Raw genomic sequence first — 57,671 nt, 5'->3', positions numbered from 1 at the left:
ACCTGCGCTTTGACCGCGGTCGGCAGCTGTTGCGTGTTGATGGTCATGAGCTGTATGCCGAGTTCTCTTCGACGTAGGCGTGCGACAGGTCGGTGGTGCGCACGGCCGCGGAGCCGTCACCCACGCCCAGGTCGACGGTGATGTCGATGTCCGCGCCGGACAGGTCCACCTCGCGCGCGCCCGGCGCCCCGACCCCGTCGACGCACACGGCAAAGCCGTTGAACGACACCCGGATCCGATCCGGATCGAGCGTGACCGGCGCCATGCCGACGGCGGCCAGCACGCGGCCCCAGTTCGGGTCGGACCCGAACACCGCGGTCTTGACCAGGCTGTCGCGGGCGATCACCCGGGCGGCGGTCAGCGCCTCATCCTCGGAGGAGGCCCCGGTGATGGTGACGGTGACGCGCTTGGTGACCCCCTCGGCGTCGGCCTGCAGCTGCGCGCACAGGTCGTCGCACACCCGCAGCACGGCGTCGTCGAGATCGGCCTGCGCGGGGGCGATCCCGCTCGCCCCGGAGGCCAGCAATAGCACCGTGTCGTTGGTCGAACAGCTGCCGTCGATGTCGAGCCGGTCGAAGGTGCGCGCGGCGGCGCGGCGCAGCGCGCGGTCGAGCGCGGCCGGTTCGGCGGCCGCGTCGGTGGTGAGCACGCAGAGCATGGTGGCCAGCGACGGCGCCAGCATCCCCGCACCCTTGGCCATCCCGCCGACCGTCCAGTTGCCCGGGTGGTGCAGCGCAACCTGTTTCGGCACCGTGTCGGTCGTCATGATCGCGCGGGCGGCCTCGTCGCCCCCGCTGAGCCCGCCGGCCATGTCCTGCACGATGGTCCGCACCCCAGCGAACACCTTGTCCATCGGCAGCCGGTCGCCGATCAGCCCGGTGGAGCAGACCGCGACCTCAACGGCGCCGGTCTCGGTGCCCCAGTCGGACAACGCGGCCGCGACCGCCTCGGCGGTGGCGTGGGCGTCCTGGAAGCCGCCCGGGCCGGTGCAGGCGTTGGCACCGCCGGAGTTGAGAATCACCGCGCGCAGCGCCCCGGTGGTCAGCACCTGCTGGGTCCACAGCACCGGCGCGGCCTTGACCTTGTTGCGGGTGAACACGCCGGCCGCCGCGTAGTCGGGCCCCTCGCTGAAAACCAGGGCCAGGTCGCGGTTGCCCGACGCCTTGATGCCGGCGGCGATACCGGCGGCCCGGAACCCGGCCGGCGCGGTGACGCCCTGTTCGCGCACCAGGCGCGCCTCGATGCGGGTCACGGTGCGACCCCGACCACCGAAAGGCCTTGCGTCTCCGGCCATCCCAGCGCCAGATTCATCGACTGCACCGCCGCGCCGCCCGTGCCCTTGACCAGGTTGTCGATGGCGGCGATTGCCACGAACGTCCCCGCGGCCTCGTCTACCGCCACGGCCAGGTGCGCCGCGTTGCTGCCGATCACCGATCCGGTGCGGGGCAGCTGGCCCTCGGGCAGAAGGTGAATGAAAGGTTCAGCGTCGTAAGCCTTTTCGTAGGCGGCCCGCAACTGCGACAGCGGGGTACGGGTACGCGCGGTGCAGGTGGCCAGGATGCCGCGCGAGGTCGGGATCAGCACCGGGGTGAACGACACCGTGACGTCGCGGTCGGTGACGGCGCGCAGGCCTTGGGCGATCTCGGGGGTGTGCCGGTGGGCACCCGCGATGTTGTAGGCCCGCGCGGATCCGATGACCTCGGAGCCGAGCAGATCGGTCTTGGCGGCGCGGCCGGCCCCGGAGGTGCCGCTGACGGCGACCACCGTGACCGCGGGCTCGATCAGGTCCTCGGCCATCGCGGGCAGCAACGCCAGCAGCGCCGCGGTCGGGTAGCAACCCGGGACGGCGATGCGGCGCGCCCCGCACAACCGCTCCCGCGCGCCGGGCAGTTCGGGCAGCCCGTACGGCCAGCTGCCGGCGTGCGGGGAGCCGTAGAACCGTTCCCAGGCGCCGGCGTCGGTGAGCCGGAAGTCGGCGCCGCAGTCGATGATCAGGGTGTCGGGACCGAGTTGATCGGCCAGCGCCGCCGAATGCCCGTGCGGCAGAGCCAGGAACACCACGTCGTGGCCGGCCAGCACGGTGAGTTCGGTGGGCTCGACCACCCGCTGGGCCAACGGCGTCAGGTGCGGATGGTGCTCGCCGAGCGTGCTGCCGGCGCTGGTCGCGGCGGTCAGCGAACCGATGGCGAGGCGCCCGTCGGCGTAGGCCGGATGCCCGAGCAACAGCCGCAGGATCTCACCGCCCGCATAACCGCTGGCCCCGGCGATCGCCACCCTCAATACGTCGGCCATTCAGCCGATTCTGCATGGTTATGCATTGCTTTGCAAATCCATTCCAACGCGGGTCGCTAGCCGCGCAGTTCGGCGCCGACGGCCTCGGCGGCGCGTCGCACCGCGGCATCGCGGGCCGCGCTGGCGTCGTCCTCGGTCAGCGTGCGGTCCGGGGCACGGAAACGCAGGGCGAAGGTCAGCGATTTGCGGTCATCCCCGAGCTGCGGGCCGGTGAAGACGTCGAAAAGTTGCAGGTCTTCCAGCAGCTCGCCGGCGCCGTCCCGGACGGCGTCGGCCACGGCCTGGGCGGGCACGTGCGCGGGCACCACCAGGCTGAGGTCCTGGAAGACGGCCGGGAACGGCGACACCCTGGGCGCCGGCAGCGCCTGGACGATGGGGATCGCGTCGAGGTTCAGTTCGACGGCGCAGGTGCCCTTCGGCAGGTTGGACCGCTCGATCACGGCAGGGTGCAGTTGCCCGGCGTGACCGACGACGGTCTCCCCGACGAGCACCTCGGCGCACCGGCCCGGGTGCCAGGGCAGGCACTGGGCCGCCCGCAGGCTCACCTCGACGCCGCTGGCGCGGGCGATGATGCGCGCCGCGTCGAACGCGTCGGCGGCTTCCGCCCGGCGGCCGGGCCCCCAGGGGCCGCGGCGTTCGCGCAGGCCCGCCAGCACCACCGCGACATGCTGCGGCTGTCGGGGCAGCGAGGCGTCCAGCAGGGCGATCTCATGGTCGGTCGGCCGGCGGTGCACGGGAATGGGCTGCACGCCGCGGGTCTGCTCGGTCGGTTGCACCACCTGCGCCAGGGCATACAGCCCGACGTCCACCAGCCCGCGGGATACGTTGCGCACCAACGCTTCCAGCAGCGCGGGCAGCAGCGTGGTGGCCAGGTGCGGACGGTCGGCCTCCAGCGGGTTGAGCACCTGCGTGGTGGCGCGTCGCGGGTCGTCCTCCGGCAGGCCCCACAGGTCGAACACGCCGGCGGGCAGGAACGGCGTCGGCAGGATCTCGACGTATCCCGATTCCGCGAGCGATCTGCCGATGGCGCGGCGACGCTTCTGCCCCGCGGTGAGGCCCGGGCCCGCCGGGGCCGCGGGCAGCACCGACGGGATGGCCTCCAGCCCCTCCAGCCGCAGCACCTCCTCGACGAGGTCGGCGGGCTGCAACAGGTCGGGTCGCCAGCTCGGCGGCGTCACCGTCAAGGCCCCGCCGGCCCCACCTTCCGGGGCCACGTGACACCCGATCTGCGTCAGGCGTCGCGCGGTCGCGCCGGGCGGGTAGGCCACGCCGGCGACGCGGTCGGGCAGGTCGGCGGGGATCCGGATCGGGGGGAGCGACCAGTCGTCGGTCGGGGGGTCGCCCCGCCAATCGGTCAGCTTCTCCGCCACCGCTCCCCCGGCGATCTCGACGAGCAGCGCCGCGCAGCGGTCCAGTGCGGCCACCGAGATGGCCGGGTCCACCCCGCGCTCGTAGCGCCGGGCGGCCTCGCTGGGCAGGTGCAACCGGCGCTGGGTCCGCGATACCGCCGCCGGGTCCCACACGGCGGCCTCCAGCAGTACGTCGGTGGAGTCGGCGCGCACCTCGGTGCTCGCCGCGCCCATCACGCCGCCGATCGCCGCGGTCGCCCGGTCGTCGACGATCAGGACGTCGGCCGGATCGAGCCGGCGCTCGACGTCGTCCAGGGTGATTACCGTCTCGCCGGGCCGGGCGAACCGTACGACCAGGCCTCCGGAGATGCGGTCGCAGTCATGCGCGTGCATGGGGTGACCGAGTTCGAGCATCACGTAGTTGGTGACGTCCACCGCCGGCGACGTCGCGCGGATACCGGCCAGCAGCAGCCGCCGTTGCAACCACCACGGCGACACCGCCGCGGGGTCGATGCCGGTGACGGGCCGCAGGGCGAACCGGCGCACGCCGGTCTCGGCGTCCACCGTGAGCGCCCACGCCTCCCCTTCGGCCGGCAACGGCTTGACGTCGGCCGGGTCGACGAAGTTCAGGTCGTAGGCGCAGGCGATCTCGCGGGCCAGCCCGCGCACCGACATGCCGTAGCCCCGGTCGGGGGTGATCGCCAGGTGAAAGACCACATCGTCCAATCCCAGCACCGCGGCGCCGTCGGCGCCCGGTTCGGCCGTGCCGGCCGGCAGCACCAGGATCCCGGAATGGTCGGCACCCAAACCGAGTTCGGCCGCCGAGCAGATCATGCCGTCCGAGTCGCGGCCATAGGTCTTGCGCGCCGTGATGGCGAACCCGCCCGGCAGCGTGGTGCCGGGCAACGCCACGACCACCAGATCACCGACAACGAAATTCGTTGCCCCGCAGACGATGTCGCGCTCCACGCCGTCGCCGACCGCTACCCGGCAGGCACGGATCGGCTTCTTGAAGCCGGTGAGCTCCTCGATGCTGGTCACCCGCCCCACGGTCAGCGGTCCGTCGACCGGGCCGAGGGTGACGACCTCCTCGACCTCGTGGCCGATGCGCACCAGCGTCTGCTCGAGATCGCCGGGGGCGACGTCCCAGCCCGGCGAGCCCGCCGCTACCACTTCCCGCAGCCAGCTGTAGGGGATGCGCATCAGGCACCCACCCCGAACGGCAGCGAGAACCGGACATCGCCCTCGACCATGTCGCGCATGTCGGGTATGCCGTTGCGGAACTGCAGGGTGCGTTCCAGGCCCATGCCGAACGCGAACCCGGAGTAGACGTCCGGGTCGATCCCCGCGGCCCGCAACACGTTTGGGTGCACCATGCCGCAGCCGCCCCACTCCACCCAGCCGGCGCCGCCCTTCTTGCCGACGAACCACACGTCGACCTCGGCGGAGGGCTCGGTGAACGGGAAGAAGTGCGGGCGGATCCGGGTGCGCGCCTCCGGGCCGAACTCGGCCCGGGCGAACGCGTCGAGGGTGCCCCGCAGATGCGCCATGGACAGACCGCGGTCCACCGCCAGCCCCTCGACCTGGTGGAAGACCGGAGTGTGGGTGGCGTCGAGCTCGTCGGTGCGGAAGGTGCGGCCGATCGAGATGATGTAGACGGGCAGCTCGTGGGCCAGCAGGGTGCGCACCTGCACCGGCGACGTGTGGGTGCGCAGCAGCTGCCGGGAGTCGTCCGGCGCGATGTAGAAGGTGTCCTGCTCGCTGCGCGCCGGGTGGTCCGCGGGGAAATTGAGGGCGTCGAAGTTGAACTGCTCGGTCTCGACTTCCGGCCCCTCCGCCAGCTCCCACCCCATCGCGACGAAGGTGTCGGCGATGTGGTCGGCGAGCTGGGTGATCGGGTGCCGGGCGCCGATCGGCTGCCGGCTCGACGGCAGCGTGACGTCGATGCCCTCGGCGGCCAGCACCGCCGCGTCGCGTTCGGCGCGCAGTGCCGCCAGGCGATCGTCGTAGCTGCGCTGCACTTCGGTTCGCGCGGAATTGACCCGCTTGCCGGCGTCGGCCCGCTCGTCCTTGGGGACGCTGCCCAGCGCCTGGCGGGCCAGCGCCAGCGGTGAGCGGTCACCGAGGTGCTCGGTCTTCACGCGCGCCAGCGCGTCCAGATCGCCGGCGCGCGCGATCGCCTCCCGGGCGGCGCCGACCGCCGCGGCCAAGGCGTCCGGTGACAGGTCGACGGGCTGAGCACCCACGCGGCGACACTCTCCTTGCTGATGAGGGGCTGGGAAAGAAGCTTGCCCAGCGGCAAGTGCCGATCATAGTGATGCGGTGCGTGCACCCCGGCGGGCGCTTCGGACTAACGGCGGACGGCTGGCCTAGCCGGTTGTGACGGGCTGCGGACCGGCCAGCGCGTGCTCGGCCAGCACCGCGCTGCGCCCGGTGACGAACCGCACGAGCTTTTGCGCGGCCAGCGCGCCCAGCACGCCGAACGCGGGCGCCGCGGCCATCGTTCCCCAGTGGTGGGCCAGCAGCAGAAAGCCGAAGCCCGAAGAAGCGGCCAGCATCATGATGCGCACCGGCGTCCAGTGGATGGGCTGGCGGAGCCGGGCGGAGACCAGCACGCCCAACACCACGGCGACGGTGTGACCGGCATCGGTGAAATCGCCGCCGATGATCGCCGAGGCCATCCCGGCCGCCACCCACCAGCCGACCCAGGCGGCCCGCCAGCGCTGCGGGATCACCGCCGTCATCGCCCCGAGCACCGCCAGGGCGCCGTAGCTCATCCCGACATCGCTGGCCCGGGTGATCGACAGGGGCATCCACTCGAACTCGACCGCGGCGGCCAGGGCGGCGGCCACGAGCAGCGTCGCGCCGATGTGCCCGACGAGGAACGCCACCGCCAGCCGGATGGTGCGCAGGTGCAACTCGCCAAGCGCGAGCAGGCAGGTGAGGAACGGCAACCAGAAGTAGAGCGGACCGGCGTCGACGACCAGGGCGCTGCCCAGCAGCGTGCCCACGTGGCCATGGGCCAGGTTGTGCAGGTTGGTGCTGGCCCGCTCGACCAGCACGTCGTGCGCGTGCGGCCCGAGCGCCAGGATGGCACCGCTGACGGCAAGCAGCACCGCCACGTATCCCACCGTGAACTGGACCCGGGCGAGCCGGGCGAAGATGCCCCCAAACATTGCATCCATTATGTCGGCTAATTTGTTTCGGAAGTGTGATCGGGCGCTGTCAACTCCCTATGAGTCCTCAAACGATATATCGCCAAGTCGGCCGGGACGCCCGGGGTCTTGCCCGCAAACACGGGTTTACGTGCACGTTTGGCGACGACGCCCATCGCGTCCAGTTCGCTCTGGGCGATCAGGTCGAGTGTCGAACCTGACACCATGACCCCGCCCTTGGTGGCCCGTTCCATCACCCGAGCGGCGATGTTGACGTCGACGCCGAGCCAGTCCGCGGCCAACCGCTGGGGCCGACCGGTGTGGATCCCGACCCGCATCCGCGGCGTGTAGCCCGCCACCTCGACCGACTTCAGCGCCCCCTTGGCGGCCAGGACGGCCCGCACCGCGACCGTGGGATCGCCGAAGACGGCCATCAGGCCGTCGCCCATCCGTTTGACGATGTGGCCACCGGCGTCCAGCAGCGGCGGCTCGAGGGCCCGCGCCACCTGTCGCAGCAGGGTGAGCGCCGCTTCGTCACCGGCCTGCAAGGACCACGACGAGAAGCCGACCAGGTCGGTAAACACCAACGTCACCTCGGGATTCGCGGGACGTCGGGCGACCGACTCGGTCAGCGCCTGCCACATCTGCAACAGCCCGAGGCTGACCTCACGCGACACCGCGTCGCGGTCCCCCAGCAGCCGGTCGGCGGCTCGCGCCGCGGCGCGCGGTCCACCCTCGCCGGCCGTGGACAGCGGGTCGCCGAACTCGGGATCGCCGGGTAGCAGACGCCGCGCCCGGCGGATGAACGCCACCGCGCCGGGACTGTGATTCCGGTTGTGCAACCACTGCGAGGCGCCGTGCGCCGAGACCGCGGAAGGCGGTGGCGAATCGGGCTCGCCCGAGTCCGAGTCGCGACGCGCGAGTTCCACCTGGCCAGGTTATTTGGTTCCGGCGGAGCCGGGCAACGAAGGCCCCACGGTTTGTGTCACAGCTCGCAACGTATCGCCTGATCACAGCGATGCCACACCGCTATGGACGCCGCATAACACCCGCCGGCGCGCGCGGCCGAAATCGTAGACAACGCGCGTTGTCAAAGTTATCGTGAGCCGAGGAGGCCGAGATGACTGCCATTCCAACGACATCCGACGATCCGCTCGGACCCGATTCCCTCACCTGGAAGTACTTCGGCGACCTTCGCACGGGAATGATGGGCGTCTGGATCGGCGCGATCCAGAACATGTATCCGGAGCTGGGCGCCGGCGTCGAGGAGCATTCGATCCTGCTGCGCGAGCCCCTGCAGCGCGTGGCCCGCTCGGTGTACCCGATCATGGGCGTCGTCTACGACGGCGACCGGGCTGCCCAGACGGGGCGGCAGATCAAGAGCTACCACCACACCATCAAGGGCGTCGACGCGTCCGGCCGCCGGTATCACGCGCTGAACCCCGAAACCTTCTACTGGGCCCACGCCACCTTCTTCATGCTGGTGATCAAGGTGGCCGAGTACTTCTGCGGGGGCTTGACGGAGGCGGAGAAGCGCCAGCTGTTCGACGAGCACGTGCGGTGGTACCGGATGTACGGGATGAGCATGCGACCGGTGCCCACCTCGTGGGAGGAGTTCCAGGAGTACTGGGATCGGGTCTGCCGCGACGAATTGGAAATCAACCGGGCGACGCTGGACATCTTCCAAATCCGGATCCCCAAGCCGAAATTCGTGCTGATGCCGACACCGATCTGGGACCAGATGTTCAGGCCGCTGGTCGCGGGCCAGCGCTGGATCGCGGCGGGCCTGTTCGAGCCAGCGGTTCGCGAAAAGGCCGGCATGCGCTGGACGCCCGGCGACGAGGTGCTGCTGCGCCTGTTCGGCAAGTTCGTCGAACTGGCCTTCCTGGCGGTTCCCGACGAGATTCGGCTGCACCCCCGGGCGCTGGCCGCGTACCGCCGGGCCGAGGGGCGGCTACCCGGCAACGCGCCGTTGGTGGAGGCTCCGCCGTTCATGGCGCCGCCCCGCGACCGCCGCGGCCTGCCCATGCATTACTTCCCTCCCCGTCCGCGGTCGCCGCTCGACCCCGCGAAGGCCCTCATGGAGCGCGCCGGCTCGCTGGTGCACGGGACGCTGTCGCTGGCGGGTCTGCGGCCCGCCCGGGGTCGCGTCAGGGCCGCTTGAACATGCCCAGCGCCTGCGCGCTCTGGTAGAGGCAGATTGCCGCGGCGGAGGCCACGTTCAGGCTCTCGGCACCGCCGGCCATCGGGATGCGCATGCGGTGATCGGCCGCCGCCGCGATTTCGGTTGGCAGACCCTGCGCTTCGGGGCCGAACAACCACGCGGTCGGCCTGGCGAGCAGCGCCGCGGCATCGTCGAGGCGCGTCTCGCCGTCGACCGTGGTCGCCAGCACCTGCAGCCCCGCGGCGCGCACGGCGCCCAGCGCGGCGGCCACGTCAGGCGCGGCGACCACCGGAATCGAGAAGATGCTGCCGGTCGAGGCGCGTAGACACTTGCCGTTGTACGGGTCGACGCTGTGCCCGCCGAGGATCACACCCTGTGCGCCCATGGCGTCGGCGATGCGAATGACCGTGCCGGCGTTGCCCGGCTCGCTGATCTCGACGGCGACCGCGATCAGCCGCGGCGAACCGGACAGCACGTCCGCCAGGCCGGTCGCCGGCGTTTCGCAGACGGCGACCAGTCCGGCGGGGGTGACGGTGTCGGACAGCGCCTTTGCGGCCCGCTCGCTGACCAGATGGACCGGACAGCGCTGCGCGCCAAGCAAAGCCGCATACCGCTGCGACGCGGCTTCGGTGACGAAGACGTCGCGGACCAGACCGCGGGCGGCCGCCGCCTCCACCAGATTGGGGCCTTCGGCCAGGAATCGCCCCGCCCGCCGCCGGCCGACGTGGCGATGCAGTTTGACCGCCGCGGCGACCCGGGCCGAACGTTCGGTCAGCACCTGCACCCGGAAGCCGGTTTAGGCGGCCTCTCCGGAATCCGAGGGTGCGTTGACGTCCTCGGGCAGTGCGGCCCGGGCGACGTCGACCAGTGCGGTGAACGCCGCGGGATCGGTGATCGCGATGTCGGCGAGGTTCTTGCGGTCCACTTCCACACCGGCGGCCTTCAAACCCTGGATCAGCCGGTTGTAGGTGATGTCGTTGGCGCGCGCCGCCGCGTTGATCCGCGAGATCCACAGTTTCCGGAACTCGCCCTTGCGCGCGCGGCGGTCGCGGTAGGCGTAGTTCAACGAATGCAGCTGCTGCTCTTTGGCTTTGCGGTAGAGCCGCGAGCGCTGGCCGCGATAGCCCTTCGAGGCCTTGAGAATGCTGCGCCTCTTCTTGTGGGCGTTGACCGCCCGCTTCACGCGTGCCATGGGGTTCCTGCTCTCTGAAAAGTAACGTGCAAAGTAAATGGGTCGGGTGCCGGCACCGACGGGCCGGCGCACGGCTTGTTGAAGGTCAGCCGTTCAGCAGCTTGTTGATCCGCTTGGTGTCGTTGGCCGCCACGGTCGTGCGGCCTTCCAGCCGGCGAGTCCGGGTGGACGGCTTGTGCTCCAACAGGTGCCGACGGTTCGCCTTTTCGCGCAGGATCTTGCCGGTTCCGGTGCGCCGGAACCGCTTCGAAGCCCCGCTGTGGGTCTTGGCCTTGGGCATGTTTCCTCTACTTCTCGAATCTCGCTATTTGGGCTGAAGGTCAGTTGGGTGAAGGGGTGTCGGCGCCCGCGTCGGCGTCCGATGCCTCGCCGTCCCCCGGGCCTTCGGGGTGCCGCGCCCTGGCCCGAGTCTTCGCGCCGCGGTGCGGGGCCAGCACCATCGTCATGTTGCGGCCGTCCTGCTTGGCGGACGTCTCGACGAAGCCGTATTCGGCGACGTCCGCGCCCAGCCGCTGCAGCAGGCGGTAACCCAACTCGGGGCGCGACTGCTCACGTCCGCGGAACATGATGGTGACCTTCACCTTCGAACCCGCCTCCAGGAAGCGGATTACGTGACCCTTTTTGGTCTCGTAATCGTGATCGTCGATCTTTGGTCGCAGTTTCTGCTCTTTGACGACGGTCTGCTGCTGGTTGCGGCGGGATTCGCGCGCCTTTTGCGCCGCCTCGTATTTGAACTTGCCGTAGTCCATGATCTTGCAGACCGGGGGTCTGGCGTTCGGGGCGACTTCGACAAGGTCGAGATCGGCGTCCGCGGCGACGCGAAGTGCGTCTTCGATGCGCACTATGCCTACCTGTTCTCCCCCGGGGCCGATCAATCTGACTTCAGGTACGCGGATGCGCTCGTTGACGCGGGTCTCAGTGCTGATGGGGCCTCCCTTGTTGGGCTTATAGATATCCTGCGCTCACGGCCAAGGCCTCGGTCGGGAGTCAGCGGCGGAAACACCACACCACCAGCAGAAAAGCCCTGCAATAGCAGGGCCCAATGCCGACCGATCACGGCTTGCAACTGGTCAAGCCGCCCGCGTTTGCTCGCGGAACAGACATGCGCGATGCCTGTGACCGGACCGCCAAGCCTTGAAGGAAACTTCGTGGCACGCGGTGGGAGTGGGACTCCACTTGCTGTTCCTGGCCTTCGCCGGGATGGTCGCGGACGCTAGTTTAGCAGCCACGGGGCGGCTTTTTGCACTTCGCCCCCGACCCCCGTCCGGCGCGCACGAGCACGCTTGCGCGACCGGACCGATTATTGCCAGCCCCTCTTCGCGCTTCGCCAAGCTTTTCACGGATTGAGGGCATATCCTCGCGGTCTGTGACACTCGCTTCATCTCGCTCGGGGTCCCGTTCGGGGGCTCGCGGCCGGTCGCAATCCCGGTATCGCTGGGTACCGGCGGCGGCCGGGTGGATCGTGGGCGTCATCGCCACCGTGTCCCTGCTGGCCAGCGTGTCCCCGGCGATCCGGTGGATGATCAAGGTCCCGCGCGAGTTCATCAACAACTACCTGTTCAACTTCCCCGACACCAGCATCGCGTGGTCGTTCGTGCTCGCACTGCTGGCCGCGGCCCTGACCGCCCGGAAACGGATCGCCTGGCTGGTGTTGCTCGGCCAGATGATCCTTTCCGCCGGCCTGAACGTCGCCGACATGGCCGCGGGCGACAACACCGCGGCCGAAACCTTCGGGGAGAACCTCGGGTTCGCGGTGCACATCGTGGCGATCGTGCTGCTGGTGCTGGCGTACCGGGAGTTCTGGGCCAAGGTCCGCAAGGGCGCCATGGTCAAGGCGGCCGCGGTGCTGGTCGCGGGGGACGTGGTCGGCATCCTGGTCTCCTGGGGCCTGGTGGAGTTGTGGCCCGGAACGCTGGCGCGCCCGGACCGCCTGCCCTACGTGGCCAACCGGGTGGTCGGATTCGCCCTGGCCGATCCGGACCTGTTCACCGGCAAGCCGCACGTGTTCCTCAACGCGATCTTCGGCCTGTTCGGGGCGCTGGCGCTGATCCTGGCGACCATCGTGCTCTTCCAATCCCAGCGCGCCGAGAACGCGCTCACCGGTGAGGACGAGTCGGCAATCCGCGGGCTCCTCGAGCTCTACGGCAAGCACGACTCGCTCGGATACTTTGCGACCCGCCGCGACAAGTCGGTGGTGTTCGCGCAGAGCGGCCGCGCCGCCATCACCTATCGCGTCGAGGTCGGCGTCTGCCTGGCCAGTGGCGACCCGATCGGCGACCCGCGGGCGTGGCCGCAGGCCATCGACGCGTGGCTGGGCCTGTGCCAGGCGTACGGCTGGGCGCCGGGCGTCATGGGCGCCAGCACGCAGGGGGCGCGCGTCTATCGGGAAGCGGGGCTGAACGCGCTCGAGTTGGGCGACGAGGCGATCTTGCGAACCGCAGATTTCCGGCTGTCCGGTCCGGACATGCGCGGGGTGCGCCAGGCCGTGACCCGGGCGCGCCGGGCAGGGCTGACCCTGCGCATCCGCCGGCACCGCGACATCTCGGCCGAGGAGATGGCCCAGACGATCACCCGCGCCGACGCCTGGCGCGACACCCAGACCGAGCGCGGATTCTCCATGGCGCTGGGCCGGCTGGGCGATCCGGCGGATGGGGACTGCCTGTTGGTCGAAGCGCTGGACCGCGACGGCGCCGTCGTGGCGATGCTGTCGTTGGTCCCCTGGGGAACCACCGGGGTCTCCCTGGACTTGATGCGCCGCTCGCCGCAATCCCCCAACGGCACCATCGAGCTCATGGTCAGCGAGCTCGCGCTGACCGCCGAAACCCTTGGCATCAGCCGCATTTCATTGAACTTCGCGATGTTCCGCTCGGCGTTCGAACAGGGCGCGCAACTCGGCGCAGGCCCGGTCGCCCGGCTGTGGCGGGGGCTGCTCCTGTTCTTCTCGCGATGGTGGCAGCTGGAGACCCTGTACCGGTCGAACATGAAATACCAACCGGAATGGGTTCCGCGCTACGCCTGTTACGAGGACGCGCGCCTGATCCCCCGGGTGGGCGTCGCCTCGGTTATCGCCGAGGGCTTCCTGGTGCTGCCGTTCACCCGGCGCGACAAGGTGCACACCGGCCATCACCCCGCCGTGCCGCCCAGGCTGGCGGAGTCGGGCCTGCTGCACCACGACGGCTCGGCGCCCGACGTCAGCGAGTTACAACAACGGCGCGACGACGCGGAACTCGAGGAGTCGAGGGCCCGCCTGCCCGAGCAGGTGCGGGTCCGCCTGGCCAAACTGAAGATATTGCGGCGCAACGGCATTGACGCCTATCCCGTGGGATCCCCGCCCAGCCACACCATCGCCCGGGCGCTGGACGCCGACGATCAGGAAACGGTCTCCGTGGCGGGCCGGATATTGCGGATACGCGACTACGGCGGGGTGCTGTTCGCCCAGCTGCGGGACTGGTCGGGCGAATTGCAGGTGCTGCTGGACAATTCACGCCTGGAGCAGGGCCGCACCGCGGACTTCACCGCGGCCATCGACCTTGGCGACCTGGTCGAGATGGCCGGGCACATGGGCTTTTCCAAGAACGGAACCCGCTCGTTGATCGTGCGAGACTGGCGGATGATCGGTAAGTGCCTGCGGCCGCTGCCGAACAAGTGGAAGGGGCTGACCGACCCCGAGGCGCGGGTGCGGACCCGCTACGTCGACCTGGCGGTCAATCCCGAGTCGCGCGAGCTGGTCACGGCCCGCAGCAGCGTCCTGCGTTCCGTCCGGGAAACGTTGTTCGCCAAGGGGTTCATCGAGGTCGAGACGCCGATCCTGCAACAGATCCACGGTGGAGCCACCGCCCGGCCGTTCGTCACCCACATCAACACCTACGACATGGACCTGTTCCTGCGGATCGCGCCGGAGCTGTACCTGAAGCGGTTGTGCGTCGGCGGCGTGGAGCGGGTGTTCGAGCTGGGCCGGGCCTTCCGCAACGAGGGGGTCGACTTCAGCCACAACCCGGAGTTCACGTTGCTCGAGGCCTACCAGGCGCACGCCGACTACATGGCGTGGGTCGACGGCAGCCGGGAGCTCATTCAAAACGCCGCGCAGGCCGCCAACGGCGAGCAGACCGTGCTGCGGCCCGGCGCCGAGGGCCGCCTCCAACCGGTCGACATCTCCGGGCCCTGGCCGGTGAAGACCGTGCACGACGCGGTGTCCGAGGCGCTCGGGGAACACATCGATCCCGACACCCCGTTGTCCGTTCTGCGCAAACTGTCCGACGCCGCCCACATTCCGTATCGGGCGCAGTGGGACGCCGGCGCGGTGGTGCTGGAGCTCTACGAGCACCTGGTCGAGGACCGGACCGAGCGGCCGACCTTCTACATCGACTTCCCGACGTCCGTCTCGCCGTTGACCCGGCCGCACCGCAGCCGGCGCGGCGTCGCCGAGCGGTGGGACCTGGTGGCCTGGGGGGTCGAGCTGGGGACCGCGTACAGCGAGCTCACCGACCCGGTGGAGCAGCGCCGTCGCCTGCAGGAGCAGTCGTTGCTGGCCGCCGGCGGCGACCCCGAGGCCATGGAGCTCGACGAGGACTTCCTGCAGGCCATGGAGTACGCGATGCCGCCCACCGGGGGGCTCGGCATGGGCATCGATCGGCTCGTCATGCTCATAACCGGCCGCAGCATCCGCGAAACCCTGCCATTTCCGCTGGCCAAGCCCCATTAGGCGGCCCGCGACGCGCGGGCGGGCCGATGGCGAACATTCGGTGAATATGTTCCAGGCCGGTTAACAATGGATCACAATGAATGCCGTGACCGCGTCGACGATCAATGCCACGACGCAGTTGCTGGCAAGTAGTCACACCTCGCTGATGCACGGCTGGGTGCCCACCACGATCCAGGTGGTCACCGCGGTCGTGCTGACCCTGGCCGTCGGCTGGCGGTCGCGTCGCTGGCGGACCGTGTGGTTGCCGGCGGCTGCGCTGGCCGGCGCTGCCGTGGCCTACCTGACGCACTGGTACATCGTCGACCGCGGCCTGTCCGACGAACCCGCGCCGGCGGCACTGTGGCTCTGGATCACGTTGACCGGTATGGCGGCGGCGGTGCTGGCCCTGGGGTGGCCCGGCGCTGGCCGCTGGCGGCGCGGGGCCGGCCTGCTGGCCGTGCCGTTGTGCGCGCTGTGTGCCGCGCTGGTGCTCAACTTATGGGTCGGCTACTTCCCGACGGTGCAGGCCGCGTGGAACCAGATCACGTCCGGTCCCCTGCCCGACCAGACCGACCCGGCCACCGTCACCGCGATGGCCGCCAAACGGGCGCGGCCACCGCACGGCAGCGTGGTTCCGGTGGTGATCCCGTCTGACACCTCGCATTTCAAGCACCGCGGCGAGCTCGTTTACCTGCCGCCCGAGTGGTTCACCAGCAGCCCGCCGCCGGCGCTGCCGACGGTCATGATGATCGGCGGCCAGTTCAACACCCCGGCCGACTGGACCCGCGCGGGCAACGCGGTCAAGACGATCGACGACTTCGCGGCCGCCCACAACGGCAAGGCCCCGGTGCTGGTCTTCGTCGACTCCGGCGGGGCCTTCAACAACGACACCGAATGCGTCAACGGTGTCCGCGGTAACGCCGCCGACCATTTGACCAAAGACGTTGTACCGTACATGGTTTCCAAGTTCGGCGTCAGTGGCGACCGGTCGCACTGGGGCGTCGCGGGCTGGTCGATGGGCGGCACCTGCGCGGTCGACCTGACCGTCATGCACCCCGACATGTTCAGCGCGTTCGTCGACGTCGCCGGCGACTTCTTCCCCAACGCCGGAAACAAGACCCAAACCATCGCGCGGCTCTTCGGCGGAAACGCCGACGCGTGGGCGGCATTCGACCCGACCACGGTGATCAGCCGGCACGGGCCCTATAGCGACGTCGCCGGCTGGTTCGCCATCTCCTCCGACGGCCCGCCCGCACCGCGCCACGACCCGATGATGACCGACAGCGGCGCGATCCGTCTCGCCGGCCGGGAAGCGGCCGCCGACCCCGGCAACCAGACGGCGGCCGCCTACTCGCTGTGCGCGCTCGGGCGCGCCAACGGGATCGACTGCGCGGTGCTGGCGCAGCCGGGTAAGCACGATTGGCCGTTCGCCGACCGGGTCTTCGCCGCCGCGCTGCCGTGGCTGGCCGGCCGGCTGGGCACGCCGGGAATCCCGCGGACCGCGTTGCCCGGCGCTGCCCCGCCCGCACCCACCGCCCCGGTCATCGTCCCGGCCGACCATTCGCCCGCCAGGCGGTAGCCCGCCGGTGTTTTCCGTTGCGCGGGTCCGGCGCGCGATCTTTGCGCGGCACTGCAATCCGTGGAGCGCCTGGACCCGCTGGGCGAGCACCCCGCTGATCCTGGTGCCACCGTGGACGCGGCGCTGGAGCCATGCGGCGTGGATCGGGCTGTGGCTGGCCGTCAACCCGTTCGTTTTCGGCAGGCCGGCGCACGAGCGGGCGTGGTCGACGCGGGCGATGCTGGGCGAGGAGTTGTGGATCGGCCGGCGCCCCCGGGACGCCGCCATGGTGGTCAGCGCCCCGACATCGGTGGCCGCGCTGGCTGCCGTCGTCGCCGCGCGCCGCCGTCGCCTGCTGCCCGCGGCGGCGGCTATCGCCGTTCAGATGGCGTTGACGCTGGTGTACTGGGAGCAGATGGTGCGTTATCTGGAGCGCGAGGGGCGGGCGGGCCTTTAGTAGCGTGGCCTCCATGCCCGACGAACCAACCCCACCCGATCCCGGGTACGACAACGCCGGTGTGCCGACCTTCGAATCCGTCCGCGAGAAGATCGAAAACCGCTACGCGACATCCTTGGGCGACGCGGAGCTGGACGCCGAATCGCCCGAAGGCCGCTCTGTCGCCGAGCAATACGACGAGCGCGAGCGCGCCGCGGCCGAACGATTGGCCGAGATCCGCGAGTCGATGCGCACGGATGAGGACTAGGGCGGCTGGCTTAGCGTCGGGGGGACGTCGATGAGTGAAACGCAGCCCGGTTCGCGGACCGGGAGCCGATTTGGGCCGTACCAACTGCGCCGCCTGCTGGGCCGCGGCGGGATGGGCGAGGTCTACGAGGCCTACGACACCGTCAAGGACCGCGTGGTGGCGCTCAAGCTGATGTCCGAGCAAGTGAGTTCGGATGACTCATTTCGGCGGCGCATGCAACGCGAGGCCCGGACCGCGGGCCGGCTACAGGAACCGCACATCGTGCCGATTCACGATTTCGGCGAGATAGACGGTCAAGTGTTCATCGACATGCGCCTCATCGAGGGGCGCGACGTGCGGACGGTGCTGAGCCGCAGCGGGCCGCTCCCGCCACCGCGCGCGGTCGCGATTGTCGAACAAGTCGCCGCCGCCCTCGATGCCGCGCACCGCGCCGGGGTCATTCATCGCGACATCAAACCCGAGAACATCCTGCTCGCCGAGGGCGACTTCGCCTACCTGGTCGACTTCGGCATCGCCGCCGCGGCCACCGACGAGCGGGTGACCAAAACCGGCGCCGCCATAGGCAGCTGGAGCTACATGGCGCCCGAGCGATTCGGCAACGATGATCCCAACTACCGCGTCGACATCTACTCCCTGGCCTGCCTGCTTTTCGAATGCCTCACGGGCACAAGACCTTTCCAGACGACCAGCCTCAGCAGCCTGATGGCCGCACACCTAGTGGAGCCGGTCCCGCGCCCGAGCCAGCGCAATGCCGCCGTCCCGGCGGCGTTCGACGAGGTCATCGCCCGCGGGATGGCCAAGGATCCGAACGACCGCTACACGACCGCAGGCGATCTCGCGAAAGCGGCCCTGCACGCGCTGAGCGCCCCGGACCAACGCGAGGCGACCGAGCTGATCCAGCACAGCCAACATTTCGCGCCGCCGCCGAACGCGCAGCAGTTTCGGGCCCAGCCCGCACCGCCGCATCCGGCGTGGTTCGCGACTCCACCCGTCGCGCCATGGGCGCCGCCCGCACCACCGCGGCGCCGGCTGGGGCTGGTCATCGGTGCCCTCGCGCTCGTCGTCGCGGTGATCGCGGGCACCGGGGTGTGGTTGGCGGTCGGAAAGTCCGGTGATCCCCCGCCCGACGCCTCCCCAACGACGACCACCGCCGCTCCCCCCACCACGAGCGCAGCGACCAGCGGCGCCGCCCCGACAGTGGCTCCCGCACAACTGGATTCGCTCCTGCTTCCGGTCGACCAGATCAACGTCCTGGTCGGCACCACCGGGATCATCCTCGACCACAACGTCACCGAGATGACGGACCCGGGCCCCGGCAACACGCTGTCGGACGACAAGTGCCTCGGGGCGCTCATCGGTTTCCAAACCCGGACGTACAAGAGCAGCGGCTACACCGCGATGCTCGCCCAGCTGCTGAAGAAGCCGAACAGCAACCCCGCCTACGTCGTCGCGCAGGGGGCGGTGATCTTCGCGTCCGCCGACCAGGCCCGGGGATTCGTGACCGACCAGTGGACCCAATGGCGGGACTGTGGGGGGAAGACCGTGACCCAGCCCAGCGACAAAGCCCCGTTCGAATGGACCTTCGGGCAGATCAGCGGCAACCCGCCCAACATCGCCATTCAGCGCACACTGGCCAACACCGCGGTGGTGTGCCAGCACGTCATGGAGGCGGTGTCCAACGTGGTCCTTGACGTCAACGTCTGCGCACCGGGAACCATCAACCAGGCCAGGTTGATCGCCAACCAGATGGCGACCAAGATCCCCGGCTGACGGCGGATCAGGCGGTGGCTTTGCGCCGCCGCTTCAACCGCCGCGGCGGGGCGGCGCGGCCGATGACCTCGGCCAGGAACTTCCCGGTGTAGCTTTCCGGCACCGCGGCGATATCCTCCGGAGTGCCTTCGGCGACAACGGTTCCGCCCTCGGCACCACCCTCTGGCCCCATGTCGACGATCCAGTCCGACGTCTTGATCACGTCCAGGTTGTGCTCGATGACGATGACCGTGTTGCCCTTGTCCACCAGCCCGTTGATGACGGTGAGCAGCTTGCGGATGTCGTCGAAATGCAGTCCGGTGGTGGGCTCGTCGAGGATGTAGACCGTCCGCCCCGTCGAGCGCTTCTGCAGTTCGGCGGCCAGTTTGACGCGCTGCGCCTCGCCACCGGACAACGTCGGGGCGGGCTGGCCCAGCCGGACGTAGCCCAGGCCGACGTCGACGAGCGTGCGCAGGTAGCGGTGGATGCCGGTGATCGGCTCGAAGAACTCCGCCGCCTCCTCGATCGACATGTCCAGCACCTCGGAGATGGTCTTGCCCTTGTAGTGCACTTCCAGGGTTTCGCGGTTGTAGCGCGCACCGTGGCAGACCTCGCAGGGGACGTACACGTCGGGCAGGAAGTTCATCTCGATCTTGATGGTGCCGTCGCCGGTGCACGCCTCGCAGCGGCCGCCCTTGACGTTGAACGAGAACCGGCCCGGTTGGTAGCCACGGACTTTGGCCTCCGTGGTGGCCGCGAACAGGGTCCGGATCTTGTCGAACACGCCGGTGTAGGTGGCCGGGTTGGACCGCGGCGTGCGACCGATCGGGGACTGGTCGACCCGCACCAGCTTGTCCAGGTGGTCCAGGCCCGTCACCCGGGTGTGCCGCCCCGGTACCAGCCGGGCACCGTTGAGCCGGTTGGCCAGCACCGTGGCGAGGATGTCGTTGACCAGCGTCGACTTGCCCGAGCCGGACACGCCGGTGACCGAGGTGAGCACGCCGAGTGGGAACGAGACGTCGATGCCGCGCAGGTTGTGCTCGCGCGCGCCGACGACGGTGAGCTGACGCTTGCGGTCGACCGGACGCCGGATCGCCGGCATCTCGATGGCCTCCTTGCCCGACAGGAAGGCACCGGTGATCGACTCCTCGTTGGCCAGCAGCTCGGCGTACGTCCCGCTGTGCACGATCTCGCCGCCGTGCTCACCGGCCCGCGGACCGATGTCGACGATCCAGTCGGCGTGCGCGATGGTGTCCTCGTCGTGCTCGACGACGATCAGGGTGTTGCCCAAATCCCTGAGCCGCGTGAGGGTTTCGATAAGGCGACGGTTGTCACGCTGGTGCAGCCCGATCGACGGCTCGTCGAGCACATAGAGCACGCCCACCAGGCCGGACCCGATCTGGGTGGCCAACCGGATGCGTTGCGCCTCACCGCCGGACAGCGTGGCCGCCGCGCGCGACAACGACAGGTAGTCCAGCCCCACGTCGAGCAGGAAGCCGAGCCGCGACTGGATTTCCTTGAGCACCTGCCCGGCGATCGCCTGCTCCCGGTGCCCCAGGGTGAGCGCGTTGAGGAAGTCCGAGCAGTCCGAGATCGACACCTCGGAGACCTCGGCGATGGACTTGGCTCCCCGGTCCCCCGCGCGCAGCGTCACCGCCAGGATCTCCGGCTTGAGCCGGGTGCCCTCGCACTCCGGGCAGGGCACGTCACGCATGAAACCCTCGTAGCGTTCCTTCATCTGCTCGGATTCGGTCTGGGCCATCTTGCGCTGCAGGAATGCCAGCACGCCCTCGAAATCGGCGTAGTACGAACGGGTTCGGCCGTATCGGTTGCGGTAGCGCACATGCACCTGATGGTCGGACCCCTCGAGGATCGCCCTGCGCGCCTTGGCCGGCAGCTTGCGCCACGGCGTGTCGACGTCGAAGCCCATCTCGTCGCCGAGCCCGGCCATCATCCGGGTGAAGTACTCCGCGGTGTGGCCCGTCGACCACGGGGCGACCGCACCTTCGGCCAGCGTGCGTTCGGGATCGGGCACCACCAGGTCGGGGTCGACCTCCTTGCGGATCCCCAGGCCGGTGCACTCGGGGCAGGCGCCGTAGGGCGAGTTGAACGAGAACGATCGCGGCTCGAGGTCGTCGACCGCCAGCGCGTGCCCGTTGGGACACGCCAGCTTCTCGGAGAAGCGCTGCTCGCGGTTGTGGGCGTCGTGCTCGTGGTCGACGAACTCCAGCACCACGATTCCGTCGGCCAGGTTCAGCGCGGTCTCCACGGAATCGGTGAGCCGCTGCTTGGCGCTGGCCTTGACGGTGAGGCGGTCCACCACCACCTCGATGTCGTGCTTCTCCTGCTTCTTCAGCTTGGGCGGATCGGTCAGCGAGTGCACCACGCCGTCCACCCGAACCCGGCTGTAGCCCTGCGCGTTGAGCTTCTCGAACAGGTCGGCGAACTCGCCCTTGCGGGTGCGCACCACCGGGGCGAGCACCAGGAAGCGGGTACCTTCCGGCATCACCAGCACCTGGTCGACGATTTGCTGGGGCGTCTGGCGGGCGATCCGCTCGCCGCAGACCGGGCAGTGCGGCGTGCCGGCGCGCGCGTAGAGCAGCCGCAGGTAGTCGTACACCTCGGTGATCGTCCCGACCGTCGACCGCGGGTTGCGGTTGGTCGACTTCTGGTCGATGGACACCGCCGGGGACAGGCCCTCGATGAAGTCGACGTCCGGCTTGTCCATCTGGCCCAGGAACTGGCGCGCATAGGCGGACAGCGACTCGACGTATCGGCGCTGGCCCTCGGCGAAAATCGTGTCGAACGCGAGCGACGATTTGCCCGACCCCGACAGCCCGGTGAAGACGATCAGCGCGTCGCGCGGTAGGTCGAGGTCGACGCCCCGCAGGTTGTGTTCGCGGGCGCCCTTGACGATCAGGCGGTCAGCCACGCTGCCCTCTTTCAGTGGATCTTTTACGTACTGCAGCCGGTAATGCGCACGGCGCATTCCATGCTATGTGCCCGTACCGACAACAAACGTTTGACCAGTAACGTGGCCGCTATGACTGCCCCCGACAAGGTAAGCGACAACTACACCGGACACGTCGACCCTGGCACTGCGGCCCGCCGGACCCTACCCGGCGCCACGATCCTAAAGGCGTCGGTGGGCCCTATGGACAACAATGCGTATCTGGTGACATGTTCCGCGACCGGGGAGACGTTGTTGATCGACGCCGCCAACGACGCGGACGTCCTGATCGGGCTGATCCGGCAGAACGCACCCAAGGTGTCGCTGATCGTGACCAGCCATCAGCACTTCGACCACTGGCAGGCGCTGGAGGCCGTGGCCGCGGCCACCGGGGCGCCGACCGCCGCCAACCAGATCGACGCCGAGGCACTGCCGGTCAAACCAGACCGTTTGCTGGCGGGCGGCGACACGGTGCAGATCGGCGAGCTGCGATTCAAGGTCATCCACCTGCGCGGGCACACGCCCGGCTCGATCGCGCTCGCCCTCGACGGGCCCGCCACGGGCGGGGTCACTCAGCTGTTCACCGGCGACTGCCTGTTCCCGGGCGGCGTCGGCAAGACATGGCAGCCGGGCGATTTCGCGCAGCTCCTGGACGACGTCACCACCCGGGTGTTCGACGTGTACGACGACGCCACCGTCATCTATCCCGGTCACGGCGACGACACGGTGCTCGGCGCCGAACGCCCTCACCTCGGCGAATGGCGCGAACGAGGCTGGTAGGCGAGCTACGAAGTGGTGTGGACGATCAGCACGTCCACCTTGGCGCGCCGCGACACGTTGGCGGGCACCGATCCGAGCAACCGGCCCGCGATGGTGCTCAGTCCGACGTTTCCGACGACCAGCAGGTCGGCCTTCTCGTCCTCGGCCAGCTTGACCAGCGCGTCGACCGGGGCGCCTTCGATCGGGCGCTCTTCGACGTTCTTGGCCCCGGCCTTGTGCGCCCGCTCCTTGGCGTCCTGCAGGATCGCATAGATCGGCGCGGTGCCGGACACCTTGTAGCTCTCGTTGCGCAGCGCGTCGGCGGCCCGGCTGTCCTCATGCTGGGGCAGGTATGCCGAAGCGACAATCAGCCTGGCGTCCGGCCCGGCGATCTGCGCCGCCTTGTCCACCGCACGCATTGACGAGTCCGAGCCATCGGTTCCCACCACCACAGTCTGATAGGCGCCCATTAACCCTCCCAGTTTCGGTTGGTCAGCCAACCCAAGACACTATCGCGTTTGCCCGGCGTAAAGGGAACTGATTAGCGACACCGCGTGGCGCGGCGTGTCGACAATTTGCGGGGCCGCGCCGCGCCAGCGGACAATATCGCCGATGGCGAAACAATCAAATGCTCAGGTCCGACGCGGAAAGCGTTGCATAACGCAGCTTTTCGCCGAATGCGGACGCGTGGCGCGAATGGCCGGGGCGCGATTTGTGAGCCGGCCCCACGACTCGGCTTTACAGTGACAAGCATCATGTCCATGCCCACCATCGAGCAGCGCGCCGCGGACGGAGTCGAGGAGCCCGCGCCCGCGCGTTCGTCCGGGCGGTTGCTCGATCCGTGGGCGATCGCCGTGTTCGCGGCCGTGGTCAGCGGCGCGTGGGCCTGTAGGCCCTCCCTGTGGTTCGACGAGGGGGCGACCATCTCGGCCGCCGGGAGCCGGACGCTGGCGGAGCTGTGGCGGCTGCTGGGCCACATCGACGCCGTGCACGGGCTGTACTACCTGCTGATGCACGGTTGGTTCGCCCTGTTCCCGCCGACGGAGTTCTGGTCGCGAGCGCCCAGCGCCCTGGCGGTGGGCGCCGCCGCCGCGGGCGTCACGGTGTTCACCAGGCAGTTCTCGACCCGGCCGGCCGCGGTTTGCGCGGGTGTCGTGTTCGCCATCCTGCCGCGCACCACCTGGGCGGGCATGGAGGCGCGGCCCTACGCCTTCGCGGCCGCCGCGGCGGTCTGGTTGACCGTATTGCTCGTCGTCGCCGCCCGGCGCAACAGACCGCGACTGTGGGTTTGCTACGCGCTGGCGTTGATGCTCTCGATTCTGCTCAATCTGAACATGGTGCTGTTGGTGCCGGTCTACGCCGTAATGGTGCCGCTATTGGCGCCCGAAAAGGCGCGCAAATCCGCGGTTATTCGGTGGGCGATCAGCTCGTCCGTCGCGGTCGCGGCCATGACGCCGTTCCTCGTGTTCGCCCACGCGCAGGTATGGCAGGTCAACTGGATTTACCCGGTCAGCTGGCATTACGCGTTCGACATCATCCTGCGCCAGTATTTCGACCACAGCGTCCCGTTCGCCATCCTGTCCGCCGTCCTCATCGTGGCGGCGGTCGCGGCCCGGCTGGCCGGCGTTCGGCCCCCCGCCGGCGACACGCGTCGGCTCTTGATCGTCTGCTCGGCGTGGCTGGTCATCCCCACCGCGCTCGTGGTCATCTATTCGGCGGTCAGCGAGCCGATCTACTACCCGCGCTACCTGATCTTCACCGCGCCCGCGATGGCCGTGGTCCTGGCCGTCTGCATCGTGACGGTCGCCCGCAAACCCTGGCCCATCGCCGGAGTGGTGCTGGCCTGCGCCGTCGCCGCGGTGCCGAACTACCTGTTCGTCCAGCGCTGGCCGTACGCCAAGGAGGGCTGGGACTACAGCCAGGTGGCCGATCTGATCAGCTCCCATGCCGCGCCGGGTGACTGCCTGCTGGTCGACAACACGGTGCCGTGGCGGCCCGGGCCGATCCGCGCCCTGCTGGCCACCCGGCCCGCGGCCTTCCGGTCACTCATCGACGTCGAACGCGGCGCCTACGGGCCGAAGGTGGGGTCGCTGTGGGACGGCCACGTCGCCGTGTGGCTGACCACGGCCAAAATCAACAAATGTCCCGCAATCTGGACAATTACCAATAAAGAACCATCGCTGCCCGACCATCAATCCGGACCGTCATTGCCGCCGGGACCTGCATTCGGGCGCGCCCCGGCTTATCGGTTCCCGAGTTATCTCGGTTTCCGCATTGTCGAACGTTGGCAGTTCCATTACTCCCAAGTGGTGAAGTCCACGCGCTGATTGCCGCTTTGCCGACGGCGTGAACCGCCAATTGTCGGGTAGTTGACGGGGCAAGAGCTCAGCGCGGACTAGCCGACCGGCAGCGCCTCGCGCACGCCGCGGGTCGCGCGGTAGGAAACCGCCACACCCGCGGCGCTCAGCGCGGTGAACACCGTGAACAGCCAGTGCGCCGCCATCCCGTCGCCGCCCTTGGCGGTGTTGACCACCACCCCCGCCAGACCTGCGGCGATCGCCGCGGAAATCAGCTGGACGGTGTTGATGGCCGCCGAGGCGGCGCTGCCCTCGGCGGGGTCGTCGACCGAGGCCATCGCGCGCGCCGACAGATGCGGCCAGGCCATTCCGATCCCGGTCCCGGCCACCAGCAGCGCCGTGGCCCACAGCGCGGCCGTCCAGGGGGACGTGTCGCCGCGTTGTGCGACCGCGGCCAGGGCCAGGCCGGACGCCGCGACAATCGGCGCCGCCACGATCACCCGCCCGATCGTGCGGGGGCTTTCCAGCGATGCGCTGACGATCTCGCTGACCGTCCAGCCGAGCGCCAGCGCGGCTCCCAAGAAACCGGCCGCGATCGGGGTCAGATGCGCCAACCGCTGGCCGAACAGCGGCACGTAGGTGTTCACCATCGCGGCGCCCATCAGCGCGCCCATGGTCAGGTAAATCCACTTCAACGGCCCGGGGCCGAACACGCTCGGTGGCAATATCGCCGCGTGCGTCCGCCAATCGACGACCACGAACACGCCCACCAGCGCGATGCCGGCGGCGAGCAACGCGAACGTCGCCAGCGTGTTGCGCGGAATCTGGGCGACGCTGACCGCCAGCGCGGCGGCACCGATCAGCAGCAGCGACCGCACCGGCACCTTCTTCGACGGCATGGCGGTGCTCGGTTCGACGCGGGCCAGCGCGACCGGCACCAACATGGCCATCAGGCCGGTAAGCACCGCCATCGCCACGAAGGCCCAGCGCCACAAGCCGAGCTGGGCGAAAAGACCACCCGTGGTGGGGCCGACCACCGTCGCCACTCCCCACATCGCGGACACCAGCGCCGAGCCACGCGTCCACAGCACCCGCGGCAGGGCGGAATTGATCACGGCGTATCCGAGGCCGGCCAGCAGCCCGCCGGCCACGCCCTGCAGGGCACGCCCGGCGATCAAAACGTGCATGTTCGGCGCCGCCGCGCAAACCAGGCTGGAGACACCGAACACGGCGAGTCCGGTCAGGTAGGACGAGCGCGCCCCCGCGCGCAGCAGCATCGGATTGACCATCGCCGCCGCGACCACGGACCCCACCAGGTACAGGGTGGTCACCCAGGCATAGAGCCGGCTGCCGCCGATTTCGGCGATGGTGTTGGGCAACAAACTGGTGGTCAGGAACTCGTTGGTGGCGTACAGGGCCACTCCGCCGGCCAGCAGGATGGAAGTCCTCAGATACCTGGCTCCCAGCAGCTGATCCCAGCCGCCGGTGACGGTCGCGGTGTCGGTCACCCTTCTACCGTATGGGGTGTCGCGAGAGTGACGATCCGAGATGCGCTGCCAGCAAACTCATTTCAGGCCGGCGGCGTCCATCCCCCGCAGTTCCTTCTTCAGGTCGGCGATCTCGTCGCGGAAGCGCGCGGCCAGCTCGAACTGCAAGTCACGCGCGGCGGCCATCATCTGCGCGGTGAGGTCTTTGATCAGGTCGGCCAGTTCGGCGCGCGGCATGCTGGTCGTGTCGCGGCCCTCGAACACGCCCGCGCTGACGGCGCGGCCCGGCTCGCCCTGGGCGCGCCGACCCCGGGAGGAGTTGCGTCCGGAGCCGCCGATCCCCACCGTTTCGGTATCGTCGGCCTCGCGATAGACCTGGTCGAGGATGTCGGCGATCTTCTTGCGCAGCGGCTGCGGGTCGATGCCGTGGGCCTCGTTGTAGGCGACCTGCTTGGCCCGACGGCGCTCGGTCTCGTCGATCGCCTCCTTCATCGAGTCCGTGATGGAGTCGGCGTACATGTGCACTTCGCCGGAGACGTTGCGGGCGGCCCGGCCGATCGTCTGGATCAGGCTGCGCGAGGACCGCAGGAAGCCCTCCTTGTCGGCGTCCAGGATCGCCACCAACGACACCTCGGGAAGGTCCAGACCCTCCCGGAGCAGGTTGATGCCGACGAGCACGTCGTACTCGCCCAGCCGCAGCTGGCGCAGCAGCTCCACCCGGCGCAGGGTGTCCACCTCGGAGTGCAGATAGCGCACCCGGATGCCCATCTCCAGCAGGTAGTCGGTGAGGTCTTCGGCCATCTTCTTGGTCAGCGTCGTGACCAGCACCCGCTCGTCGGCGGCGGTGCGCTTGCGGATCTCCCCAATCAGGTCGTCGATCTGCCCCTTGGTCGGCTTGACCACCACCTTCGGGTCCACCAGTCCGGTCGGCCGGATCACCTGCTCGACGAATTCGCCGCCGGCCTGGCTGAGTTCGTACGGGCCGGGGGTGGCCGACAGGTACACCGTCTGCCCGATCCGGTCGGCGAATTCCTCCCACGTCAGCGGGCGGTTATCGCATGCGGAGGGCAGGCGGAACCCGTATTCGACCAGGTTGCGCTTGCGGGACATGTCGCCCTCGTACATGCCGCCGATCTGGGGCACCGTGACGTGTGACTCGTCGATGACGAGCAGAAAGTCGTCCGGGAAGTAGTCGAGCAGGGTCGCCGGCGGCGAGCCCGGTCCGCGGCCATCGATGTGCCGCGAGTAGTTCTCGATGCCCGAGCAGAAGCCGACCTGGCGCATCATCTCGATGTCGTAGTTGGTGCGCATCCGCAGCCGCTGCGCCTCCAGCAGCTTGCCCTGGCCCTCCAGCTCGGCCAGCCGTGCCGCCAGCTCCTCCTCGATCGTCGAGATCGCGTGGGCCATCCGCTCCGGGCCGGCGACGTAGTGGGTGGCCGGGAAGATCCGCAGCGAGTCGACCTGGCGGATCACGTCGCCGGTCAGCGGGTGCAGGTAGTACAGCGCCTCGACCTCGTCGCCGAAGAACTCGATGCGCACCGCCAGTTCCTCGTAGGAGGGGATGATCTCGACGGTGTCGCCGCGCACCCGGAAGGAGCCGCGGGTGAAGGACAGGTCGTTGCGGGTGTACTGCACGTCGACCAGCAGCCGCAGCAGGGCGTCGCGGGGCACCTCGGTGCCGACGCTGAGTTCCACGGAGCGGTCCAGATACGACTGCGGCGTGCCCAGGCCGTAGATGCACGACACCGAGGCCACCACGACGACGTCGCGCCGCGACAGCAGTGACGACGTCGCGGAATGCCTCAGCCGCTCCACGTCGTCATTGATCGAGCTGTCCTTCTCTATGTAGGTGTCGGTCTGGGCGATGTACGCCTCTGGCTGGTAATAGTCGTAGTACGACACGAAGTACTCAACGGCGTTGTGCGGCAACATCTCTCGCAGTTCGTTGGCCAGCTGGGCGGCCAGCGTCTTGTTCGGCGCCATGACCAGCGTGGGCCGCTGCAGCCGCTCGATGAGCCAGGCGGTGGTGGCCGACTTGCCCGTGCCGGTGGCACCGAGCAGCACCACGTCACGCTCCCCCGCCCTGATGCGCCGTTCCAGCTCGTCGATGGCGGCCGGCTGGTCGCCGGCGGGCGCGTGCGGGCTGACCACCTCGAAGTGGCCGCCGACGCGCACGACCTCGTCGACCGCGCGGTATTCCGAATGGGCGAGTACCGGATGTTCCGTGGCGAAAGCCATGCCAACAGGTTAGAACCGCGCACCGACAAGTGTCGCGTGCCCGGCGAGCACAGCCACATCCGTCACAGGAGTACCGGGGCGAATGGACAAGACGATCCGCGAACTTGCTAGCGCCGGTGATATCAGATTCGAAAGGCGGCTATTGGTGCGGACAGCCGCTATCCCGCGGGATGGGTCCACGTCCGCGTGACCGGGTCACACTGCAGCAGGTAGCCGTCGTTCGAGGTGGTCATGGCGAACACCGAGGTGCCCGGCCGGTCGCACGAGCTGCCGGAAGCGTGCACGCCCATCGTGATCGGGGCCTTGGCCCAGCTGTTGCCCTCGCAGACGATCTGCTCGCTGTTGGTGGGGTCGTAGGCCAGCTTGCCGACGTCGCCGCACACCGCGCCGAGCACGGGCGGCGCCGGGGCCGAGGCGGCCGTCGACGTGGCGACGGCCTGGGCGGGGTCGCCCAGGTTCACGCCGGCCGGCACGTCGCCGACCCGGGTCGCCACCACGGGCACCCGCACCACCGCGCCCTGCGCACCACACTCGTTGTTCAGCACGGTCTCGGTCACGGTGCCGCGCAACGTGCCGTCGGCCTGGGGCGCCAGCGACCACACCAGCGTCTCCTGCTGGGTCGCAGTGGCCTGGCCGTTGGGCGGCGTGCAGTCCATCCGCTCCTGTTGAGGCGCGCCCTGCCAGTAGCCGCCGACGAAGTGCAGCGTGTCAGTCTTGCCTCCGTCGGCCGTTTGGTGGGTGGCGTTGTCCAGCCGGGTCCCGGTGGCCGCGCATCCGTTGGTGGTGCACGCCGAGCTGAAAGCCCACCAGCCGGTGGCGGGGCCGTCGTGACGGATCGCGACGCCGTTGGTGGTCCGCTTGCTCTGGTCGTAGTCCAGCTTGTAGCTCCCGTTGAGTACCGGTCCGCCGGATCTTGCCGGCGCGGCACTCGGCGTGGGGACGGACGGCTTCGACGCGAGCGCCGGGTTGGCCGGCGGGGTGTCCGGCTCGAAGGAGTACAGCACCGACCAGGTGGCCGCCACGGCGATCAGCATCGCGCACACCAACCCGACCGCCCACCGCGTCCGCGCCGAGAGCCGGTGGTTCATCGCCGCAGCGACGGTGCGGGGCCGGGCGCGTGGGCCGGCTTGCGCGGCGCCGTCGGATCGCTCACTGACGGCGGCGGCGAACGCGCGGCACCGCTCGAACCTGTCCCCGGGTTGCTTGGCCAAGGCCTGGTGGAACACCTCATCGAGATGCGCCAACTCCGGGCGGTAATCGCTGAGCCGGGGCGGATCCTCGTGCAGGTGCTGGCTGATCACCGCGATCGGATTCGAGTGCTGAAACGGCGGCGCACCGGTGAGCAGATGGAAAGCCGTTGCGGCCAAGGCATATTGGTCTGCCCGCCCGTCGATGTTGGACCCGGTCAGCTGTTCCGGCGCGGCGTAGGCCACCGTCCCCACGGCGACGTTGGTCTCGGTGATCCCGCTGATGTCGCCCAGGTGACGTGCGACCCCGAAGTCCGCCAACAGAATTCGGCGTTCGCCGTCTTCCGGGTGGGTGAGCAGGATGTTGGCCGGTTTGACGTCGCGGTGCAGCAGCCCGCGGTCGTGCGCGTAGTCGAGCGCGCCCGCGACGGCGTGGACAATGGCGCACACCTCCTGGATCGGCATTCCGTCCTGGTAGCGCTCTTTGACCAGCCGGGAGGCGTCGGTGCCCTCGACGTAGTCCATGGAAATCCAAAGGTGGCCGTTGAATTCGCCGCGGTCGTGCACGCCGACGACGTGGGGATGCCACAGCGTTGCGGCGAGATCGGCCTCGCGGTTGAACCTTTCGCGGAATTCGGGATCGGCCGTGACCGCCTCCGCCAGCACCTTGATCACGTCGCGGCGCGGCAACCGGGGATGCAGGGCCAGATACACCTCGGCCATGCCGCCGGCGCCCAGCTGCCGCAGAATCGTGTAGCCCGCGAACGGCGCCCCGCCGGTTATCGACGGGCGGGACCCGTCGGCCTGCCGCGCGGCCTCGGGCTCCACGCTCGGGCGCGAGCTGACCGGGGGAACGCGGCGGAACAGATGGGAGATCGTCACCGCGGGCAGCGAGTGAAAGCCCGCACGCATCGCCGCACCGGCCTGACGTCGGCTGCTCAGCAGCCGCCGCCCGGCGCCGATGCGCCGGGTAGTCCCCCGGTGTTCATCCATCTATCCCCTCGTCCCTGTCCGCTGCCCCAGCCTTCGACGCGGCCCGCCTCCCTGGGCACCTGCATCACGACTGGGGCCGTGCGTCGCCTCGGCGCTGCGGGCCGGCACCACGGTGTGCCCGGCGCGCCCCGAAACTCCCCCTCCGTTCAGATCATGCCGGATCCCGGTGGGGGGTTCGCCTCAGCAAGCTATGAAACGGTTATGAGTGGCCGAACCGAAACATAGCGAAATCACAGGCGATCCCAATAGAGACCACTCACCGAACGCACCGATACTTGAGTAGTGACTCGACCCGCCCCGCCCATCCTGACGATTCGGCACGACGGGTCCCAACGATCCTTCGCGGCCGGCCACGAGGTGGTCATCGGCCGCGACACCCAGGCCGACGTGCGCATCGCCGATCCACGGATCTCGCGGGCCCACCTGATCCTGCGTTTCGATCAAGGCCGATGGCTGGCAATAGACAACGGGTCGCTGAACGGCACCTATCTCAACGGCTACCGGATGCCGGTCATCGATATCCACGACGGCCAGAGCATTCACGTCGGCAATCCGCGGGGACCGCGGCTGACCTTCGCGATCGGACCGCAGCAGGGCTACACCGATCGGCCCGGCAGGTCGCGGCCGAGCCCGGAGGCCGGACCGCCGACGCTGGCCTGGTCGGCGCTTCCCGAGCAAACGAATCCCGTCAGGAATCCCGGCCGCGGCGGCGCCAACGCGGCGCCGGCCCGGCCGGTGCCCCCCAGGCCGTCGGGCGGGCCACCGAATTCACCGCCCCGCCAGCCGGTTTCGCCGCCGCGTCAGATGCCGAACAGGCCCGTGCCCGCGCCGGGCGTCCGCGGCACACCGCTCGACGAGCGCACCGTCGTGCACGCCGCGCCGCCCCAGCCGGTCGCGACGCCACCCGCCGAACTCACCGTGGTCGACGCCAAGACGGCCGACGTGTCGAACCTGGCAACGCGGTTTGTGAAGCTGCTCTCACCGCGCGCGTCGGCCGCCGCGGGAACCCCGGGCGCCAAGACGATCGGCCGGGCCGCGGAGAACGACATCGTGGTCTCCGACGTGTTGGCCTCACGCCAGCATGCGACGCTGGTGCAGACGCCGCTCGGCAGCGAAATCCGGGACAACAGCATCAACGGAACCTTCGTCAACGGCACCCGGGTCGGGTCGGCGATCCTGTCCGATGACGACGTCGTCACCATCGGCAACGTCGACCTCGTTTTTCGCGACGGCACCCTGACCCCACGCAGCGAGGCCGCGACGCGCACCGGCGGTCTGGAGGTGCGCAACGTCAAGTACGTCGTCGACAACGGCAAACAACTGCTGGACGACATCTCGCTGATCGCGCGCCCCGGCACCCTGACCGCCGTCATCGGCGGGTCGGGCGCCGGCAAGAGCACCCTGGCCAGGCTCATCGCCGGTTACACCACCCCCAGCTCCGGCTCGGTTACATTCGAGGGTCACGACATTCACACCGAGTACGCGTCGTTGCGCAGCCGCATCGGCATGGTCCCGCAGGACGACGTGGTGCACCGGCAGCTGACGATCAACCAAGCCCTCGGCTACGCCGCCGAACTGCGCCTGCCGCCCGACACCAGCAAATCCGACCGGGCCAAGATCGTCGCTCAGGTCCTCGAAGAGCTCGACCTGACCAAACACGCCGACACCCGGGTGGACAAGCTGTCCGGCGGTCAGCGCAAGCGCGCCTCGGTGGCGCTCGAGTTGCTCACCGGCCCGTCGCTGTTGATCCTCGACGAGCCGACTTCCGGCCTCGACCCGGCGCTGGATCACCAGGTCATGATGATGCTGCGGCAGCTGGCCGACGCCGGTCGGGTGGTGATCGTGGTGACGCACATGCTGTCCTACCTGGAGACCTGCGATCAGCTGCTGTTGGTGGCCCCGGGCGGCAAGACGGCCTATTGCGGCCCGCCGGACCAGATCGGCGAAGCCATGGGAACCACCAACTGGGCGAAGATCTTCACGAAGGTGGGTGCCGATCCCGACGAGGCCAACCGGCGCTTCGTGGAGCAACGTGACGCCGAGAAGCGGCCGCAGAAACTGTTGCCGGACAAGGCCGATGAGCCTGGGGTTCTGGGCGAACCGGTGCATACCAGTGTGCGACGCCAGATTTCGACGGTCGCCCGGCGGCAGATCCGCCTGGTGGTGGCCGACCGGGCGTACTTCGTCTTCCTGGCCCTGTTGCCGTTCATCCTGGGCTCGCTGTCCCTGACCGTTCCCGGCAGCAACGGATTCCATCTGCCCGGCGCGAACGCCGGGACGCCCGACGAAGCGGCGCAGATCCTGGCCCTGCTGATGCCGGCCGCGGCATTCATGGGCACCGCGCTGACCATCCGCGACCTGGTCGGCGAACGCCCGATCTTCCAGCGCGAGCAAGCGGTCGGGCTGTCGACCACGGCGTATCTGCTCGCGAAGACCGCCGTGTACTGCGGGTTCGCGGTCCTGCAGTCGGCGATCATCACCGCGATCGTGGTGATCGGCAAGAGCGCACCGACCCGCGGCGGCGTCCTGCTCGGCCATTCGACCATCGGGGCGACCGTCGAACTGTTCGCCACCGTCGCGGCGACCTGTCTGGCTTCGGCGATTCTCGGCCTGGCGATCTCGTCGCTGGTCCGCTCCAGCGAGCAGATCATGCCGCTGTTCGTGGTGACGGTGATGGCCCAGCTGGTGCTGTGCGGCGGCATGGTCCCCGTGACCGGACGGATCGGGCTGGACCAGCTGTCCTTCGGGATGCCCGCGCGGTGGGGCTACGCCGCGGCGGCGTCGACGGTCGACCTGCGGCACCTGGTGCCCGATTCGCTGCTGTCCCAGGACCGGTTCTGGCAGCACACGTCGAAGGTCTGGCTGCTCGACATGGCCATGCTCGCGGCGTTGTCGCTGTTCTATGCCGGTTTCGTGCGGTGGAGAATCCGGCTTCGACGTTAGAGTTGCATGATCCATCCGCCGAAGCACGAGACGTTCGACCTCGTCGCCCGCACCAACACCGATCCCAAAGGCATCGTGCGGGCCGTGGACGACTATGCGGTGCATCCGTGGGGCCTCTACGTGGCCCGCCCCACTCCCGGCCGCGCCCAGTTCCACTACCTCGAGTCGTGGCTGCTGCCTTCGCTCGGCTTGCGCGCCACGGTCTTTCACTTCAACCCGGGCCATGAACGCGACCACGACTACTACCTCGATGTCGGTGAGTACACGCCCGGCCCCGACGTCTGGCGTTCCGAAGATCACTACCTCGACATCGAGGTCCGCACCGGCGACGGCGCTGACCTGGCCGACGTCGACGAGTTGCTGGATGCCGTCCGGCTCGGCTTGTTGACCCCGGACGACGCCGAGCGGGCGGTGCGGCGCGCCGTGGACGCCGTGGCCGGGTTGGCCCGCAACGGTTATGACCTGTCCCGCTGGCTGGCCGGCCACGGGATGGAACTCACCTGGCGCGAGAGGTAAGCCGCGGCAAGGCTGAACCAAGGTCTAACGGCCCTATCCTCGGCGCGCCCGCGGCCCTAATTTCGGCAGTGCCAAGCCGACAAACGCCGACGTCCGGCGAACGGATCTGAGGAAGCCGTGGCGTTTTTCCAAGTGATAGCAGTCGATCTCGACGGCACATTGACCTTGGACGGTCAGCTGTCGCCCCAAACGCTGGACGCCATCTACGGTGCTCGGCACAAAGGATTGACCGCCGTCCTGGTCACCGGCCGCATCCGAACTGAACTGCAGGCGGAATTCCCCCACATCGCGGACCACTTCGACGCGCTGGTGCTGGAAAACGGTGCCGTGATGGTGATCAAGGGACGCACGTCGAGGTTGGCCGACCCGGTGGACAGCAGCCTTGACGACGCGCTCGGTGAACGAGGGGTGCCGTCCCGCCGGGGCGAGGTCATGGTCGCCACCGACGGTGAGCATGCCTCGAGCGTCGTGGACGTGATCGGCGAACTGGAACTGGATTGCCAGGTCATCCGGAACCGGTCCGCACTCATGGTGCTGCCGGCGGGTGTCACGAAAGGCAGCGGGCTGCGCGCGGTCCTGACCGAGCTGAACATGTCACCGCACAACACCGTCGCTATCGGCGATGCGGAGAACGACTTGTCGCTGTTCGGCATCGCCGAGATCGGCGCCGCGGTGGCCAATGCCATTTCGTCCGTGCGCCGGCGGGCCGATCTCGTCCTTACCGAACCGGACGGCGCCGGCGTCGCGGAGCTGCTGACCGGGCCGTACCTGAGTGGGGCACAACGCTGGTGCCCGCCGCGACGATGGGTCGACATCGGCACCTTCGACGACCACACCCCCACCCGGGTGCCGGGGAGCCAGGGCCGCATCCTCGTGACCGGCCCTGCCGGCTCGGGGAAAAGCTACCTTGTCGGCCTGCTGGCAGAGCGATGGATTTCGGCCGGCTACTGCGTCCTGGTCATCGATCCCGAGGGTGACCACACACAACTACGGGAACTCAGCGGGGTCGAGGTGATCGATGGCCGCAACTACCTTCCCGAACCCACCGAATTGGTCAACAGCCTCAACCCGCATTCCAGTGTGGTGGTGGACATGTCCGGGATCGTCGAGCCAGATAAGGCCGAGTACTTGCACCTGCTGCGATCGACCGCGGAGGCGCATCGTGAAGAACACGGATTCCCGCACTGGGTGATTTACGACGAGGCGCACCTCCTCGGCACCAACGAGGAAGCACGCTGGGCACGACGCGGCGGCTATGTGTTGTCGTCGTTCGCGCCCGCCGCACTGCCCGCCCAGGAGATCGACAACAGTGACGTGGTGCTGACCCTCACCACAGTGGCGACGCCGCAGCCCTGACCGCGGTGCGACGGGCCACCGTCAGCCTCGGCGGCGGGCCGTCTCGCGCGTTCACCATCGCTGAGCGCCAGACCGGCCACGTGCGGCACCGCCACAAATATGCCGATGTCCGCCTTCCGGATGACCGCCGGTTCTACTTCCACACCATCAATGACCGATCCGTCCGGCCGGCCGCGACGATGCACGAATTCCGTTCCGCGATAAGCCATATCGATTACCAGGCGCTGCAGTACCATCTCGAACGCGGGGATTTCTCCCGCTGGCTGGCCTCGACCATCACCGACAGGGACCTGGCGAAGCAGGTCGCGGCCTGGGAGGACGAGGTAGTGGCCCGCCGCGCCGCCGATGTGGAACACATCCGGCACGAACTGATCCGCGCGGTGGAAGAACGGTACCTGCTGCACGGCGCCGCCGAGGGGCACCAGCCACCCGCTCGAGGGAGCGACTAGTCCGGCGGGACCGGGAGGCCGGGGCAGACCGCGATGTAGGGGACATCCGGTGAGACCCAGTCGTTCCACTGCCGGTGGCTCATGTTCGCAGAAAGCTTGTCGCAGAGCAGCGCCGGCCAGTCCGCCTTGGGTGGCGCGGGCCACGGGCCTGACCGCTTGGTCCATGGATAACCTTGAGCGTAATGTCGGCAACTATGAGCTGCACCGGCCGCAGGCTGCTGCCCATCACCGCGGTAACGATCATCGCCGTTGGCTCCCAACTGAGTCCGGCGACCGCGCGGGCGGACCTGCACAACATCACCTACCGCGCCCGCATCGACGCGCTCACCACCGGCAGTCAGGCCACCTTCATCATCAACGGCGGCCAGACGAACACCACCAACCTTCCGTCCATGCCCGGCAACGCATTCGAGGCAAACACGGTGCTGCCCGACCCGCAGCAGGCCGGCATGCGGATAGTGCTTCGTTTTCCGTATTCGGCGAACGTGCACTGCGAGATCGACGTCGACGACAACGTTTTCACCCAGGCCGACCAGGTGGTGAAACCGGCGCCCGGAAATGCCGAGCCCAACAACGGCGCGCTGCAGTGCGGTGCACCGCTGCCCGGCTGATCCGGGCTAGGGTCGCCAGCCCGTCGAATCCGCCCACTCCCAGGCGCGCCGGTAGGCGTCAGGGAACCATTGCTCCTTGGCGTCGGCGTAGGACGCGCCGTCGCCGCCGGCCTGAGCTTCGGCCGACCGCTTGGCGGACAGGTAGTCGGCCCGCGCCTCGGGGCTGGCCGACAGCCAGGCGACGAACAGCAGCGCGAACTGCTGGTTGGGCCAGCCATCGACCCGGATATGCACGTTGGTCGGGCGACCCGGGTCGGCCGAGGCGTGAATCCGCTTGTCCCACAGCGCCGCATCGTCACTGTGGTTGTAGCGCTCGACGGCGCTGCGCGCACCGGGCTTGGCGACATCGGAGGTGATGCGCTCGATGCGGGGGTAGCCGGCGGCCAGCAGGGGCTCGACGAGTTCGTCGGCGGCCGCCAAGGATTCCACGGTGATCTGCACGTCGATCACGTCCTTCGCCGGAAAGTCCGGCACGGCGGTCGAACCGACGTGGTCCACGCGAATCGCCCGGTGGCCGCAGGCGGTCCGCAACCGGTTCACGATCCGCCGCGCCTGATCCGGCCAACTCGGGTCGGGCGACACTAACCGCGCCGGCGCCGGGACGACCCGATGCTGAGTCAGGTTGTGCGCGAAGGGCAGTATCCGGTGGTCCCACACGCCATGGGCCCGCTGCACCAACTCCTCCGGACTGCCGGAGTTATCCACCCAGATGTCGGCGACTGCGCGGCGCTGCTCGTCGCTGGCCTGCGCGGCGATCCGGGCGCGGGCGTCGGATTCGGGCATGCCGCGCTGATCGACCAGCCGTCGCAGCCGGACCTCGACGTCGGCGTACACGATGACGACGAGCGGGAACAGCGGCGCCATGCCGGACTCCACCAGCAGCGGGATGTCTTCGACGACAACCGAATCCTCGGGCACCGAGGCGATGATCTCGGCGCGGCGCTTGCCAACCAGCGGGTGGACGATGCCGTTCAGCCGCTGGCGCGCCTCGTCGTCCCGGAAGGCCTTGGCGGCCAACGCGGGACGATCCAGCGATCCGTCGGGAAGCAGGATGTCGTCACCGAACGCCTCGACCAGCGCCGCCAATCCCTCGGTGCCCGGCTGGACCACCTCGCGCGAGATGACGTCGCCGTCGACGATCACCGCACCGCATTTCGCGAAGGTGGCCGACAGCGCCGACTTGCCGGCGCCGATGCCACCGGTCAACCCGATGCGCAGCATTCGTGCAGCGAATTACGCGTTGCCGGCGAGCTTTTCCCGCAGGGCGGCCAATTGGGCGTCGCTGGCCAGCGACCCGCCGGCCGCCTTCTCCTGCGGCGCGCCGTTGCCCGACGACTGCTCGGCGTGACCGGCCGCCTCGGCCGCGGCGAACTTCTCCATCTGCGCGGTGTGCATCTTGTGCCGGCGCTCGGCCTCGGCGTAGCGGGCCTCCCACTCGGTGCGCTGCGTGTCGAAGCCCTCGAGCCATTCGTTGGTCTCGGCGTCGAAGCCTTCGGGGAAGATGTAGTTGCCCTGCTCGTCGTAGCTGTCGGCCATGCCGTACTTCGCCGGGTCGAACTCGTCGGTGTAGTCCTCGTTGGCTTGCTTGAGCGACAACGAGATCCGGCGACGCTCCAGGTCGATGTCGATGACCTTGACCATGGCGTCGTCGCCGACGGCCACCACCTGGTCGGGCACCTCGACGTGGCGCTCGGCCAGCTCGGAGATGTGCACCAGGCCCTCGATGCCCTCCTCGACGCGGACGAACGCGCCGAACGGCACCAGCTTGGTGACCTTTCCGGGCACGATCTGGCCGATGGCGTGCGTGCGGGCGAAGTGGCGCCAGGGGTCTTCCTGGGTTGCCTTGAGCGACAACGAAACCCGCTCGCGGTCCATGTCGACGTCGAGCACCTCGACGGTGACCTCGTCACCGACCTGGACCACCTCGGACGGGTGGTCGATGTGCTTCCAGGACAGCTCGGAGACGTGCACCAGACCGTCCACACCACCAAGGTCGACGAACGCGCCGAAGTTGACGATGGACGAGACGACACCCTTGCGGATGGCGCCCTTCTGCAGCTGGTTGAGGAACTCGCTGCGCACCTCGGACTGGGTCTGCTCCAGCCAGGCCCGGCGCGACAGCACGACGTTGTTGCGATTCTTGTCCAGCTCGATGATCTTGGCCTCGATCTCCTTGCCGATGTACGGCTGCAGATCGCGGACCCGACGCATCTCGACCAGCGACGCGGGCAGGAAGCCACGCAGGCCGATGTCGAGGATCAGGCCACCCTTGACCACCTCGATGACGGTGCCCTTGACGGCCTCGTCCTTCTCCTTGAGCTCCTCGATGGTGCCCCAGGCGCGCTCGTACTGCGCGCGCTTCTTGGACAGGATCAGGCGGCCCTCTTTGTCCTCCTTGGTGAGAACAAGGGCTTCGACCTCATCACCGACGGAAACGACCTCGCTGGGGTCGACATCGTGCTTGATGGAGAGCTCGCGGGCGGGGATGACGCCCTCGGTCTTGTAGCCGATGTCGAGGAGCACCTCGTCCCGGTCCACTTTGACGATCGTCCCCTCGACGATGTCGCCATCGTTGAAGTACTTGATCGTTTTGTCTATTGCGGCAAGAAAGTCCTCGCTGGAGCCAATGTCGTTGACGGCTACTTGGGGCGAGGTGACGGTGGGACTCGGCATGTGGTGGGTTGCTCCGGACAGGTTGGGTCGTAGGGACAAAACTGGGATTTATCTATTGAGGTTACTCGACTGCGTACACGCTGGCCAAACCCGGGCGGCCCGCCACTTGCGCGACACCGGGCATTTGCCCACGGCGAAAGTGACGGCAACGCGAATTTCGCGGCAATTTTCTCTCCGCCAGATCATCCTCGTCCACTGACGCCGCCGTCAATGCGCTGCCGCGTCCCATGAACGGCCGTAGCCCACCGAGACCTCCAGCGGGACATCGAGCGGATAGGCGCCGCCCATCTTCGCGCGGGCCAGCGCCTCGAGCTGGTCCCGCTCGCCCGGGGCGATTTCGAACAGGAGTTCGTCATGCACCTGCAGCAACATGCGGGACTTCAGTCCGGCGTCTTTGATCGCCTTGTCGACCTCGATCATCGCGACCTTGATGATGTCGGCGGCGCTGCCCTGGATGGGCGCGTTGAGCGCCGCCCGCTCGGCGGCCTCCCGCACCTGGCGATTGCTGCTGTCCAGCTCGGGAAGGTAGCGGCGGCGGCCCAGCACCGTCGAGGTGTAGCCGTCCTTGCGGGCCTGCTCCACGATGTTCATCAGGTAGTCGCGCACCCCGCCGAACCGGGCGAAGTAGGCGTCCATCTGTTCCTTCGCCTCTTCGGTGGAGATCTTCAGCTGCTGCGACAGGCCGTAGGCGCTCAATCCGTAGGCCAGCCCATACGACATCGCCTTGACCCGGCGGCGCAGCTCGGCGGTGACCTCGTCGATCGGCACGCCGAATGCGCGGGACGCGACGAACGAGTGCAGGTCCTCCCCCGTGTTGAACGCCTCGATCAGGCCCTCGTCCCGGGACAGGTGCGCCATGATCCGCATCTCGATCTGGCTGTAGTCGGCGGTCATCAGCTCGCTGTAGCCGTCGCCGACCACGAATGCGTCGCGGATCCTCCGGCCGGCCTCGGTACGGATCGGAATGTTCTGCAGGTTCGGCTCGGTCGACGACAGCCGGCCCGTCGCCGCGATGGTCTGGTTGAACGTGGTGTGGATACGCCCGTCCGAGGCCACCGAATTCAGCAAACCATCGACGGTCACCTTGAGCCGGGTGGCGTCGCGGTGGGTCAGCAGGTGCTGCAGGAACGGATGGCCCGTCTTGTCGAACAGTGACTGCAGGGCGTCGGCGTCGGTGGTGTAGCCGGTCTTGGTGCGCTTGGTCTTCGGCATCTCCAGCTCGTCGAAGAGCACCGCCTGCAGCTGTTTCGGCGAGCCCAGGTTGATCTGTTTGCCGATGACCGCGTAGGCCGCTTCGGCCGCGTCGCGGATCTGGTGGGCGAAATCGCTCTGCAGCTCGCCGAGCAGATCCAAATCGACTGCGATACCGGTGTGTTCCATCCCGGCCAGCACCCGCTGCACCGGCAGCTCCATGCCGCCGAGCAGCGACGTGGAGTTGATGCGGGCGAGCTCTTCGTCGAGCGCGTCGGACAGATCCAGCACCGCCACGGCCCGCAGGATCAGCGTCTGCACCGCCTGGTCGTCCGTTCCTTCGGAATCGTCCAGCAGCGAAAGCTGTTGCTGCTCAGGGGTTTCCGCGCGCAACTCCCTGCGCAGGTAGCGCAGCGACAGGTCCTCGAGGGAAAAGCTGCGCTGCCCGGGCCGCAGCAGGTAGGCGGCCAGCGCGGTATCGGAGGTGACGCCGGCCAGCGTCCAGCCCCGGCCGGCGAGGTCGTGCATCGCCAGCTTGGCCTCGTGCAGCGCCTTGGGCGGACCCGGGTCGGCCAGCCAGGACGCCAGCGCCGCCTCGTCGTCGGGATCCAGCGTCGAGGTGTCGATGTAGCGGCCCTCACCGTCGGCGGAGACGATGGCCACCGCGGTGGCGTCGGCGTCGTAGGCCAAATGCGTGCCGACGACGGCCAGCCCGAACCGCTTGCCCGAGCTGTGCTCCGCCAGCCACACCGCCAGCTCGCCGGGCTGCAGCGCGCCCCCGCGGACATCGAAACCGGCGTCGACCTCGGGCTCTGCCGCCGCCAGGGTGTCGAACAACCGGTCGCGCAACACCCGGAACTCCAGGTCGTCGAAGAGCCGGTGAATGTGGTCGCGGTCCCAGGGCTGCATGCGCAGCGTGTCCGGGGTCTGCGCCAGCGGCACGTCCTTGACGAGATCGGTCAGCTCGCGGTTGCGGATCACGCTGGCCAGGTTGGCCCGCAGCGCGTCGCCGACCTTGCCGCGCACTGAGTCGACATTGTCCACCAGCCCCTGCAGCGAGCCGTATTCGACGATCCATTTGGACGCGGTCTTCTCCCCGACCCCTGGGATGCCTGGCAGGTTGTCGCTCGGATCGCCACGCAGGGCCGCGAAGTCCGGGTATTGCGTGGGGGTCAGCCCGTACTTCTCGACGACCGCGTCCGGCGTGAACCGGGTGAGTTCGCTGACGCCCTTGCGCGGGTAGAGGACGGTGACGTCGTCGCTGACGAGCTGCAGGGAGTCCCGGTCCCCCGTGACCACCAGGACGCGGAAGCCCTCGTTCTCGGCCTGGGTGGCCAGCGTCGCGATGAGGTCGTCGGCCTCGAAGCCCGGCTCGGCCAGCACCGTGATGCCCAGCGCGTTAAGCACCTCTTTGGTGATGTCGATCTGGCCGTGAAACTCGTCCGGCGTCGACGAGCGGTTCGCCTTGTACTCGGGGTAGCGCTCGGAACGGAAGGTCTGCCGGGACACGTCGAACGCGGCGGCGACGTGGGTCGGGCCCTCGTCGCGCAACAGGTTGATCAGCATTGCGGTGAAGCCGTACACCGCGTTGGTGGTCAGGCCGCCGCGGGTCTTGAAGTTCTCGGCGGGCAGCGCGTAGAAGGCGCGGAAGGCCAGCGAATTGCCGTCCAGCAGCATCAGCGTCGGCTTGGTCTGCTCCTCGCTGGCGATACTCACGGCTCACACTCTAGGCATCCGGTACGACGAGGCATGCGCCCCAACCACCCGGGGCCAGAACTGCAACACGTTTCAGTTTTGTATCGGGGCTGGGTAGTCTGGCCGAGTGCCAGAGGTCACCAGCCAAGAGCCCGCTATCGACGGATGGTTCGCAACCGACGCCACCGGAAGCGCCCACTTGATCGGCGGTAAGTGCCCCGAGTGCGGCACCTATGTCTTCCCGCCGCGCGAGAACAACTGCCCCAACCCGGGCTGCGCCAGCGACACACTGGAGCCCGTCGCGTTGTCCACCCGGGGAACGTTGTGGAGCTACACCGAGAACCGATATCCGCCGCCACCGCCCTACCCGGCCCCGGATCCCTTCGAGCCGTTCGCCATCGCCGCGGTCGAGCTGGCCGACGAGGGAATCATCGTGCTGGGCAAGGTAGTTGAGGGCACGCTGGCCGCCGATTTGAAGGTCGGCATGGAGATGGAGCTGACCACCATGCCGCTGTTCACCGACGACGACGGCGTACAGCGCCTCGTCTATGCGTGGAGGATTGCCTGATGCCCGAACCGCTGTACATTCTCGGCGCCGGCATGCACCCCTGGGGCAAGTGGGGCCGCGACTTCACTGAGTACGGGGTGGTCGCCGCACGCGCCGCGCTGGCCGAGGCCGGCCTGGACTGGACACAGATCCAGTTGGTCGCCGGCGCGGACACCATCCGTAACGGCTACCCGGGCTTCATCGCCGGGTCGACGTTCGCCCAGAAGCTGGGCTGGAACGGCGTCCCGGTCAGCTCGAGCTACGCCGCGTGTGCGAGCGGTTCCCAGGCGCTGCAGAGCGCGCGGGCCCAAATCCTGGCCGGTTTTTGCGACGTCGCGCTGGTGATCGGCGCCGACACCACCCCGAAGGGCGCGTTCGCTCCCGTCGGCGGAGAACGCAAGAACGACCCAGACTGGCAGCGGTTCCACCTGATCGGCGCGATGAACCCGGTCTACTTCGCGCTGCTGGCGCGTCGCCGGATGGACCTCTACGGCGCGACGGCCGAGGACTTCGCCCAGGTGAAGGTGAAGAACTCGCGGCACGGCCTGCAGAACCCGAATGCCCGCTACCGCAAGGAAGCTTCGGCCGACGACGTGTTCGCCAGCCCCGTGGTGGCCGACCCGTTGCGACAGCTCGACATCTGCGCCACCTCCGACGGTGCGGCGGCCCTGATCGTCGCCAGCGCCGAGTTCGCCCGCAAGCACCTCGGCTCGCTCGACGGCGTCCCATCGGTGCGCGCGGTCAGCACGGTCACCCCCCGCTACCCGCAGCACCTGCCCGAATTACCAGACATCGCAACGGATTCCACCGCCACGGTGCCCGCACCGGAGCGGGTGTTCAAGGATCAGATCCTGGATGCGGCCTACGCCGAGGCGGGCATCGGGCCCGAGGATGTCAGCCTGGCCGAGGTCTACGACCTGTCGACCGCGCTCGAGCTCGACTGGTACGAGCACCTCGGGCTGTGCCCCAAGGGCGAGGCCGAGGCGCTGTTGCGCAGCGGCGCGACCACCATCGGCGGCAAGGTCCCGGTCAACCCGTCGGGCGGTCTGGCCTGCTTCGGCGAGGCCATCCCCGCCCAGGCCATCGCGCAGGTCTGCGAGCTGACCTGGCAGCTGCGCGGTCAGGCGACCGGCCGGCAGGTGGAGAACGCCACCGTCGGCGTCACCGCCAACCAGGGCCTGTTCGGACACGGCTCGTCGGTGATCGTGGCGCGCTGAACGACGCGCAGGGCTACTCGTCGGGGGTGTCGAGGGTTTCCAGGACGACTTCGGCGACCCGCTTCATCGTGGTGCGCCGGTCCATGGCGGCGCGCTGAATCCACTTGAACGCCTCGGGCTCGGTCATGCCCTGCTTCGTCTGCAGCAGGCCCTTGGCGCGTTCGACGAGCTTGCGGGTCTCCAGCCGCTCGGACAACGTCGCCACTTCGCGTTCCAGCTCGGTGACCTCACTGAAGCGGCTGACCGCCAACTCGATCGCCGGAATCAGGTCGCTGATCGTGAAGGGCTTCACCAGGTAGGCCATCGCCCCGGCATCGCGGGCGCGCTCGACCAAATCGCGCTGGCTGAACGCGGTCAGCACCACGATTGGTGCGATGCGCTTGCTGGCGATCTCGGACGCCGCGTCGATCCCGTCGCGGCGAGGCATCTTCACGTCCATGATCACGAGGTCGGGCCGATGTCGTTCGGCCAACTCGACGGCCTCCTGTCCGTCGCCGGCCTCCCCGACGATGTCGTAACCCTCCTCCCGCAGCATCTCGGCGAGGTCCATTCGGATCAGCGCTTCGTCTTCCGCGATCAGGACCCGGCGCGGCACAGCGGCGTCGGTGGTGTCGGTCGTGGGGCCTGTCATGACGGACATTCTCTCGTGAACGTGCGAGGCCAGCGACCTCGGGGCGGTGAGAAGGGTGTCTACGCCGAATCCTCTATGGTGGGAGGCTGCCTCTAAGGTAGGAGGCCGAGTAAGCCCTCGTATCCCAACTGGCAGAGGAAACGGACTCAAAACCCGTCCAGTGTGGGTTCGAATCCCACCGAGGGCACCACAGGCGGGACAGACAAGCAACGGCCCGTCAGGGCGTACCGGTGGCCCGGATCGAGTTGCCTCGCCTACCGATGCCAGCTGAGGTGACCCCGGCCCGGCATCCCCGCGAAACCGGTGCCTCCAAGCCCCAGGTTTGTTAAATGCGGAAAATCCGTGCCAAAGGTATGAACTCGCCCGAATTTAAATACCGCGCGCAATAAAGGGCACAGTTGCATTCAAATAGAATCGCGCCGGTTACACGATGAATTCATGCCATTTTCGGGGCCCCGCCGAGGCGCCAATCAGCGACCTATGACGCGCCAAGCGCGGCCGGGTTGCGACTGCCGCGTTAGCGGCTAATGCACACTTGTTCTTCCGAGTGCACCACGTTGACCTGCATCGGATCGTTCTGCATCGAGTCGGTGGCCACCCGCAACAACGAGCCCGCCCCGCCGCATCCGACCCCACAGGCGGGGGTTGCCGCCGCGGTGCACGCCAGCATTAGCGCGATCCCGATCCTGCTGCTGAGACTTGCCACACCGCACCCCCGCATTAGAGGAACACATGACCCACATCACAGCCCGACATATGTTTAATAACACGTCGGATAATTTTGTAAACCCCTTCAGCGGAAAATCTTTTTTTAATTTTCCGATGCCCCGAAGCGCCAGCCTGTCGACGGGCATCCGGCGCGTCGTCGGGACCCATTGACTGGCCCACGAACCGAGCTCAGCGGTTACGCTTTTGAATGTGGCGGCTAAGAAGTGCGGCGCCCCACCCGTGTCAGCCGGCTCGGCGAGACGCCCGGACTGCGTAGCCGCAGTGCGGGCGCAGACCCGCGACCGCAATCAGCACTACGCCGCCAGCGCCGCCCGCCGGGCCCGGATCCTGACTATCACCTCGTGGCTGGCCGTCATGGTGAGCGTGAGCTTCGTGCTCGTGCAGATCCTGGGCGGCACCTGGCTGTGGCAGGTCAGCTCGATCAACATCCTCGGCGCGATGATCTTTGCGATGGTCCCGTGGCTGCAGCGATTCGGCGAACTGGTTGCCCCGCTTACCTTTATGGGCGCGGCGTACGTGTCCGTCGTTGCCAGCTGCGTGGACGTCGGCACCGGGTCGGGCGCCCAGTTCTTCTTCCTGGTGGGCGCCTGCATCGTCGTGTTGTTACTGGGGATCGAACACATCGTGCTGGCGTCCGCGCTGGCCGCCATCGCCGCCGGCCTCATCGTCGCCGTCGAGTTCCTGGTCCCCCGCGACACCGGGCTGCAGCCGGCCTGGGCCCAATCGACCGGTTTCATCGTCACGGCGATTTCCAGCGTCGTGATGGTGGTCGTGACGGTGTGGTTCGCCCTGCGTGACACCGCGCGCGCCGAGGCCATGATGGAAACGCAGTACGAGCGTTCGGAGGCGTTGCTGGCCAACATGTTGCCGGCCAGCATCGCCGAGCGGCTCAAGGAGCCAGACCGCAGCGTCATCGCCGACAAGTTCGACGACGCCTCCGTCCTGTTCGCCGATATCGTCGGATTCACCGAGCGGGCCAGCGGCACGGCCCCGGCCGACCTGGTGCGGTTCCTGGACCGGTTGTACAGCGCCTTCGACGCACTGGTGGACAGGCACGGACTCGAGAAGATCAAAGTCAGCGGCGACTCCTACATGGTGGTCAGCGGCGTTCCGCGCGCCCGGTCCGACCACGCGCAGGCCCTCGCGGACTTCGCGCTCGACATGGCCAATGTTGCGGCCGGACTGCAGGATCCGCACGGCAACGCGGTTCCGCTGCGGGTGGGCATGGCATGCGGACCGGTGGTCGCCGGCGTGGTTGGTTCCCGGCGCTTCTTCTATGACGTGTGGGGTGACGCGGTCAATGTCGCGTCCCGGATGGAATCCACCGACTCGGTCGGCCGAATTCAGGTGCCCGAAGCCATGTACGAGCGCCTCAAGGACGACTTCGTGCTGCAGGAGCGCGGCCACATCGACGTCAAGGGCAAAGGCCTCATGCGCACCTGGTATCTGATCGGGCGCAAGGCGGCCGGCGAAACCACCGAGGAAACCACCGATCTGCTGGCAGGGGATTCGCGCACGGCCCACGTGTAGCCCAAAGTGCCCTATACCCAAGGCAGCGTTTGTGTCACACTGCGGCCATGCAAACCACACCTGGATCTCCCCCTGCTCCAAGTTTGTTGCCGCATCTGTGGAAATCGACCCTGTTGTCGGGAATTCTGTCGCTGGCCCTCGGTGTACTGATCTTGGCTTGGCCCGGAAGAACCATCGTCGTTGCCGCCATCTTCTTCGGCGCCTACCTTCTGATCACCGGTGTTGCGCAGGTGATCTTCGCGTTCAGCCTGCACGTCTCGGCGGGCAGCCGGATCTTATTGTTCATCAGCGGCGCGGCGTCGCTGATCCTGGCAATCTTGGCATTCCGCCATTTCGGCAACGCAATCCTGTTGTTAGCCATCTGGATTGGCATCGGGTTCATCTTCCGCGGCGTCGCCACGACGGTCTCGGCCATTCAGGACCCGCACCTGCCGGGGCGGGGATGGGCGATCTTCATCGGCCTCATCAGTCTGCTCGCCGGCATCGTCGTCCTGGCGTCACCGCTCGAATCGATTGTCACGCTGGCGCTGGTGGTCGGGGTCTGGTTCGTGGTCCTCGGCATCTTCGAGATCGTGTCGTCCTTCGGCATCCGCAAGGCCTCGAAGACACTGACCCCCTGAGGCGGCTCTGAAGTAGCGCCGCCCCTGGCTCTTCTACTACACTTCGTAGTAGCCGTGTCGTACGGCTCTGCAGTCTCGGGAGATGACAGATGAATGTCGTCGATATTTCGCGGTGGCAGTTCGGTATCACTACCGTCTACCACTTCATCTTCGTGCCGCTCACCATCGGTTTGGCGCCCCTGCTTGCGGTCATGCAGACGGTATGGGTGGTCACGGATAACACCGCGTGGTACCGGCTCACCAAGTTCTTCGGCAAGTTGTTCCTGATCAACTTCGCCATCGGCGTGGCGACGGGGATCGTCCAGGAATTCCAGTTCGGCATGAACTGGAGCGAGTATTCGCGGTTCGTCGGCGACATCTTCGGCGCGCCGCTGGCCATGGAGGGCCTGTTCGCCTTCTTCTTCGAGTCCACCTTTATCGGGTTGTGGATTTTCGGTTGGGGACGGCTGCCGAAGCTGATCCATCTGGCCTGCATCTGGATCGTCGCGATCGGCGTCAATGTGTCCGCGTTCTTCATCATCGTCGCGAACTCGTTCATGCAGCATCCAGTTGGCGCGCACTACAACCCGGCAACACATCGTGCCGAGCTGGACAGCATCACCGCGCTGCTCGGCAATAACACTGCGCGGTGGGCGTTTACCCACACGGTCACCGGTGCATTGCTGACCGCTGCGACGTTCGTCGCGGCCATCAGCGCGTGGTTCCTGGTCCGTTCGCGCCGCCCGGCGACCGCCACCCCCGCCGCGGAATCGGACGCGCGCTCCATGTTTCGGCCGGCGGCCGTCCTGGGGTGCTGGGTGGTGTTGCTCGCGGCCGTCGGCCTGTTCTTCACCGGTGACCGCCAGGGCAAGCTGATGTTCGTCCAGCAACCGATGAAGATGGCGTCGGCGGAGTCGTTGTGTGGCACCGAGACCGACCCCGACTTCTCGATTCTCACCGTCGGCACGCACAACAACTGCGACAGCATCACCCGCGTCATCGAGGTCCCCTACGTGCTGCCGTTCCTCGCGGAGGGACGGACCAGCGACGTGACGTTGCAGGGCGTGCGCAATATCCAGCAGGACTTCGAGCAACGATTCGGCCCAAACGACTACCGGCCCAACCTGTTTGTCACCTACTGGTCGTTCCGCGCGATGATCGGGTTCCTGGCCGTTCCGATATTGTTCGCGCTGGCCGCGCTCTGGCTCACCCGCGGTGGCCGAGTGCCCAACCAGCGGTGGTTCTCCTGGCTGGCGCTGCTGACCATTCCCACGCCGTTCCTGGCGAACATTTCCGGGTGGGTGTTCACCGAAATGGGACGGCAACCCTGGATCGTCGCACCGAATCCGACCGGCGACCAACAGGTTCGGTTCACCGTCCGTGAGGCCGTCTCACACCATGCGCCCGGCATGGTCGTCACCTCCCTGGTGACGTTCACCCTCGTCTACGCGGTGCTCGCGGTCATCTGGTTCTGGCTGCTCAAGCGGTACGTCACCGAAGGGCCGCGGGAACACGACGCCGAACCGGCTCCCCCGCCGGCACCCCATGACGACGAGGTGGCGCCGCTCTCGTTCGCCTACTAGGCCGGGACCGACAAACTCAGAAAGGGGCTGACCGATGGGACTCCAGCAGTTGTGGTTCGGCATCATCGGGTTGCTGTTCCTCGGTTTCTTCGTTCTGGAGGGCTTCGATTTCGGCGTAGGCATGCTGATGGAACCGCTCGCCCGCGTGGGAATCGGCGAGGCCGAACCCATTCGGCGCACGGCGCTCAACACCATCGGCCCGGTCTGGGACGGCAACGAAGTGTGGCTGATCGTGGGTGGCGCGGGCATGTTCGCCGCGTTTCCCGGCTGGTATGCCACCGTGTTCTCCACCCTGTACCTGCCGCTGCTGGCCATCCTGTTCGGGATGATCCTGCGCGCCGTGGCGATCGAGTGGCGCGGCAAGGTCGATGACACAAAGTGGCGCGGCTGGGCCGATTTCGGCATCGCCGCCGGTTCCTGGCTGCCCGCCGTTTTGTGGGGCGTCGCCTTCGCCATCCTCGTCCGCGGCCTGCCGGTGGACGCCGACGGGCAGGTCAACCTGTCGATCACCGACGTCCTCAACGCTTACACGCTGCTGGGCGGCTTGGCCACGGCCGGACTGTTTCTGCTCTACGGAGCGGTGTTCATCTCGCTGAAGACCTCCGGGGCCATCCGCGAAGACGCCCACCGGCTGGCGGTCTGGCTGTCGCTGCCGGTGACCGGACTGGTTGCGGGCTTTGGCATCTGGACACAACTGGCCTACGGCAAGGGCTGGACCTGGCTGGTACTCGCCGCCGCCGTGGTGGCGCAGCTGGCGGCGGTGTTGCTGGTGTGGCGGCGCATCTCCGACGGCTGGGCGTTCGCCTGCACCGCGGCCGTCGTTGTTGCGGTGGTAATCCTGTTGTTCGGCGCGCTGTACCCGAACCTGGTGCCGTCCACGCTGAACAAGCAGTGGAGCCTGACGATTTACAACGCCTCGTCGACGCCGTACACCCTCAAGGTCATGACGTGGGTGACCGCGTTCATGGCTCCGCTGACGGTGGTATACCAAGCGTGGTCGTACTGGGTGTTCCGGCAACGGATCTCGGCGGACCGGATACCGCCGTCCATCGGCCTGGCGAGGCGGGTGCCCTGAGCGCGACCGATTCGCCGCCCGGCTCGAGAGCGCGGGGCCCACTGGACCCGCGACTGTGGCAGGCATCTAGCGCCCTGCGCCGCTACCTGACCGCGACGGTGTGCTGCGGGGCGGTGATCTCCGGCTGCGCGGTCGGCTCGGCGATCGTGCTGGCGGGTGTGGTTGCCCGAGCCGTCAGCGATCGCTCGGCGCACGGCCTGCGCGTCTGGCTCGTGCCGCTGTCGGTCCTGTTGCTGCTGTGGACCCTTCGCACGTTGGCGCACTGGTTGCAGGCCCGGTTGGGTCAACGCGGCGCCAGCGCGGTCATCGCCGATCTGTCCGGTCAGGTGCTCACGGCGGTGACCGCCCGCCAGCCCGGTGAGCTCGCCGGCCAGCGGGATGCCGCCGCGGTGGTGGTCACGCGAGGCCTCGACGGCCTACGCCCCTACTTCACCGGATACCTGCCCACGTTGCTGCTCGCCGGGATCCTCACCCCGGCCACCGTCGCCGTCATCGCTCTCTACGACCTGAAATCGGCGGCGATCGTGGCGATCACCTTGCCGCTCATACCGATTTTCATGGTCCTGATCGGGCTGGCAACCGCCGACCGGTCGGCGGCGGCCCTGGCCGCGATGACGACACTGCAGGGGCGCTTGCTCGATCTCATCGCCGGCATCCCCACCCTGCGGGCGCTGGGACGCGGTCGGGGCCCGGAGCGCCGCATCGCCGAACTGGCTGCCGCCCATCGCCGCTCGGCCATGGCGACGCTCCGGATCGCGTTCCTGTCAGCACTGGTGCTGGAACTGCTGGCGACGCTGGGCGTGGCTCTGATCGCGGTGGGGATCGGATTCCGCCTGGTGTTCGGCGAGATGACGCTCGCGACCGGCCTCACTGTGCTGTTGCTGGCGCCCGATGTCTACTGGCCGCTGCGCCGCATCGGCGTGGAATTCCATGCCGCACAGGACGGAAGAACCGCCGCAGACAAGGCCTTTGCCCTCATCGGCGAGCCAGCCCCAGCAAAGGCCCGAGGTGAGACGGTCACCGCCCGCGGGGCGGAAATCCGCCTCGACAGGCTCAGCGTCGCCGGTCGCGACGGCAACGCGCCGCACGACCTCGCCGGGCTCATCGAACCGGGCGCGGTGACGGTGCTGACCGGGCGCAACGGTGCCGGCAAAAGCACGACCCTGCAGGCGATCACCGGGGTCACCGTCCCGTCCTCGGGCCGGGTCACCGTGGCCGGCGTCGACGTCGCCGATCTGGAGCCGGGCGCCTGGTGGCGGCAGTTGTCGTGGCTTCCGCAGCGCCCGGCGCTCGTCCCGGGCACGGTGCGGGACAACCTGGTCCTGTTCGGCGAGCTGGACCACCTCGAAACGGCTTGTGCAGCATCCGATTTCGATACGGTGCTGGCCGAACTGCCCGATGGGCTGGACACGGTGCTCGGCCGTGGCGGCGTCGGCCTGTCACTGGGGCAGCGGCAACGGCTCGGCCTCGCCCGAGCGCTCGGATCGTCCGCGCCCGTGCTGCTGCTCGACGAGCCCACCGCGCACCTCGACGCGAACGCCGAGGAACGCGTGTTGCGGGCCATCGTGGAGCGCGCCCGTTCGGGTGCGACCGTCGTCGTTGTCGGGCACCGCGCACCGGTTCTGGCGATCGGTGACCGGGTGGTCGAGGTGGTCGCCGACAGTGGGGTGCGTTATGTCCCGGCCTGATCCGCTGTTGGCGGCCGCGCCCCTGCTGCGGCCCCGACTTCCCCGGCTATTTGCGGCGATCGCGCTGGGTGTGCTTTCGCTGGGCAGCGCGCTCGCACTGGCCGGTGTCTCGGCCTGGCTCATCACGCGGGCCTGGCAGATGCCGCCGGTGCTGGACCTGTCGGTCGCGGCCGTCGCGGTGCGCGCTTTCGCGATTTCGCGGGGGGTGTTGCACTACTGCGAGCGGCTGGTCACCCACGACGCCGCGCTGCGCGCGGCCGGCACCGCCCGGGCGGGGATCTATCACCGGCTGGCCCACGGGCCGGCGGCGGCCGCCGTCCGGCTGCACAGCGGCGAGCTCGTCACCCGCGTGGGCTCCGATGTCGAAGAACTGGCCAACGTGCTGGTGCGTGCCGTGGTGCCGATCGGGGTCGCGGCGGTGCTGGGGCTGGCGGCGACCGTGGTGGTCGCGGCCATCTCGCTGCCGGCGGCGGCGGTACTGGCGATCTGCCTGCTGGTCGCGGGCCTCGTCGCACCGCGGTCGGCGGCGAGGGCCGCGGCCAGCCAGGAAAGCCTCGCCCGGCAGCATCATTCCGACCGCGATACATCTGCGATGATCGCTCTGGAACACGCACCCGAGCTCCGTGTCGCCGGCCTGCTCCCCCGCATCATCGCCGAATCGCAACGCCGCCAACGCGCGTGGGGCGCGGCGCTCGACGCGGCCGCCAGGCCTGCCGCCCTCGCCGAGGCCGCGCCGACGGCCGCAATCGGGGCCAGCGTGCTCGGCTCGGTGGTGGCCGGTATCTGGCTGGCCCCTTCGGTCGCGCCCACGACGCTCGCCGTCCTGATGTTGTTGCCGCTGTCCGCCTTCGAGGCGATGACATCCTTGCCCGCCGCCGCGGTCCAGCTGACGCGATCGCGCATCGCCGCCCGCCGCCTGCTGGACCTGACGGTGAGCGACCGCCCGCATCAGCCCGAATCGCCTGCGGCCCAACCGCGCCCCGGCGCCGCGCTGTCCGCCAACATTCGGGCCGGGCACGCCGGAGCCGCCCGCTCGAACCGCATCACGCTGGAGCTGCCCCAGGGTGCCCGGCTGGCGGTCACCGGCGCCAGCGGGTGCGGCAAGACCACGCTGCTGATGACGCTCGCCGGGCTGCTTCCGCCGCTCGAGGGGCGGGTGCGGCTCGGCGGCACCGATCTGACCGCCTTCCACGAAGACGACTTGCGCGGCGCCGTCAGCTTTTTCGCCGAGGACGCGCATATCTTCGCCACCACGGTTCGAGACAACCTGCTGGTGGCCCGCGGCGACTGCCGGGACGCCGAACTGGAGGTCGCGCTGGGCGCGGTCGGGCTGGGCGCCTGGCTCGCCGGTCTGCCCGAGAACCTGTCGACGGTGTTGACCGGTGGCGCGCAGGCGCTTTCGGGCGGTCAGCGCAGGAGGTTGCTACTGGCGCGGGCGATGCTCTCGCCCGCCCGGATCGTGCTGCTCGACGAGCCGACCGAACACCTGGATGCCGCCGACGCCGAACCGATACTCCGCGACCTGCTGGGGCCGAATTCCCCGCTGATGTCGGCCGATCGGACCGTGGTGGTGGCCACCCACCACCTGCCCGAAAGCATCGGGTGTCGCGAACTGCACCTCGGTGCGCTCAGAGGTGACGCCGGCGCGGCATGAACTCCAGCGACAGCAACACGATCAACAACTGAACGATCTGAGTCATGGAGACCAGCGCGTAGCGCTGGGAGTCCAGCGCGTGGAACTTGCGCACATAGCGGTACAGCGACTCGAGCGCGATCAGCGGGTCGAGGACATGGATCAACCGATAGAAGACGCGCTGGATGCGGCTGCGATTCTTCTCGTCGAAGATTTCCGGGAACGCGGCGAACGCGAGGGAAAGCCGTTGGGCGCCATTCTCTTTGCCGGCCATGATCATGTCCACGCTGAGGCGTTCGTCGATGCCATTGGGGGCTCCGCGCCGGCGCCACGGCACGTCGAGCGTGATGTCGCTGCCGCCACCGGCGGTCGCGTAGCGGTGGAATCCCTGCACCTTGCCCGAGGCGTCCCGGGCGAGGATCAGCTGGATGCCGGGGAACCGGCCCTCCAGCACGCCGTCGAGGTTCATGTGGAATCCGCGCTCGGTGTGGGCCGCCTTACTCGACGCGCGGACCACCTCGGTCAGCTCGGCCAGTTGCTCATCGCTGAGTTCCTGCTCCCCGACGATCTCGGTCGTGATGCCGCAGTTGTGGGAGCGCTTCACCGCCTGGCGCAGGTTGCGGAACTTGCGTCCCACCATGTCGAAACCGGTGACGTCGACGACGACGTCACGCCCTATCGGCACCGCCCGCAGCGACTGTCCGAGCACCGCGGCGTCGTTCCACAATTCGAGCCGTCGCTCGCCGCAACCGACCACCGCGATTCGCCAGCCGTGGGTATGGCACATGGCGGCGAAGTCGGCGACCAGCTCAGGGAATCGAGACTCGTCACCGATCGGGTCACCGCCGACCACGGCGATACCCAGGCGCGTCCGGTAGGCCAGCGCGGCGGTGCCGTCCGCGGTGAAGTGGTAACTCTTACCGGTCTGCATCGCGAAGGGCGCGAGCGGATCATCCCGGGTGGCCTGGATCAATTGCCACACCCGGGGCAGATCCTCCGGACGCGGATGCGACGACGTCGGCCACATCAACACCATGCCGGAGCTGGCGATCACCAGGTCGCCGAGAAGATCGAAGGACAGCACGTACAGGCCCAGCCCGGCCAGCACGAACAACAACGCCGCGACGGCGTGCATGGCCGTCACGGGACGCCCCAGGAAGATGCCGCGTGCGATCCACGTCACCGCGACCAGGACGGTCAGCGACCAGGCCAACCGATCGGTGTAGTGCCACGCCGGCTGGTGATGGTGGCGGACAAGGATTTCGGCCAGCCAGCAGGTGGCGCTCAACAGCGCCAGCGCACCGATCAGCCGGGCCGCCCGCGAATGGACCGAGACGACCACGCGTTCCCGCGCGCGCGCCTTCGCAGAGACGTCGACCAACGGCCCGCTCACACTCACCTCCCGATGCGCTGAAATCCCAGCTGGGCGGCTGTTTGCCGCCTCTGCACCGAATACCCGGCAGCTAAAAACTTACGCGCGATACCGGCCCTGACGGGCCGATTTCACCGCGATGTCCTGCGGGTACTCCGCCCTGTCTATCGGCGGGCGGGCGGAAAGTATTTCAGCACTCCTTCTTGGACCACCGTGGCGAGGAGCTGCCCGGAGCGATCGAAGAAGTGGCCGGTGCCGAGCCCGCGCGAATCGGCGGCCACCGGCGACGACGTCGAATACAAGACCCAGTCGTCGAAGTCGACCTGCCGGTGAAACCACACCGAGTGGTTGGCGGAGGCGGCGAAGATGCGGTCGAAACCCCACGACAGTCCATGGGTGGTGATCACCGAGTCCAGCACCGTGGTGTCCGAGGAGTACACCATGGTCGCGGTGTGCAGCACCGGGTCGTCGGGCATGGTGCCGCCGGCCTTCATCCACACCCGGTTGTGCGGAAGCCGGTCGCCCTTCTCGCGCATCACCCAGGCCGGGTCGTTGGTGTAGCGCCACTCGATCGGCTGCAGCGCGTTGACGAAGTGCGGGACGGTCTCCTCGTAGCCGCGAAGCAGCTCGCTGATCGGCGGCTGCGTCTCGGGCTCGCCCACCTGCGGCGGGTCGACGGCGTGTTCGAGGCCGCGGCCGCCGGACATGTAAGAGATCATCGCCGAGGACAACAGAACGCCGTCCTGCACCGCGTCCACGCGCCGGTTGGCGAAGCGCCGCTCGTCACGCAGCCGGGTGACGTGGAATTCGATGTCCCTGGCGGTGTCACCGCCGTTGATGAAGTGCACCGACAGCGCGCTTGGCGGCAGGTCGTCGCGGGCCAGCGAGCGGCTGCTCGCGACGAACGACTGGGCCATCAGCTGCCCGCCGAACGTCCGCAGCGGGTTCTTGCTGGGATGAGACCCGATGAAACGGTCGTCGTCGACCCGATTGAGGTCGAGGGTCGCAAGCAGTTCCTTGAAGTCGGAATCGGTGCTGATTGCGGCCTCTCCTTGGCTCAATTGCTTAGACGTCGTCCTCACCGATCCGGTGCACATGGATGAGGTTGGTCGACCCTACAGTGCCAGGTGGCGCGCCGGCCACGATCACCACCAGATCACCGCGCTTGTAGCGACCGAGTTCCAGCAGCGACTTGTCGACCTGGCGGATCATGCCGTCGGTGGAGGTCATCATCGGGACGATGAACGTCTCGGTGCCCCACGTCATGGCAAGTTGGCTGCGGACCTCGGGCCACGCGGTGAAGGCCAGCAGCGGCAGCGGGGTGTGCAGGCGCGCCAGCCGCTTGACGGTGTCGCCGGACTGGGTGAAGGCGACCAGCGCCTTGGCGTCCAGGCGCTCGCCGATGTCGCGGGCGGCGTAGGAGATCACCCCGCGCTTGGTGCGCGGCACGTGCGTCAGCGGCGGAGCGGCGGTGGAATTGTCTTCGACGGCGCAGATGATCCGCGACATGGTCCGCACGGCCGCCAGCGGGTACTTCCCGACCGACGTCTCGCCGGACAGCATCACCGCGTCGGCGCCGTCGAGCACGGCGTTGGCCACGTCGGACGCCTCGGCGCGCGTCGGCCGGGAGTTCTCGATCATGGAGTCGAGCATCTGGGTCGCCACGATGACGGGTTTGGCGTTCTCCCGGGCCATCTGGATGGCCCGCTTCTGCACCAGCGGCACCTCTTCCAGCGGCAGCTCGACGCCGAGGTCGCCGCGGGCCACCATGATGGCGTCGAAGGCCAGCACGATCGCTTCCAGATTGTCCACGGCTTCCGGCTTTTCCAGCTTGGCGATCACCGGCACCCGCCGCCCGACCCGGTCCATCACTTCGTGCACCAGCTCGACGTCGGACGGCGAGCGCACGAAGGACAGTGCGACCAGGTCGACACCGAGGTCCAGCGCGAACGTGAGATCCTCGATGTCCTTCTCCGACAAGGCCGGAGCGGTCACATTCATCCCCGGCAGTGACATGCCCTTGTTGTTGCTGACCGGGCCACCTTCGGTGACGGTGCAGATCACGTCGTCGCCATCGATGCCTGAAACGACCAGCCCGATGTTGCCGTCGTCGACCAGCACCCGGTCACCGACCGCGGCGTCCGTCGCCAGCCTCTTGTAAGTGGTCGACACGCGGTCGTGGCTGCCTTCGCAGTCGGCGACGGTGATGCACACGGTTTCGCCGTCGGCCCAGTACGTGGCCCCGGTGGCGAACCGGCCCAGCCTGATCTTCGGGCCCTGCAGGTCGGCGAGTACACCGACCGCGCGGCCGGTGGTGTCGGAAGCGGCCCGTACCCGCTCATAGGCGGCCTTGTGGTCGGAGTAGTCGCCGTGACTGAAGTTCAACCGGGCGACGTCCATTCCCGCCTCGACCAGCGCCAGGATCAGCTCGTCCGAATTTGTCGCAGGGCCAAGGGTGCAGACGATCTTCCCGCGTCTACTCACGCCGACCCAGCATAGTCGCGTGGGTCCGCCACGGTCCGACCGAACGGGGTGTCGCGCTGTGCGTGGTTAACCACTATTAATCGCCGGAAACAGGGGGAAGCCCGGCAGGTTACGCAGCACGGTCCAAGCGATGATCGCCACCACCATCGTCAGCCACGCCGGCGTCGAGAGCGCCGGTCTGCCACGGCCCCGGCGGATCAGCAGCCATCCGGCCAGCATCGGGATGCCGACCAAGAGGAAAACGTTGTCGTTGACGGCGGCGAACAGGTCGCCGTGCAGCAGATCGTGCGTCATCCGCAGGCCACCGCAGAACGGGCAATTCCAGCCGGTGAGCAATTTGAAGGGGCACTGGGGATACAACGAATTGGTGTTGTGCGGGTCGACCAGGCCGACG

At 68.4% G+C, this 57,671-nt stretch carries 43 protein-coding genes, 1 tRNA gene and 3 pseudogenes (1 of these 47 running past the window's edge); 22 read left to right on the top strand and 25 right to left on the bottom strand.

Going from position 1 to position 57,671, the window contains the following annotated elements; translation table 11 throughout:
• From argB to A5750_RS19380, 7 genes and pseudogenes are all read right to left on the bottom strand, one after another.
• Nucleotides 1-47, bottom strand: the 5' end (the start) of a protein-coding gene (gene argB, locus A5750_RS19410) for an acetylglutamate kinase (protein WP_066953109.1). It extends 841 nt beyond the left edge of the window; 47 of the gene's 888 nt are visible here — the first part of the coding sequence; its start codon is at nt 45-47; its stop codon lies beyond the left edge, outside the window.
• Nucleotides 44-1,294, bottom strand: coding sequence for a bifunctional glutamate N-acetyltransferase/amino-acid acetyltransferase ArgJ (gene argJ / locus A5750_RS19405; protein WP_067265036.1), 1,251 nt, complete (start codon nt 1,292-1,294; stop codon nt 44-46). Before argJ ends, argB begins: the two co-directional genes overlap by 4 nt.
• A pseudogene (argC, locus tag A5750_RS19400) lies at nt 1,249-2,308 on the bottom strand (N-acetyl-gamma-glutamyl-phosphate reductase). The gene argJ and the pseudogene argC overlap by 46 nt, the downstream one beginning before the upstream one ends.
• 40 nt (nt 2,309-2,348) lie before the next feature.
• Complete coding sequence (gene pheT / locus A5750_RS19395) at nt 2,349-4,844, bottom strand: phenylalanine--tRNA ligase subunit beta (RefSeq protein WP_066953115.1); 2,496 nt, start codon at nt 4,842-4,844, stop codon at nt 2,349-2,351.
• The gene (gene pheS, locus A5750_RS19390) at nt 4,844-5,887 is read right to left on the bottom strand and encodes a phenylalanine--tRNA ligase subunit alpha (protein ID WP_066953117.1); all 1,044 of its coding nucleotides are present in this window, start codon (nt 5,885-5,887) and stop codon (nt 4,844-4,846) included. The genes pheT and pheS overlap by 1 nt, the downstream gene beginning before the upstream one ends.
• Before the next feature lie 123 nt (nt 5,888-6,010).
• Nucleotides 6,011-6,817: a rhomboid-like protein gene (locus A5750_RS19385; protein WP_067265033.1), complete on the bottom strand. Its 807-nt coding sequence runs from the start codon at nt 6,815-6,817 to the stop codon at nt 6,011-6,013.
• A gap of 17 nt (nt 6,818-6,834) precedes the next feature.
• Nucleotides 6,835-7,725, bottom strand: a complete 891-nt coding sequence (locus A5750_RS19380; protein WP_066953121.1) for an adenylate/guanylate cyclase domain-containing protein — start codon at nt 7,723-7,725, stop codon at nt 6,835-6,837.
• Nucleotides 7,726-7,916: 191 nt separating this feature from the next.
• Here A5750_RS19380 and A5750_RS19375 point away from each other — a divergent pair, with 191 nt between their 5' ends.
• Entirely contained in the window at nt 7,917-8,960 is a 1,044-nt protein-coding gene (locus A5750_RS19375; RefSeq protein ID WP_067265030.1) for an oxygenase MpaB family protein, read from the top strand.
• Here A5750_RS19375 and A5750_RS19370 read toward each other — a convergent pair.
• The 4 genes from A5750_RS19370 to infC all read right to left on the bottom strand — a co-directional run bounded on the left by A5750_RS19370 (nt 8,947) and on the right by infC (nt 11,078).
• A complete protein-coding gene (locus tag A5750_RS19370) occupies nt 8,947-9,738 on the bottom strand; it encodes an RNA methyltransferase (protein WP_067265066.1) in 792 nt (263 codons plus the stop codon). The genes A5750_RS19375 and A5750_RS19370 overlap by 14 nt on opposite strands.
• Before the next feature lie 18 nt (nt 9,739-9,756).
• Nucleotides 9,757-10,152 carry a 50S ribosomal protein L20 gene (rplT, locus tag A5750_RS19365; RefSeq protein WP_046184507.1) on the bottom strand — a complete coding sequence of 132 codons (396 nt, stop codon included), beginning with the start codon at nt 10,150-10,152 and terminating at the stop codon, nt 9,757-9,759.
• An 85-nt stretch (nt 10,153-10,237) separates the two neighbouring features.
• Nucleotides 10,238-10,432: a 50S ribosomal protein L35 gene (gene rpmI, locus A5750_RS19360; protein WP_066953125.1), complete on the bottom strand. Its 195-nt coding sequence runs from the start codon at nt 10,430-10,432 to the stop codon at nt 10,238-10,240.
• Nucleotides 10,433-10,472: 40 nt separating this feature from the next.
• A complete protein-coding gene (gene infC, locus A5750_RS19355; RefSeq protein WP_082959153.1) occupies nt 10,473-11,078 on the bottom strand; it encodes a translation initiation factor IF-3 in 606 nt (201 codons plus the stop codon).
• Between the two features lie 440 nt (nt 11,079-11,518).
• On the opposite strand from infC, the gene lysX reads away from it, so the two are divergent.
• The 5 genes from lysX (at nt 11,519) to A5750_RS19330 (ending at nt 18,865) form a co-directional block, all read left to right on the top strand.
• Nucleotides 11,519-14,854 carry a bifunctional lysylphosphatidylglycerol synthetase/lysine--tRNA ligase LysX gene (lysX, locus tag A5750_RS19350; protein WP_082948162.1) on the top strand — a complete coding sequence of 1,112 codons (3,336 nt, stop codon included), beginning with the start codon at nt 11,519-11,521 and terminating at the stop codon, nt 14,852-14,854.
• A gap of 76 nt (nt 14,855-14,930) precedes the next feature.
• The gene (locus tag A5750_RS19345) at nt 14,931-16,412 is read left to right on the top strand and encodes an alpha/beta hydrolase family protein (RefSeq protein WP_197505470.1); all 1,482 of its coding nucleotides are present in this window, start codon (nt 14,931-14,933) and stop codon (nt 16,410-16,412) included.
• Nucleotides 16,413-16,419: 7 nt separating this feature from the next.
• Nucleotides 16,420-16,848, top strand: coding sequence for a DUF6653 family protein (locus A5750_RS19340; RefSeq protein WP_231989255.1), 429 nt, complete (start codon nt 16,420-16,422; stop codon nt 16,846-16,848).
• A 13-nt stretch (nt 16,849-16,861) separates the two neighbouring features.
• Nucleotides 16,862-17,095: a hypothetical protein gene (locus A5750_RS19335; RefSeq protein ID WP_067265026.1), complete on the top strand. Its 234-nt coding sequence runs from the start codon at nt 16,862-16,864 to the stop codon at nt 17,093-17,095.
• A gap of 30 nt (nt 17,096-17,125) precedes the next feature.
• The gene (locus A5750_RS19330) at nt 17,126-18,865 is read left to right on the top strand and encodes a serine/threonine-protein kinase PknH/PknJ (RefSeq protein ID WP_067265024.1); all 1,740 of its coding nucleotides are present in this window, start codon (nt 17,126-17,128) and stop codon (nt 18,863-18,865) included.
• 7 nt (nt 18,866-18,872) lie between these two features.
• On the opposite strand, the gene uvrA is transcribed toward A5750_RS19330, so the two are convergent.
• Nucleotides 18,873-21,776 carry an excinuclease ABC subunit UvrA gene (uvrA, locus tag A5750_RS19325; RefSeq protein ID WP_067265058.1) on the bottom strand — a complete coding sequence of 968 codons (2,904 nt, stop codon included), beginning with the start codon at nt 21,774-21,776 and terminating at the stop codon, nt 18,873-18,875.
• A 111-nt stretch (nt 21,777-21,887) separates the two neighbouring features.
• Between uvrA and A5750_RS19320 the strand changes: the two genes are divergently transcribed.
• Nucleotides 21,888-22,574 (top strand): MBL fold metallo-hydrolase, encoded by a 687-nt coding sequence (locus tag A5750_RS19320; protein WP_067265022.1) that lies wholly within the window; start codon nt 21,888-21,890, stop codon nt 22,572-22,574.
• A gap of 5 nt (nt 22,575-22,579) precedes the next feature.
• On the opposite strand, the gene A5750_RS19315 is transcribed toward A5750_RS19320, so the two are convergent.
• Nucleotides 22,580-23,023 carry a universal stress protein gene (locus A5750_RS19315; protein ID WP_066953138.1) on the bottom strand — a complete coding sequence of 148 codons (444 nt, stop codon included), beginning with the start codon at nt 23,021-23,023 and terminating at the stop codon, nt 22,580-22,582.
• A gap of 285 nt (nt 23,024-23,308) precedes the next feature.
• On the opposite strand from A5750_RS19315, the gene A5750_RS19310 reads away from it, so the two are divergent.
• Nucleotides 23,309-24,880: a glycosyltransferase family 39 protein gene (locus tag A5750_RS19310; RefSeq protein ID WP_066953140.1), complete on the top strand. Its 1,572-nt coding sequence runs from the start codon at nt 23,309-23,311 to the stop codon at nt 24,878-24,880.
• 68 nt (nt 24,881-24,948) lie between these two features.
• Here the strand turns inward: A5750_RS19310 and A5750_RS19305 are convergent, their stop codons facing one another.
• The 3 genes from A5750_RS19305 to A5750_RS19295 form a co-directional block, all read right to left on the bottom strand.
• Nucleotides 24,949-26,358 carry an MFS transporter gene (locus A5750_RS19305; protein WP_067265006.1) on the bottom strand — a complete coding sequence of 470 codons (1,410 nt, stop codon included), beginning with the start codon at nt 26,356-26,358 and terminating at the stop codon, nt 24,949-24,951.
• Between the two features lie 57 nt (nt 26,359-26,415).
• Nucleotides 26,416-28,575, bottom strand: coding sequence for an excinuclease ABC subunit UvrB (uvrB, locus tag A5750_RS19300; RefSeq protein WP_067265003.1), 2,160 nt, complete (start codon nt 28,573-28,575; stop codon nt 26,416-26,418).
• Between the two features lie 158 nt (nt 28,576-28,733).
• Complete coding sequence (locus tag A5750_RS19295; RefSeq protein WP_067264996.1) at nt 28,734-30,755, bottom strand: serine/threonine-protein kinase; 2,022 nt, start codon at nt 30,753-30,755, stop codon at nt 28,734-28,736.
• A 282-nt stretch (nt 30,756-31,037) separates the two neighbouring features.
• Here A5750_RS19295 and A5750_RS19290 point away from each other — a divergent pair, with 282 nt between their 5' ends.
• The 5 genes from A5750_RS19290 to A5750_RS19275 all read left to right on the top strand — a co-directional run bounded on the left by A5750_RS19290 (nt 31,038) and on the right by A5750_RS19275 (nt 36,630).
• Nucleotides 31,038-33,698 (top strand): FHA domain-containing protein, encoded by a 2,661-nt coding sequence (locus A5750_RS19290; protein WP_197505469.1) that lies wholly within the window; start codon nt 31,038-31,040, stop codon nt 33,696-33,698.
• Between the two features lie 75 nt (nt 33,699-33,773).
• Nucleotides 33,774-34,214, top strand: coding sequence for a DUF402 domain-containing protein (locus tag A5750_RS19285; protein ID WP_066953334.1), 441 nt, complete (start codon nt 33,774-33,776; stop codon nt 34,212-34,214).
• 117 nt (nt 34,215-34,331) lie between these two features.
• On the top strand, nt 34,332-35,570 hold the full coding sequence (locus tag A5750_RS19280) for an HAD-IIB family hydrolase (RefSeq protein ID WP_231989254.1): 1,239 nt from the start codon (nt 34,332-34,334) through the stop codon (nt 35,568-35,570).
• 5 nt (nt 35,571-35,575) lie between these two features.
• Nucleotides 35,576-36,019, top strand: a complete 444-nt coding sequence (locus tag A5750_RS26410; RefSeq protein ID WP_231989253.1) for a hypothetical protein — start codon at nt 35,576-35,578, stop codon at nt 36,017-36,019.
• 194 nt (nt 36,020-36,213) lie between these two features.
• Nucleotides 36,214-36,630: a hypothetical protein gene (locus A5750_RS19275; protein WP_066953150.1), complete on the top strand. Its 417-nt coding sequence runs from the start codon at nt 36,214-36,216 to the stop codon at nt 36,628-36,630.
• 6 nt (nt 36,631-36,636) lie between these two features.
• On the opposite strand, the gene coaE is transcribed toward A5750_RS19275, so the two are convergent.
• The 3 genes from coaE to polA form a co-directional block, all read right to left on the bottom strand.
• Nucleotides 36,637-37,851 (bottom strand): dephospho-CoA kinase, encoded by a 1,215-nt coding sequence (coaE, locus tag A5750_RS19270; RefSeq protein WP_067264993.1) that lies wholly within the window; start codon nt 37,849-37,851, stop codon nt 36,637-36,639.
• A 12-nt stretch (nt 37,852-37,863) separates the two neighbouring features.
• Nucleotides 37,864-39,303: a 30S ribosomal protein S1 gene (rpsA, locus tag A5750_RS19265; protein ID WP_066953153.1), complete on the bottom strand. Its 1,440-nt coding sequence runs from the start codon at nt 39,301-39,303 to the stop codon at nt 37,864-37,866.
• Between the two features lie 207 nt (nt 39,304-39,510).
• Entirely contained in the window at nt 39,511-42,171 is a 2,661-nt protein-coding gene (polA, locus tag A5750_RS19260) for a DNA polymerase I (protein ID WP_197505472.1), read from the bottom strand.
• 145 nt (nt 42,172-42,316) lie between these two features.
• On the opposite strand from polA, the gene A5750_RS19255 reads away from it, so the two are divergent.
• Nucleotides 42,317-42,757, top strand: coding sequence for a Zn-ribbon domain-containing OB-fold protein (locus A5750_RS19255; protein WP_067264988.1), 441 nt, complete (start codon nt 42,317-42,319; stop codon nt 42,755-42,757).
• On the top strand, nt 42,757-43,953 hold the full coding sequence (locus tag A5750_RS19250) for a lipid-transfer protein (protein WP_067264986.1): 1,197 nt from the start codon (nt 42,757-42,759) through the stop codon (nt 43,951-43,953). The genes A5750_RS19255 and A5750_RS19250 overlap by 1 nt, the downstream gene beginning before the upstream one ends.
• 13 nt (nt 43,954-43,966) lie before the next feature.
• Here the strand turns inward: A5750_RS19250 and A5750_RS19245 are convergent, their stop codons facing one another.
• Nucleotides 43,967-44,584: an ANTAR domain-containing response regulator gene (locus A5750_RS19245; RefSeq protein ID WP_197505468.1), complete on the bottom strand. Its 618-nt coding sequence runs from the start codon at nt 44,582-44,584 to the stop codon at nt 43,967-43,969.
• Between the two features lie 113 nt (nt 44,585-44,697).
• Here A5750_RS19245 and A5750_RS19240 point away from each other — a divergent pair.
• A tRNA-Leu gene (locus A5750_RS19240) sits at nt 44,698-44,774 on the top strand.
• Nucleotides 44,775-45,101: 327 nt separating this feature from the next.
• Here the strand turns inward: A5750_RS19240 and A5750_RS25945 are convergent.
• Nucleotides 45,102-45,290, bottom strand: a complete 189-nt coding sequence (locus A5750_RS25945) for a hypothetical protein (protein WP_156659506.1) — start codon at nt 45,288-45,290, stop codon at nt 45,102-45,104.
• A gap of 212 nt (nt 45,291-45,502) precedes the next feature.
• On the opposite strand from A5750_RS25945, the gene A5750_RS19235 reads away from it, so the two are divergent.
• The 6 genes and pseudogenes from A5750_RS19235 (at nt 45,503) to cydC (ending at nt 53,474) form a co-directional block, all read left to right on the top strand.
• Nucleotides 45,503-46,843: an adenylate/guanylate cyclase domain-containing protein gene (locus A5750_RS19235; RefSeq protein WP_066953336.1), complete on the top strand. Its 1,341-nt coding sequence runs from the start codon at nt 45,503-45,505 to the stop codon at nt 46,841-46,843.
• A 29-nt stretch (nt 46,844-46,872) separates the two neighbouring features.
• Nucleotides 46,873-47,463 carry an HdeD family acid-resistance protein gene (locus A5750_RS19230; protein ID WP_156659508.1) on the top strand — a complete coding sequence of 197 codons (591 nt, stop codon included), beginning with the start codon at nt 46,873-46,875 and terminating at the stop codon, nt 47,461-47,463.
• An 89-nt stretch (nt 47,464-47,552) separates the two neighbouring features.
• A complete protein-coding gene (locus tag A5750_RS19225) occupies nt 47,553-49,025 on the top strand; it encodes a cytochrome ubiquinol oxidase subunit I (protein WP_066953165.1) in 1,473 nt (490 codons plus the stop codon).
• A 34-nt stretch (nt 49,026-49,059) separates the two neighbouring features.
• Nucleotides 49,060-50,100, top strand: a complete 1,041-nt coding sequence (cydB, locus tag A5750_RS19220) for a cytochrome d ubiquinol oxidase subunit II (protein WP_066953167.1) — start codon at nt 49,060-49,062, stop codon at nt 50,098-50,100.
• Nucleotides 50,101-50,198: 98 nt separating this feature from the next.
• Nucleotides 50,199-51,788, top strand: coding sequence for a thiol reductant ABC exporter subunit CydD (gene cydD, locus A5750_RS19215; RefSeq protein WP_067264980.1), 1,590 nt, complete (start codon nt 50,199-50,201; stop codon nt 51,786-51,788).
• Nucleotides 51,775-53,474: pseudogene (gene cydC / locus A5750_RS19210) on the top strand (thiol reductant ABC exporter subunit CydC). The gene cydD and the pseudogene cydC overlap by 14 nt, the downstream one beginning before the upstream one ends.
• Nucleotides 53,475-53,557: 83 nt before the next feature.
• On the opposite strand, the pseudogene A5750_RS26665 reads toward cydC, so the two are convergent.
• From A5750_RS26665 to A5750_RS19190, 4 genes and pseudogenes are all read right to left on the bottom strand, one after another.
• A pseudogene (locus A5750_RS26665) lies at nt 53,558-54,352 on the bottom strand (bifunctional lysylphosphatidylglycerol flippase/synthetase MprF); the annotation flags it as partial.
• A gap of 605 nt (nt 54,353-54,957) precedes the next feature.
• Nucleotides 54,958-55,833 carry an acyl-CoA thioesterase II gene (locus tag A5750_RS19200; RefSeq protein ID WP_156664367.1) on the bottom strand — a complete coding sequence of 292 codons (876 nt, stop codon included), beginning with the start codon at nt 55,831-55,833 and terminating at the stop codon, nt 54,958-54,960.
• A 25-nt stretch (nt 55,834-55,858) separates the two neighbouring features.
• Nucleotides 55,859-57,277, bottom strand: a complete 1,419-nt coding sequence (pyk, locus tag A5750_RS19195; RefSeq protein WP_066953177.1) for a pyruvate kinase — start codon at nt 57,275-57,277, stop codon at nt 55,859-55,861.
• Nucleotides 57,278-57,343: 66 nt separating this feature from the next.
• A partial coding sequence (locus A5750_RS19190; RefSeq protein ID WP_067264966.1) for a DUF2752 domain-containing protein occupies nt 57,344-57,671 on the bottom strand: 328 nt, incomplete at its 5' end.

It is taken from the genome of Mycobacterium sp. 852002-51613_SCH5001154 (assembly GCF_001667425.1).
Taxonomy (GTDB): Bacteria; Actinomycetota; Actinomycetes; order Mycobacteriales; family Mycobacteriaceae; genus Mycobacterium.
Note: the sequence above shows the minus strand (reverse complement) of the source record. Positions and strands in the feature narration are given on the sequence as shown.

Bases quoted from the DNA above. Each gene is read 5' to 3' on its own strand.
- uvrB (WP_067265003.1), bottom strand. From the start codon at position 28,575: ATGGCTTTCGCCACGGAACATCCGGTACTCGCCCATTCGGAATACCGC.
- A5750_RS19295 (WP_067264996.1), bottom strand. From the start codon at position 30,755: ATGGATGAACACCGGGGGACTACCCGGCGCATCGGCGCCGGGCGGCGG.
- A5750_RS19385 (WP_067265033.1), bottom strand. From the start codon at position 6,817: ATGTTTGGGGGCATCTTCGCCCGGCTCGCCCGGGTCCAGTTCACGGTG.
- polA (WP_197505472.1), bottom strand. From the start codon at position 42,171: ATGCTGCTGGACGGCAATTCGCTGGCCTTCCGCGCCTTCTACGCGCTG.
- pheT (WP_066953115.1), bottom strand. From the start codon at position 4,844: ATGCGCATCCCCTACAGCTGGCTGCGGGAAGTGGTAGCGGCGGGCTCG.
- A5750_RS19345 (WP_197505470.1), top strand. From the start codon at position 14,931: ATGAATGCCGTGACCGCGTCGACGATCAATGCCACGACGCAGTTGCTG.
- A5750_RS19275 (WP_066953150.1), top strand. From the start codon at position 36,214: ATGAGCTGCACCGGCCGCAGGCTGCTGCCCATCACCGCGGTAACGATC.
- A5750_RS19310 (WP_066953140.1), top strand. From the start codon at position 23,309: ATGTCCATGCCCACCATCGAGCAGCGCGCCGCGGACGGAGTCGAGGAG.
- A5750_RS19320 (WP_067265022.1), top strand. From the start codon at position 21,888: ATGACTGCCCCCGACAAGGTAAGCGACAACTACACCGGACACGTCGAC.
- A5750_RS19225 (WP_066953165.1), top strand. From the start codon at position 47,553: ATGAATGTCGTCGATATTTCGCGGTGGCAGTTCGGTATCACTACCGTC.
- A5750_RS19330 (WP_067265024.1), top strand. From the start codon at position 17,126: ATGAGTGAAACGCAGCCCGGTTCGCGGACCGGGAGCCGATTTGGGCCG.
- A5750_RS19245 (WP_197505468.1), bottom strand. From the start codon at position 44,584: ATGACAGGCCCCACGACCGACACCACCGACGCCGCTGTGCCGCGCCGG.
- rpsA (WP_066953153.1), bottom strand. From the start codon at position 39,303: ATGCCGAGTCCCACCGTCACCTCGCCCCAAGTAGCCGTCAACGACATT.
- rplT (WP_046184507.1), bottom strand. From the start codon at position 10,152: ATGGCACGCGTGAAGCGGGCGGTCAACGCCCACAAGAAGAGGCGCAGC.
- A5750_RS19315 (WP_066953138.1), bottom strand. From the start codon at position 23,023: ATGGGCGCCTATCAGACTGTGGTGGTGGGAACCGATGGCTCGGACTCG.
- A5750_RS19375 (WP_067265030.1), top strand. From the start codon at position 7,917: ATGACTGCCATTCCAACGACATCCGACGATCCGCTCGGACCCGATTCC.
- rpmI (WP_066953125.1), bottom strand. From the start codon at position 10,432: ATGCCCAAGGCCAAGACCCACAGCGGGGCTTCGAAGCGGTTCCGGCGC.
- argJ (WP_067265036.1), bottom strand. From the start codon at position 1,294: ATGGCCGGAGACGCAAGGCCTTTCGGTGGTCGGGGTCGCACCGTGACC.
- A5750_RS19335 (WP_067265026.1), top strand. From the start codon at position 16,862: ATGCCCGACGAACCAACCCCACCCGATCCCGGGTACGACAACGCCGGT.
- coaE (WP_067264993.1), bottom strand. From the start codon at position 37,851: ATGCTGCGCATCGGGTTGACCGGTGGCATCGGCGCCGGCAAGTCGGCG.
- cydB (WP_066953167.1), top strand. From the start codon at position 49,060: ATGGGACTCCAGCAGTTGTGGTTCGGCATCATCGGGTTGCTGTTCCTC.
- A5750_RS19250 (WP_067264986.1), top strand. From the start codon at position 42,757: ATGCCCGAACCGCTGTACATTCTCGGCGCCGGCATGCACCCCTGGGGC.